We start from the raw sequence: 42,782 nt of genomic DNA, 5'->3' as shown, positions 1-42,782 counted from the left end.
TGCCTCAACTGGATCAAAAAATACCGCGAACCAGCCCCTGAAGGCGAAGCCGGTGCTGGATCAGCCCGCGGAGAACGCCGCCGTCGTCGCGGTTGAGTATATTCTGCATATTTTTATAAAAGGCGGCTTCGGCCGCCTTTTCCTGTTTTATTTCTTCGCTTTGTCGCAATAACTATACTGGCTGTTGCCCTTGCGATCCCAAAAGATTAAAACCATCTTCGTGTAAGCAACCAGTTTCTAACATCAGTTTTTGGGCCTCGATAAATTCCAGTCGGGTAAAGCGGAGACATCAAAGTGGTCGGCCTTTCAAGCTCTATTCAGGAATACCTCGATGCTATTCCTGAGAACCGCCACAGAACCTTGAAAAACTCAACTCCACGGCCTGGTGGGATAATCGAGCGTGGCAAAACCCGTCTGGTGAACTTTGCTTCCAACGATTACATGGGTTTGGCACTGGATCCACGATTAACAGAACGCGCGGCGTCTTATGCCCGTGACTTTGGTACAGGTAGCGGCGCCTCCCGGTTGGTTACCGGTAATCATCCCGCTTATGAACAAATCGAACAGAAGTTGGCTGATCTAAAGGGAACCGAGGCAGCACTGTTGCTCAATTCCGGTTTTCAGGCCAATTCGACGGTGCTGGCTTCTTTGTTAAACAAGAACTTGCACGGAGGGTTACGTCAAACAGATGTTCTCTTGTTTACCGATAAACTCAACCATGCCAGTTTGCATTTTGGAGCCCAGGCCGCCCAGGTTAAACAGATACGCTTCAGGCACAATGATCTGGTGCATCTGGAAGAACTTCTTGAAAAGTCAAAAAAACAACCCGGAAACAGGATCATTGTCACGGAAAGCGTTTTTTCTATGGATGGTGACATTCTGGATGTTGGCAGGATCAGACAACTGGCTCGTCAACATGACGCTTTCCTGTACATTGATGAAGCCCATGCAACCGGCGTTTTCGGTGAAAAAGGTATGGGGCTTTGTGCCGGGGGCATTTCAAAGGATGAACTGGTCCTCGGCACCTTTGGCAAGGGCCTTGGCTCATACGGGGCCTATATAGCCTGTTCTTGTATCGTGCGGGACTACCTGATCAACTCCTGTCCCGGCCTGATCTATGCCACTGCCTTGCCGCCACAGGTTCTTGGAGCTATAGATGCCGCACTGGATCTTGTGCCTGGCATGGAGGCGGAAAGACAGCATCTGCAAGACCTGGGCTCTTTCTTACGAGAAGGCCTGCAGGCAAGGGGGATTTCCACCGGCGGATCGACAAGCCAGATTATTCCAGTGATCATCGGTGACGATGCAACAGTGATCCAGGTTGCCAAAAAACTCGAAGATAGGGGATATCTGGTCGGGGCAATCAGACCACCAACAGTTCCGGAAGGATCCGGACGTCTGAGGATTACCCTGAGTGCCGCGCATAGTCATGATCAAGTATCAGGATTACTTGAATCTCTTGGCGATATCCTTGAGGAGGTACGCCGTTGATGCGGGTACTGCTGGTGCACGGTTGGGGATATGGTCCCGAAATATGGCAAAGAGTTATCGTCAGACTGGGGAAAGCACATGACATCATCTGTGCCGATCTCGGATTTCGTGGACACACTGATATTCCGACGGGGCATTTTGACGTTGCTGTCGGACACTCTCTCGGTGTCCCATGGCTGTTGTCTCAAGCGGAAATCTCCTGGGATGAACTCGTCTCTATCAATGGTTTCACCCGTTTTTGTGCAGGAGAAGGTTTTCCTGAAGGCGTCCCCCCCAGATTTGTCGATCGTATGATGAGGAAATTACCCAAAGCCTGTGACAGTGTCTTACAGGATTTTTACGCTCTTTGTGAAACCAGTTTTGAAACTGGTGGTGAATTTGGGGAAAAACAGGAAAGCAGATTTATGACGACAGCAGATGGTGCTCCTGATGTCGAACGGCTTATGTGGGGGCTGGAGTTTTTACGGGATCAGGACTTGCGTTCCAGGATCGATCCGGCCTCGACGACAGTTCTTGCCAGTAGATCTGATCTTGTTGTTTCAGAAGCCATGACACAGCACCTCTTCCCTGATCTGGAGATAAACTGGTGCGAAGAGGCAGGACATCTTCTTCCCTGGCAAAATCCCGATCTGTGTAGTCACCATATCCTGAAAGCTGGTATCAAAAGATGATCGAAAAACACTGGAAAGAAGGATTGGCTCGCCGTTTTGGCGTGGCAGCAGAACGGTACGAACAGAATTCAGAAGTACAGCAAAACTCTGCCAAGATACTGGCAGAACTCATCAAGAAACACCTTTCCAGCCACAGACCGTTACGGATACTTGAAATCGGTTGTGGAACCGGATACCTGACAAGGAGATTATTGCCATTTTTCTCTAAATCAGAATGGGTTGTAACTGATATATCAAGTGATATGATAAAGATATGTCAGCATAATATTTCTCTGGAAAACAATGTAAAAGCTACTGAAATCCATTTTAAAGTCATGGACGGAGAAACCCCTGATCTGTCTGGTTCCTTTGATCTGATTTGCTCCAATATGGCTTTCCAATGGTTTCATGATCTCAAGGGGTCAGTAGAAAAGCTAGTCACATTATTAGCACCGGAAGGCCTTCTGGCTTTTACCACCCTGGATACAGGAACTTTCGATTGCTGGAACCGATGCCAACAGGAAATGGCTATTCACCGGCGCGGACCGCATTTTGTGGATGTCACAACCTTATGGTCAAATACAGATCAGTACTCGGTTGATATCCACAGGCAAACATTTTTGCAACTCCATAACTCGGCACTCGATTTCCTCAGGTCCTTGAAAGAGATTGGGGCCCACTCAAGTGGTCTGGGACAGACCCCGATTGCTCCGGGACAATTGCGATCCCTGATGAAAAAATACGAAAGCTGCTTTACAGACGGGACAGTCGAAGCCAATTATGAGATCGCTTTTGTGCTATGCAGCAATAAACTGCCGCAGCAGGTTTAGGAACAGCCAGTACATAATCAATGGTCAGGGGTTTGCAGCAGTATGAGTAAACAGCTTGAGAAAGGTGTCTTTATTACGGGAACAGACACAGGTGTCGGCAAAACCTTTGCTGCAGCTGCTCTGGTCAAACGGTTAAAGGCACACTATTGGAAACCTGTACAGACAGGCCCTGAAGAAGAACATGACGCGCCGGAAATACAACGTCTGTCGTGCATTGAAACGGACCAGATACTCCCTTGTCTCTATTCTTTTCCCGACCCGCTGTCACCACACGAAGCCGCAAAACGTGTGAAGCAGAAAATAGAGTTTGGGCATTTCAAGCTCCCCGATATCAAAAGCAAAGAGTTTCTTGTTGTGGAAGGGGCAGGGGGCGTGATGGTCCCTCTGGATGACAGGCACATGATGCTTGATCTTATGGCACAACTGGAACTGCCTGCTTTAATCGTAGCCCGCTCCGGTCTCGGGACAATAAACCATACGCTGTTGACCATAACTGCCCTGCGCAATCGCGGCGTTAAACTGGCTGGCGTGATCCTGAACGGTCCTGAAAACAAGGCCAATCTTGAAGCGATCGAACAGTATGGCAAGACGGAAGTCCTGGCGGAACTTCCCTTCTGTACAGATGTCACCCCGGAAAGTCTTGGAAGCTTGATGCCCAGGCTCGATCGGGTTGCTCAATATTTTGGAAGAGAATAATTGATGACTGATAACTTTCTTGAACTGGATAAACGCCACGTCTGGCATCCTTTTACCCAGGCACAAACCGCCCCGGATCCTATCGTCATTGATTCTGCGCAGGGCGTATTCCTGCGCACCAAGGACGGACGGGAAATCGTCGATTACATCTCTTCCTGGTGGGTCAATCTTTTTGGTCATGCTCATCCGACAGTTGCCAACGCAATTGCCGAGCAGGCGGCACGTCTTGAGCAGGTGATCTTTGCCGGATTCACTCATGAACCTGCCGTCAAACTGGCCAGGACCCTGTCTGACCTTCTTCCCGGTCAATTGAACCGGGTATTCTTTTCAGACAATGGCTCTACCGCTGTCGAAGTGGCAATGAAAGTTGCCTATCAGCATTGGCGCAATATCGGGCAACCCAATCGCAAACGTTTTATGACCTTCGATGGCGCTTATCATGGGGATACTGTCGGTGCCATGTCTGCCGGTATAGCTTCGAAAATGTTTGATGCCTGGGAAGGGCTGCTGTTTTCAGTTGATATCATGCCCTATCCGGAAACCTGGGAAAACGATGCCGAGGTCGAGGCCAAAGAGACAGCAGCTTTGGTCGCCGTTGATCAACACCTTGCCGAACATGGATCAGAGATTTGCGCCATGATCCTGGAACCCTTGATCCAGGGGGCGGGAGGAATCAGGATGGTCCGCCCGGGATTTTTAAAGCAGCTGGTGAACAAGCTTCAGGCGCAGGGTATTCTGGTTATCTTTGATGAGGTTATGACCGGCTTTGGTCGTACAGGTGAGAATTTTGCCTGCGAAAAGATTGGCGTTGTTCCTGATCTGATTTGCCTGTCAAAAGGACTTACAGCAGGTTTTCTGCCTCTTTCGGTCACTGTCGTCACCGACCGTCTGTACGAGACATTCCTTGGCGAGACCTTTGACAAAGCTTTCTGCCACGGGCATTCCTTCACAGCCAATCCTTTGGGCTGTGCTGCTGCGCTTGCATCCATGGAATTACTGCAGCACAAGGAAACTCGTGACAGTCTGAAACGTATTGAACAGGCCCATCACAAAGGACTGGACTATCTGAGAGATTTGCCTCAGACCCGACACCACCGTGTGACAGGCACTGTTGCAGCTTTTGATGCCGTTGTGAGTGATGGCGGGTACACCTCATCACTCGGGGGCGAGCTGAAAAAATGGTTCTGGGATCGGAATATGTTGATTCGTCCGCTGGGCAACGTCCTCTATCTTCTGCCGCCCTATTGCATCACAGACGATCAGATTGATGCAGGATGGAAAGCAATGGCCGAAGCAATGGTCGCATTGAACCCGAAATAGCGGCGACCAAGGTATTGTAATAGAAAGAAATATTTCTACATAAAGGGCTTGTCATCAGACCTGAAGTATTTTTGCAAAACACTTGAGCAGAAATCAAAGGTTCTTCGGGCTGTTTTATGCGATAAAAGAATGAGAACAAAACTGCTTGTTGCTTGCCGTTACTGGTCGGGAACGTTAAAACAGCACAGCAAACAAACATGGGAGTAAAGGCCGCCATGGAAAATGAATCCCGAATTACAGATACCCGTCTTACTGATGTACCTGTGGCCACACAGGCTATAACGGATACTGTTGCGGCTGAGAATACAGAGACATCTGCCTCGGGCGACTTGCGGACCAACTGGACCCGCGAAGAAATCGAAGCCCTTTATGACCTGCCTTTGATGGACCTGCTGTTTCAGGCCCAAACCATGCACCGCAAGTACTTTGATCCCAACAAGGTTCAGCTTTCAACGCTGCTGAACATCAAACAGGGTGGCTGTGCCGAAGATTGTAAGTACTGCTCACAGTCTTCGCGTTATCAGACTGACGTTGGGGCCAGCAAACTGATGGACAAGGAGAGCGTTGTTGAATATGCAAAAAAAGCCAAAGCCAATGGTTCTGGTCGTTTTTGCATGGGGGCAGCCTGGCGCAATGTCAAAGACCGCGATATCGACAAGATTGCTGAAATTGTAACCGCGGTGAAAGACCTGGGCATGGAAACCTGCATGACCCTGGGTATGTTGAACCGCGATCAGGCCGACAGCCTGAAAGAGGCCGGTCTTGATTATTACAATCACAATATTGATACCTCCCCGGAATATTATCCGGAAGTGATCACGACCCGTTCCTTTGAAGACCGGATCGAAACCCTTTCTCATGTGCGTGAAGCGGGCCTAAATGTCTGTTCTGGCGGCATTATCGGCATGGGTGAAGAGCGCAAGGATCGTGTCGGACTGCTGATGGCGCTTGCCAATCTTCCAAAGCATCCGGGCTCTGTGCCGATCAACATGCTGGTACCCGTCAAGGGAACGCCTTTTGGCGACATGCAGCGTATCGATAGTTTTGAGATGGTGCGCACCGTAGCTGTTGCCCGCCTGATGATGCCAAAGTCCTATGTACGTCTTTCCGCCGGGCGGCGATCACTTGGCGACGAAGGTCAGGCGCTTTGTTTCATGGCGGGTGCAAATTCCATTTTCTATGGTGACAAGCTCCTGACCACTGCCAACCCAGAAGAGAATGAAGACATGGCGCTGTTTGCCCGTCTTGGCCTGGCAACAGAACAGAAGGGGGCCGTTGTCGAACATCACGACGCAGCACCCCGTGGCTGTGGTTCACCCGACTGCGGTTGTGTGTGAACTAGCAACAGAGATAAAAAAACGCCGTGAGTTATTTACTCACGGCGTAAGAGAGGCAGGTCGCTTTACTGGTCCGAGTAAAGCTTGACAAAAGAAAGTGAAAACTTGTCTCTTGCCATCAAAGGCCAAAAGCCTCTGATCTCTGAAAATTTTTAAGAATCATAAATCTCTCGGGATTGTCTCTTTCCATTCCTTACTGAAAATCTTCTCATCAGCTTCATAGGCATCCAGCGTGGCAATGAGATAATAATTTTGTTTGTCGGCATTCATCGTTGTCTTGCCAACAGTACGCGTTTGCCATTCATTCCTTCCGACAGCCATGACCCAATGTGCCTCTGCAAAGGCAGACAACGGATCATCAGGGGATATAGTGAAGCGCTCCTCAACCCGACTACTCACTTCCAATCCTGTTGCAGGAAATATCTTCTGACCAAAATCTTCAATCGTTGTGACTGTGACTGTTCCGTTATTACAGTCCTGCTCGGTTTTCCGTGAAGAAGCAGGTTCTCGGTGAATAACCACATCGTCTTCACCTCGCGGGATTGCGGGCTGCATTTTTATGAGCTCAGGATGGTCAATCTTGTATTCGGGTAAAAGCAGGGAGCTTATTCCGGTTGTAATCGTGGCTGTTGTCTCTTCAGGTGAAGGCCAGGAAATCGGCCAGTAAGCTGTCGAAATAGCAAGGCGCAGCTTGTGTCCTTTCGGTAGTCGATAGCCGATATCATTCAATTTTACCTGAACGCTGTAACATTTGTTTGGTTCGAGAGGTTCAGGAAATTCATGACTGTCGCGATGGCACAGGTTTAATAATCCATAGGTTATTCTTGTCGAAGCCCCATCCGGATGTATATCGCACAGGCGTACGGCAATCATCCCCTGAGGTCTGTCAAGTGCGACCGTCAGTGACACGACAGGAGCTCCCAAAATCAGCATCTCTTTTTCGAGTAAATCACTGTCAAAACATAAACTATAGGCATCATCGCCGCGTTGATCCTGAGGGTTCTCCATATCCAGGCGCATTCCGGCACACCATCTTCCAGCAGAAAGTCCGGTATGTTGGGGAGAGCAAAGTTCAAGTTGCTGATGTTCTTCAGGACAGTCTTCGCAAAGCCCTCCCGAAACTAAATAGAGCAGCTTATCTGTCACCGAGGAAATTGGATAATTAACCTCTTCAATCCAAAAGCCGGGACGGTGGTTGTAATCAACAGCAGGTTTGACTGAATCCATGATATAGGCGCGGAGTTTTGGCTGTTGATCAACACCATTATCAATATCCTTGAGCCAGTAGTCCCACCAACGACGCATCTCAGGTAGAAAGTCAAAATCAGGCCCGGGCCTGGCAATGTGAGGATATTTATGTTCCCAAGGTCCGATCAACCCGCAAACAGGGGCCTGCAAACCTTCAACAAGGCGCGGGATGGCATTGCTGTACCCATCGGCCCACCCCCCAACGGCATAGACGGCAGCTGTGATATCAGCGTAATTTTCACATACGGATCCATGTTTCCAAAATTCATCCCGACGCTGATGACGTAACCAGTTTGCAGCCAGTAAGGGCATATTCTCCAGTCGCTCAAGCCACATTTCTCGCCACCTTTCTCCAACCAAGGCAGGATCTGGCGGGCGTGATGAGTAGGCAAGCATCTGGGATGACCAGCTCATGTTGTCGTTGAGCAAACAGCCGCCCATGTAATGAATATCATCCGCATAACGGTCATCGGTAGAGCAAATGGTTATAATCGCCTTGAGCGCTTCAGGCTGCATGGCTGCAATCTGCAGGCCATTAAATCCTCCCCAGGAAATTCCAACTATTCCGACCTTGCCCGTACACCACGGCTGTGTAGCCAACCAGTTGATAATCTCGATGCCATCGTCGAGTTCCTGAGGGCTGTATTCATCTTCCATTAAACCATCAGAGTCTCCATTGCCTCTGATATCCACACGAATACAGGCATAGCCATGGCTTGCCATATAAGAATACATGCCTTCGTCCCGCAGGCGAGAGCCGTCACGTTTACGATAAGGAATGTATTCGAGGATTGCAGGAACAGGGGTGGTAAGATAATCAGCCGGATACCACATACGTGCAGCAAGTCGACAGCCGTCGGAAAGAATAATCCAGAGGTTTTCTTCTGTCTCGACCTGACGCAACCTCATAAAACTGTTCCCCATAACTGCACCTATTTTCTTGTAACAAACCATTAAAAACCAGAGCCCGAGGTCGTGTCAGATATGACTGGTTTTCACTCTCGGTCAGGAAACAGACTATCGAGCTTATGGCTTAAAACCAATTTCGCTACTTAATAATATTTTATGCTATATAGTCTAAATATAGCTTCAGTATGCTTAAGGAAATTAAGATGGATGATTTTTCTTTAAACTTGAGACTGGCCTGTAGCCAGCACCCGTCTATTTCTCATATCTGCCGTAGAATTGGCATCAATCGGCAACAATTTAACAAATACCTCAGTGGTTCGGTTCAGCCATCCAGACACAACATGGCTAGAATTTCGGAATATCTCGGGCTTAATCCAAGTGATCTCCTGATCGAACACAGCAAGTTTTCGGTTCTACTGCATGAACGCAACCAGCGTTCGATGGGAGATTCCCGGTTAAAACTGCGGCTGGGATATCTGGATGAGGTATACCAGAACTCCACCAGGCGCTTGCAAAAGTACCTGGGGTATTATCACACCTATTTTTATTCTCTCGCAGCCCCTGGCATGATCACCAAATCCCTGATCAACCTGTTTGAAGATGATGGGAGAATTTACAGTAAAGGTATTGAGGTTATTAGAGAATCAGGTGAAAGATTATCCAATGCCTTCCTGTTTAAATATCTTGGATCTGTTGCCTATCTGGAAGAAACAATCTACATCCGGGAGCATGAAACACTGGTCAAGGGAACGATTTCCCAGACGACGCTGATGCCATCCCACCATAGCAGAGTAGGACTGTTATCCGGACTTACTCTAGGTGTTCCCAGCACCCGGGGAAGAGTACCGGCCGCTGCCCGCATTATTTTCCAAAAACTCGACCCACAATATAACCTGAAGGTAGCTTTAGGTGAATGTGGTCGTTTTAATGCACACAGTGACGCTGTTCCTGATAAAGTTGAAGCCATGATCAGAAATCAGATCAATAACCAAGAACAGGTTCTTTATGCCAGTAATCATTCCTAGTTAACCTGGCCAAAACAAACTGACGCACTCTGAAGCTGATATCACTCAAAAAGCGTCAGTTATTTTTATTCAGCGAAATTGTTTTGATCCAAAAAATGTTCCCTAATCAGTCAGATAATAACAAGAGGCAGGTCGAATAAGACAGGCCAAATCCATGAACTGGGAGCAAGATAATTGGGAGAAACTCTATGAAGACCAGTATACTGAACACATCAGCAGCCTCAAACAGCAGTATTACCCGAAGAGGTTTCATTGCAGGTGCCACAGGCGCAGGCATCCTCACTGCATCGGGCTGGTCTCCGACAGCCCTTGCTACGGAAACACCAAAATCCGGTGGCCATATGATACTGGCAATGGGGCATGGAGCCGCTACAGATAGTTACAACCCTGCCAGATCAGAAAATAACTTTCAGGGCGTGGTCATATTGGCCATGACAGACACCTTGACTGAAATTGCCCCATCCGGAGATCTGATTCCCTCAATTGCATCCAGCTGGGATGGAGGCACGGATGCAAGAATATGGACCTTCCAGATCCGGAAAAATATTACGTTCCATAATGGTAAAAACCTGAAGGCAAATGATGTTGTTGCTTCCATAAATCACCACCGCGGAGAAAATTCTGAATCAGCAGTCAGACCAATTGCCCAGTCAATTGTGCAGATTGAAGCGCCTGATGACCAAACGGTCACTATTGAACTGGCTGAAGGTAATGCTGATTTTCCCTACAATTTGGCTCTCCCGCAGTTCGCTGTTTTTCAAGCCAAAGAGGATGGATCTCTTGATTGGCAATCAGGGATTGGCGTTGGCGGTTATCAGCTCAAAGAGTTTGAACCTGGTGTGAAAGCCTCATTTGTCAAAAATACCAACTACTGGAAACCTGGGCGTGCCCATGCCGACAGTGTCGATATTCTGGTTATTCACGATATATCCGCCCGGACAAATGCCTTGCTCACCGGAGCCGTACAGGCGATAGACAAGGTTGATCCCAAGACGGCACGCCTACTTTCCCGTAAACCGGGGATGAAGGTCGAGGAAACAGCAGGACCACTCCATTATACCTTTCCCATGCGTACTGATATGGGGTTGTTTAAGGACAATAATGTCCGTCTCGCCCTGAAATATGCCATCGATAGACAGGAAATCCTCGACAAGGTTTTACGCGGTCACGGCACTATTGGTAATGACAATCCGATTGGGCCTTCCTATCGTAATTTTGCTTCTGAAATTAGTCCGAGAAGTTATGATCCTGAAAAGGCCAAATACCATCTTAAACAAGCCGGTGCTGAAGGTTTAACAGTTGATCTCAGCGCTGCTGATGCCGCCTTTGCCGGAGCCGTCGATGCCGCGGTGCTTTACAAAGGACAAGCCGCGCGTGCTGGAATCAATATCAATGTTGTACGTGAGCCAAACGACGGATATTGGTCAAACGTCTGGATGAAAAAACCGTTTTGCGCTTGTTATTGGGGCGGCTATTCAACCGAAGACACAATGTTCTCTACTGGTTATGCGCAAACGGCAAGCTGGAATGATACCTTTTGGCAACACGAACGTTTCAACAGGCTTTTAAAAGAAGCCCGCCCCTTGCTTGACAAAAGCAAACGCCGGGAAATTTATACAGAAATGCAGTTGATTATTCGCGATGAAGGCGGCGTTATTGTTCCTTTCTTTGCCAATGCAATTATGGCCAGCAGTGAAAAAATCGCTCATGGAACTTTGGGGTCTGATCGTGACTTTGACGGTGCCAGAATTGTTGAACGCTGGTGGCTCTCTTAATAATAACAAAGAAGGCACTGAAACCTTTCAGTGCCTTCTTTCTCAAGAGAAAACAACCAATTCCGCCTATGGAATTATCACCTCTGTTTGGTTTCCCACTCCGGATGTATCCAGGTCTCGGCATTGGAAGGGGCCAGAGGATCTTTCCCCAAAATAAGATCAGCAGCCTTTTCGCCAACCATGATTGTTGGGGCATTCAGGTTGCCATTCGGGATGGTCGGAAAGATCGAACTGTCAACCACACGTAAATTCTCAATACCTCTGACCCGGCACTCGTTATCGAGTACGGCCATAGGATCATCATCTGATCCGATTTTGCAGGTACAGGACGGATGATAGGCACTTTCCGCATTTTCCCTGATCCAGGCATCCAGATCCTCATCCGAAGTCAAGGCTGCGCCAGGCTGAATTTCATCGGCACAATAGGGGGCCATCGCAGACTGTTCCATGATTTCCCGGCTGAGACGGATACAGGCGCGGAAAGCTTCCCGATCATCTTCATGTTCGTTGTAATTGAAAAGGATCTCGGGTTTGTCCTTCACGTCGCCACTGGTGATGTGAATGTGACCCCGGCTTTTCGGCTTGTTCGGTCCGACATGAACCTGAATACCATGACCATCAAAGGCAGCCTGTCCATCATAACGCATTGCAGCGGGCAGGAAATGATACTGGATATCCGGCCACTTCAACCCGGCTTTTGAGCGAATGAATGCGCAGGATTCAAAGTGATTGGTTGCCCCCAGACCACTCTTGAACAACATCCAGCGCGCACCGATCAGGAACTTGCGCCACAGGCTCAACTCACCGTTCAGTGTAATGGGTTCTTTACAGCGGAACTGGAAGTAGACTTCGAGATGATCTTGCAGGTTGCTGCCAACGCCAGGCAGATCATGGACGACAGAAACACCCGCTTTTTTGAGAACCTCTGCCGGACCAATCCCGGAGACCTGCAACAGGTGAGGGGAGCCAACTGACCCGGACGACAGAATGACTTCCCGGTTTGCCAGTGCGGTTTTGCTAACGCCACCAATCTGATACTCAATGCCAGAGGCTTTTTTACCCGTCATGACAATACGTTTGGTCAAAGCCCCTGAAACAACCTTGAGATTGGGCCGATCAAGAACCGGTTTCAGATAGGCATTGGCCGTAGACCAGCGCACTCCGTCCTTGACCGTCATGTGCATGGGGCCGAAGCCTTCCTGACGGTAACCGTTATAGTCCTCAGTCGCGCCATAACCTGCCTCTACACCCGCCTGGATAAAAGCCTTGTACAACGGGTTCTGCATTTCATTGCCGTTACAGGTTGCCAATGGGCCACGATCGCCTCGATAAGCGTCTGCTTTGCCTTTCCATGTTTCTGCCCGTTTGAAATAGGGCAGGCAGTGGCGATAGCCCCATCCTTCTGCGCCCTTTTCCTCCCATTCATCGAAATCACAGGCATGGCCACGTACATAAACCATCCCGTTGATCGAGGAAGATCCCCCAAGAACCTTGCCGCGAGGACAGTGCATCCGACGATTATTCATGTGGGGTTCGGGAACGGATTCAAATTCCCAGTTATAACGGGACATATTCATCGGGATGGAAAGTGCAGTCGGCATCTGGATAAAGATGCTGCTGTCACTGCCACCTGCTTCCAGCAGGAGAACCGAATTCTTGGGGTCTTCACTCAGGCGATTTGCCAGGACACAGCCCGCCGAACCGGCCCCGACAATAATAAAATCAAAAGTTTGGTTCGACATCTGCTTTCTCCTGCTGCGCCGTGGCCTGTGGCCAATCAATAGGGAATAATAATTATCTGGTTTGGCACGCTGCCGGCTTACCGATCAAAAGGGCAAAATAGTCCAGAACAAGCTCCTGGGCTTTTTGCCTTTCCATTGGCTTTTCCTGAAGCGAGGTTCTGACCCACAAACCGTCAATCAGTGAAACCAGACCACAAGCTGCCCTGTCTGCTTGCTCAAAAGGCAGAATTTGTTTCAGGGCATGCCTGAAGGTGCTCATCTGCCGTTGCTCGTAAATCTTCTGCAATCGCCTGAGTTTGTCAGAATGGGGGATATGCGCCCAGAATGCGAGCCAGGCAGACACTGTTTCCGGCTCGAAAAGGTGGTCATCCAGATAAGTGTAAATCAAGGAGACAACCCGCTCTTCCGGCGTTTTGGCCAAAGCAAGCTGTGACAGAACCCTCAATCTCAGGTCCTGTAACAATTTGCGCATGGTTGACTGGAGAAGATCATCCTTGTCCCGGAAGTAGTGATGAACAATACCCGGAGAAACTCCGGCAGCCTGACTGATCTGGCGAATGCTGGTTTCGGAAAACCCGCGCGCATGGATTGAAGCGATCGTGGCATCAATCAATTGCTGCTTTCTGATGGGCTCCATTCCCACTTTCGGCATTCTCAGTCCCTGCAAAGCCATTTATCCTGATGAGATAAGCTGTAAGCAATTTTTATTGGACGATCAACCAAAATAAATTTTACTCTTTCGTGCACCGGATACCATGGGTTAATACGGCATTAACCAGAATTGAGCACAATGTCAGTGCAGTGTATCCTTATGGTATGCGTAAAACGTAAAACACGAACAGAGATCAGGTATGGATGCGCTACTGATAACAAAGCTGGTACTGATACTTTTTATTGTTGTTACGATGTTGTACGATCTGATCCAGATGCGCATTCCCAACGTCGTCTGCCTGGCTTTGGCCCTGCTTTTTGCCATGACCTTTGTCTTTAACAAATTCCCGATCGACATTCTTGATCATCTTATGGCAATGGGAATTGTTTTCGTCGCCGGGATTGTGCTTTTTTCCTTTCGTATTCTCGGGGGGGGTGACGTCAAGTTGCTGACTGTACTCGCCCTCTGGACCGGATTGAAACTCTTGCCTGTTTTTATAACCATTGTCTCACTTGTTGGCGGAGGGCAGGTTTTGATTATCCTGATACTGCGTCGTTATACCCACGCTTTTGAATATCTTCTGGCAAAGTACAATGTAACAGCGGCAATGCCGAACTGGTTGCGCAGAGGCGGGGAAATCCCTTATGGCGTAGCGATCGGCATCGCCTTGTTTATTGTAATGGATCAACTTCCTTTGTTTTTATCCTGAACCAGTGTTTTCTTTTTATATCTCCTCACCCTCTATCTGTGTTTTAACATACCGCAGATTTTCTAGTGGCCCGGGCATGGTCGGATGCACAGCAAGAGCTTTTTCCAGAGCCTGCCTGGCCAAACGCCATTTTTTCTGGGCGATATAAATCAACCCCTGTCCCGCAAGAGCTCCAAAATGTCGGGGCTCGAGTAACAGCGTTCTGTTGATGTCGGTCAGTGATTTTGTCAGGTTTCCCATAAGATAATGGGTCAATGCCCGTTTGTTCCAGGCTTCGGCATAGTTCGGGTTTCGTTTGATAATCGACGTATAGCCAAGAAGAGCTTCTTCATAGTCACCTTTGCCAGTTGCTCTTCCTGCTCCATCCATCTGCTCCGCAATAATTCCGTCTTCTGTTTCCAACCAGATTGACCAGATCTTTCCTTCAATAAGAAAACTCTCCACTCCGGGCGAAGCCAGTTGAAGTTTTTCAAAAAGAGAAGGTAACCGACTGTCTTTCTGATCAGCCCGGACCTTAAACGGACTGATGACAAGACAAAGGGAAAGCAGTACGAGATAAAACAGTTTATTCTTCATGGACTGAATCCTGCACCGTCTCTGCCAAAATAGAAAATCATCTGTACGTGATTGGAATTGTTGATTGGTCTTCCTGTTCAGTTGGTGCAAGCCCGCACAAGACATATTGTCTCGATACAAAAGCATTCCTTAAATATTTTCGATAACACAGAAACAATTTACCAATTAATTGTGGTAGACAAAATGCATGCTTATTGGAATCGCAGGTCCCATGAATGTATAGACAAGTATTTTATTTCTCTTTTCAGGGCTGAGTATTTACTTTCCGTACCTGTAGATTGAAAAGAAGTGGGTGAGAAAGTCACTCCTCGTCGCATTCGGAACAGCATGTCAACAGGTGAGTGGCATAGTCGTTCACCACACAGAGATAACATATAATAAGAAATCCGGTTCTACTGGAGGAGAAAAGCGTGAGCGATCTTGGACAAAAAAAAATCAAACGTCTGCTCGTTGCCAACCGCAGCGAAATTGCAATCCGTATCTTTCGAGCAGCAACAGAACTGGGCATAGAAACAATTGCGATCTATTCGAATGAAGACCGTTTTGCCCTTCACCGCTTCAAAGCTGATGAAAGTTATCTTGTTGGCGAAGGGAAGGGGCCAATCCAGGCCTATCTTGATATTCAGGATATTCTGCGCATTGCAAAAGAAGCCAATATAGACGCTATTCATCCAGGATATGGCTTTCTCTCGGAAAATCCGGATTTTGCCGATGCCTGCAAAGCTGCAGGGATTATCTTTGTTGGCCCTTCCGGCGACATCATGCGCGGACTGGGCAACAAGGTTTCAGCCAGAGCTCTGGCCATTCAGGCCGGGGCTCCGGTGATGCCGGCAACAGAAGCATTACCTTATGATGACGCTGAGATCACACATCTGGCGGCAAAGGTCGGATATCCTGTAATCACCAAAGCCAGCTGGGGTGGTGGTGGCCGCGGTATGCGGGTTATTGAAAACGAAGAAGAGCTGCTTGAACAGGTAGATGCAGCCCGTCGTGAGTCCATGGCCGCTTTTGGCAATGACGAGATCTATCTGGAAAAACTGGTCCGTCGGGCCCGCCATGTCGAGGTTCAGATTATTGGCGACAGTCATGGCAATGTTGTCCATCTGTTCGAACGTGATTGCTCTGTACAGCGCCGCAACCAGAAGGTCGTCGAGCGCGCACCAGCACCCTATCTTACTGAAACACAGCGGAATGCTTTTTGTCAGGCCGCTCTGGCGATCGCCCGAACCGCCAATTATGTGAATGCAGGAACCGTCGAGTTTCTGATGGATATGGATGATGACAGGTTCTATTTTATCGAGGTTAATCCTCGGGTACAGGTCGAACATACCGTCACAGAAACAGTAACAGGCATTGATATCGTCCAGGCCCAGATCAAAATCGCAGCCGGGGGCACCATCGGCAAACCGACAAGCGGTGTCCCTGCACAGAAAGATATACAGCTGCACGGCAATGCCATTCAGTGCCGAGTGACGACCGAGGACCCGGAAAACAAATTCATTCCGGACTATGGCAAGATCCTGGCCTATCGGGGGGCAACAGGTTTTGGTATTCGTCTGGACGGCGGCACGGCTTTTTCCGGGGCTGTGGTTACCCGCCATTATGACTCGCTCCTCGAAAAGGTCACGGCCTGGGGTGGCACACCTGATGAAGCCATTGCCCGTATGGACAGAGCGTTACGGGAATTTCGTATCCGGGGTGTTTCAACCAACCTGACATTTTTGGAAAACGTGCTGTCTCATCCAAAGTTCAGGGGCGGCGACTATACCACCAAATTTATCGACGATACACCGGAACTCTTTCATATGCCCCGTCGCCGGGACCGGGCCTCCCGGTTGTTACGGTTTGTTGGCGATATCATGGTCAATGGCAACGACGAGGTCTCGGGCCGCCTTCATCCTGTCCATCCCCATGTCGCCCGTGTTCCCAAACCCAAAAACCTTGCTGTTCCTGAGGGGACCAAGCAGCTTCTGGATCGGGAAGGGGCAACAGCGGTTGCCAACTGGATGAAAAACCAACAGCGTCTTCTGATCACCGACACCACATTCCGCGATGCACACCAGTCGCTATTGGCAACAAGAGTCCGCACGGATGATCTGGTAAGAATTGCCCCTTATTATTCAGAAAACCTCAGTAATCTTTTCTCGATGGAATGCTGGGGCGGAGCGACTTTTGACGTAGCCATGCGCTTTCTCAAAGAATGTCCCTGGGATCGTTTGTCGCAGCTGCGATCTGCCATGCCCAACCTTTTGACCCAGATGTTGCTTCGCGCCTCGAATGGAGTGGGCTACACCAACTATCCCGATAATGTGGTGCAGTATTTTGTCAAACAGTCGGCTGATGCCGGAATGGATCTTTTCCGGGTGTTCGACAGTCTGAACTGGGTCGAAAACATGCGTGTTGCCATGGATGCGGTGGGGGACAGCGGCAAGATCTGTGAAGCTGCAATCTGCTATACCGGTGATATTCTTGACCCCAAGCGTCCCAAATACGACCTCAAATATTATGTTGAGATGGCGAAGCAGCTGGAAAAGGCCGGTGCTCATATTCTGGGTATCAAGGATATGGCCGGATTGCTTAAACCTGCCGCAGCCAAGGTCTTGATCAAAGCCCTGAAAGAGGAAGTCGGCCTGCCGATCCACCTCCACACTCACGATACCAGCGGCATTTCTGCTGCCACCATTCTCGCAGCGTCTGAGGCCAGGGTTGATGCGGTTGATGCCTGTATTGATTCCATGAGCGGCCTGACATCCCAGCCAAATCTGGGATCTATTGCAGCAGCTGTGCGAAACACAGACCGGGATACCGGGCTTGATGACCAGGCTCTGCAGGATATCTCCGGTTATTGGGAACAGGTGAGAGCCAATTACATTGGCTTTGAAAGCGACATCAAAAGCGGAACTTCGGATGTCTACCATCACGAGATGCCCGGTGGTCAATATACCAATCTGCGTCAACAGGCCCGGTCTCTCGGTATCGAGGAGCGCTGGCCTGAAGTCTCCAGGGCCTATGCCGAAGTCAACGATATGTTCGGCGATGTGGTCAAGGTCACTCCTTCGTCAAAAGTCGTCGGCGATATGGCCCTGATGATGGTAACCAGTGACTTGACCCGGGCGGATATCGAAAACCCGGACCGGGAAATTGCCTTTCCTGAATCCGTTGTCTCTTTCTTCAAGGGAGATCTGGGGCAACCTTCCGGCGGGTTCCCTCCGGTTTTGCAGAAAAAAATTCTGAAAGATGTCACTCCCTTCACAGACCGCCCCGGCGCGTTGATGCCCGCTGCAGATCTTGCTGCAGAACGAGCCGCAGTGGAAAAGAAGGTTGAACGCAGTATCACTGACTTCGAGTTTGCCTCCTATCTTATGTATCCACAGGTGTTTATCGATTACGCCAGGCACCAGCGGGATTATGGAAATGTCTCGGTTCTGCCGACACACGTCTTTTTCTATGGCATGGAGGTCGGTGAAGAACTTTCCGTACATATTGATCAGGGGAAAACACTGATTATCCGTTTCCGGGCGATCAGCGACGCTGATGATGACGGCAGCTGCACCGTGTTCTTTGAACTCAATGGCCAGCCCCGGACCGTCAAGGTAACAGACCGTAGCCGGGCTCCGGCCAAAACAGCCCATCCAAAAGCAGATCCGGGAAACATCGAACATCTCGGTGCCCCGATGCCGGGTTTGATCGTCAGCGTTTCCGCAATCGAAGGTCAGGTGGTTGAGCGCGGAGATGTCCTGATGTCGATCGAAGCCATGAAGATGCAGACCTCGGTTCTGGCCGAACGGGACGGGACGGTAAAACAGATCCTTGTGACGCCGGGTTCAAAGGTCGAAACCAAGGATCTTCTCGCAATCATTACGGATTAACCAGATTACTTAATGAACCAGGCAACAGAGCTGCTTGACCGCAGATCTGTTGCCTTCACCGGGTCATTCCGCAGTTTCAGTCAAGGGTATCCTGCCAAGATAATCAATGCAGGCCCTGATTTTTTTAGGCATCTGACGCCCATAGGCGTGTTGAATCCTAATCGCTGATGTAATGGGAATGTCGTCAGGGAACAGCCGGACAAGTTGTCCTTCTGAAACATCCTGTTCCACCATATGCAAAGGCAGTCGGGCCAAACCAAGACCAGCCTTTGCCATATTTTGAACAGTCACAATATTATTTGCTTTTCTTGTCGCAATTGCTTGAAAAACTCTTCTGGTACCATCTGCACGTTCATACGACTGCAAAATTACTGTTCCCTCCCACTGATTGGCAATGTACTCGGGTGGATTATCTAAAACCGGGTTCTTTTCAAGATACTGGGGGCTCGCAAAAAGCGCTTCTGTCAATGTCCCCACCCGGAGGGACTTAAAAGAAGAATCTGGAAGCGTCCCGACAGTAATTGCCAAATCAATCTGCTCCTCAATCAGTTCTCGCCTGAGATCGTCGTTGATAACTGTTGGTTCGAGCAAAGGGTAACGTTCAAAAAATTCCATTAGCTTCACTCCAACTGAGTGACTTAACAGAGCATGTGGAATTGTTATCACGATCGGGCCATGAATTGTTGTCGAAAGGTTTTGCACCTCTTCAACCGCAACCCGAGCTATTTTTGAAACCTCTCTACATCTTAGATAAAAGTGCTCTCCTGCTTCTGTAAGAGACAGATTTCGCGTCGTGCGGTTAAGCAATTTTGTACCAAGCTCAGATTCAAGCTTGCTGATGTGGTGGCTGACTACGGACTTTGACAACCCGAGGTTCAGAGCAGCCTCGGTAAAAGAACCCGCTTCTACAACAGCGGCAAACACAAGCATACGATCAAGATTTTGTCTCATTGTTCGATTTTATCGAACACAATTTCAAAATCAATGCCATTTATTAAATTTATTGTCGCCAATATATTGGATGCAGCATTGAATGATGAAGGGAAAAACAATGAATAAAATTGATCATGTTGAAGTTCAATCTGCTGTCACGTTGGCCAGCGAGAAATGGAAAGCAGGCTTTAACAGTGCCAACCCCAATATTTGCGCAGCGGCTTATCATGAAGACGCCGTGATGGAAGTTGGGGGAATGGGATCATTCATCGGCAAAGCGGCCATCTTTAAATTCTGGCAGGATTTCATTCTCTCTGGGGCCAAAGACGTGGAATATTTTGACACAAAAATGGACGTTATTGACACAAACACTGTATTGCTTACATCAAATTGGAAAATGAATGTCGGACAGGGAAGGATTACCAAAGAAAAATGGTGTCGCCAGCACGACAATCAGTGGCTATTAACAGAAGATGCCTTTGAAATGACCGAAAAATTTATCTAAAAGGACGGTCCGGCCAGAAATCATCTGCCGACTTGCCTACCTTCACGTCAACCTTTTCCATCTCGCTCATGCGCGGCTTCGGGGCCGAGACAATCGTGGCATCGACAATCTGGCCTCCCATCGCCAGAAAACCCTGCTCCACGATTAGGGTGTCAAGCCGGGAGAAACAAATGGTCAATTGCCTTGTCCCGGCTCAGCAAGTCCCGGTACAGCCAGATCGTGCGCGCATCCGGCACCCGGTCGCCAAGCTCAAGATCGAGAAAGGACATGAAAGACAGCCGATGGTTGATCAGGAATTCCGTCCGTTCGTCGCTCAGGTCATTCAGCAACTGGATCACCAGTATCTTGAACATCATCACCGGATCATAAGGCGGGCGGCCGCCCCGATCCCGGTTGCTGCGTCTCAACGCAATGACCAGGCCGCTGCGGAAGGCCTCAAATCCACCACCGAGCCCAGAAGCTCCAACTGGTCACCCAGATCACTTAACCGACGGAGCTGGTCATCAATCCCGAATAATTTACGCTGCTTCATCATGCAAACCGAGCCTGTCTATCCCCGAACCAGTGAAGCAAAATCCGCCTGCTTTGCACAGAGGTTTCTAGAAGTGTCCAGCTTAAAAAGGCTAAATGATTTCTATTATTGATTTAACCTCTTTAAGTAAATTCATCACCTCGGCCTGAGTCGCACCCATACGTGGATGGTAATCAAAATCATCTAGTCCTTCAAAAGTTTCATTCAAAGCGTTGTTGATAATTATTAACTCTTCAAGAGAAACATTTATGATTATTCTTCCACTATCTACCTTATCTAATTTCACAGTAATACCCATTATTTAAGATCATCAAAATACCCTTTACCTCTGGTTGGTTTGAAAGCAGTTCCTTTATTAACTTGACTGGGGTCATGTCTTAGAGCCTGACTCGAAACTTTATGTTTCATAATAATACCTTGCCAGCCTTCGTGTCATCATTCTTATGGATGATACGAGTACCCATGTTTCAGCGGACGGGATGGATTTTTCCCAGTCCTTTGCCAATCGGCGGCAGCGATTGAGCCATGCAAATGTCCGTTCGACCACCCATCGGCAGGGCAGGACTTCAAATCCTTCCGCCTTGTCAGAACGCTTCACGATTTCAATTGTCCAGCCACCGATTTTAGCCAGGGCTTTGCGGAGTTTGGGCTCCGCATATCCGCCATCGGCAAAAAGATGTCGCAGCCACGGATGGCTTCGGCGAATGGAACTCAAAACATCTGGTGCCCCGTCCCGATCCTGGATATCAGCAGGGTGAACGACACTTCCGATCAGCAGTCCCAGGGTATCGGTGACAATATGACGTTTTCTGCCTTTGATTTTCTTTCCTGCATCATAGCCCCGAAGTCCGCCGCTTTCTGTGGTTTTGACGCTTTGGCTGTCAATGATCCCTGCTGTCGGGCTGACCTCGCTGCCCTCAAGATCGCGGCTCCACATGACCAGGTGATGGTTGATCGTTTTCAGGAGCTCACAATCCCGCCAGTGGTAGAAATAGCGTTGAACCGTCGAGCGCGGAGGGAAATCTTTCGGCAGCATCCGCCATTGGCAGCCCGTTGTTGCAATATAAAGAATGCCATTCATCACCTCACGTAAATCCGTTGTCCGGGGGCGACCCTGAAACAGCCGTAACGGCAAGGAGGCCACTCATAATCGCGCCGAGTGGTTGCAGTCCAAACCATTGTGATCTCCATTTGTTGGCGTAAACCAATAGAATCAAAAGTGACTGTAATCACTCAACTAATTTCTGGTCAGGCCCTAAGGGAAGTAGAGATTGTCGTCATAAATGACAATCTCTACTTCCCTGGACTGCTGGTACCTCAGATAACTATTTCCAGCCATTGCTGAAGGCGTTCTTCAGGATTTGGGTGATAGAGCACATCAGTGACAACGCAGAGACAATCGGCCCCGGCTTTATAAATGTCCGGGGCTCTTTCCACAGACAGACCACCAATGGCGACCAACGGGACCTTGCCAACCCGTGCTTTCCATCGGCGAACATTTTCAGCACCCTGTGGTGCCCAGGACATCTGCTTGAGGATGGTCGGATAGACAGGTCCCAGCGCAATATAATCTGGGGACAGGGCGAGAGCCCGGTCAAGTTCGGCCTCGTCATGAGTACTGATCCCCAGCTTGAGACCCGCCTGACGTATCTTGGGCAGATCGGCCTGATCCAGGTCTTCCTGGCCCAGATGGATAAAATCACACCCCAGCTCCAGAGCCAGTTGCCAGTAGTCATTCACAACCAGCTGGGTTTTGTACTCCCGACAAAGCTCTCGTGCCTGGCGTATCTGTGCCCGGACGTCATCCTGTTCCTTATCCTTAATTCGCAACTGTACCAGTTTCAGGCCAAGCGGGAGAAAACGGGGTAACCACTTCACATCATCAACGATCTGATAAAAAGGCTCAATCATGTTTCTGGTTCCAGAAGGGGAGTCCGATAACCGGTGTTGATGGCGCGGCCATGTCTCTCTGTTCCATGGGATCAGCTTCATAAGCCAGTCGCCCGCTTTCAATCGCCAGTCCAAAAGCCCGGGCCATTGCCACAGGATCTCCGGCTTTAGCCACGGCGGTGTTTAGCAAAACGGCATCATACCCCAGCTCCATGGCAGCGGCTGCATGAGAAGGCAATCCCAACCCGGCATCAACCACCAGCGGAATTGATGGAAAATGGGCGCGCAAGCTTCGTAAGCCATAAACATTATTCAGGCCACGACCGCTTCCTATCGGTGCCCCCCAGGGCATCAGGACCTCACAGCCTGCCGCGACCAGTTTCTCTGCTACGACCAGATCCTCTGTTGTGTAGGGGAAGACCTGGAAACCTTCGTTACAGAGAATTCGGGCGGCTTCAACCAGCCCGAAAACATCCGGCTGCAAGGTGTCATCTTCGCCGATGACTTCGAGCTTTACCCAAGCTGTGTCAAAGATCTCCCGTGCCATCTGGGCTGTGGTAACAGCTTCTTTAACGGTTTTACAGCCCGCTGTATTTGGCAGTATTCGCAAATCTGAGCTTCGGATCATGTCCCAAAACTTTTGCCCCGCAAGATCTTTCCCTGATTCCCGTCGCAACGACACCGTGACAATCTCAGAACCGGATGCCTGTATGGCATCAAGCATGATCGCCGGGGAGGGGTAAAGCGCTGTGCCAATCAGAAATCGTGATGTTATCTTCTGGCCGTAAAACTCTAATGTCATGATCTGTGTTACCCCCCTTGCATCGGGGCAACAATTTCAATGGCGTCACCCTGACTTATCAACATCTCTTTTCGACAGCTTGCTGGCGCCAACTCACCATTCAAGGCTGTGGCGACACGGGCAGAACCATATCCTTGCTCGTTCAAAAGATCAGCCAGGTTTTCTGCTGCCGTCTCCAATTCCTGTCCGTTCAAACTGATGCGCATCTTTGCGGTCCTCGCGAGTTATGGCCAATAGAAATTAAGGATTTCCTGTCTTCCCGGACGGAAGGATACCCCTGCATTATCAAATCTGCAGTCAGAGCAGCTACCGCCGGGGCTGCCAGATAGCCGTGACGATACATGCCATTTACGTAAATGGTGCTGCCAGCTTGAATAATTGCAGGAAGATTATCCGGAAAAGCAGGTCTGGCATCCACACCTATTTCCAGAATTTCAGCTTCACCAAATCCTGGATGCAAGGCATAGGCCGCGGACAAAAGTTCAAGTATGGATCGAACCGAAGCCCGCGACCGTTCTTCGTTTTCTATCATTGTTGCCCCGATCATAAAAACCCCGTTATCCCGGGGAACCACATAAAGCGGTATACGGGGATGGAGCAAACGTATTGGTCTGTTAAGCTGAATCTCATCACTTTGAATCAGCACCATTTCGCCCTTTACCCCCCTTAGGTCCGGCAATTCTTTTTGGGCAGCCAGTCCCCGGCAGTCAATTCTAAAATCAGCTTCTGTCGGGGTTTGAAGATCTGCGTCTTCAAGCGATCTGTTGTATTGGAAATGTACGGCTTTATTCCTGAGAAAGTCTTCAAGCGCTTGTAAGATCTTGCGTGGATCAAAGTGGGCTTCCGAAGGATAGAACAATCCACTTTGGAAGCGGCCAGCCAGGGCAGGCTCAAGTTCTGAAATCTCTTCTGCCGAGACCTTTTTCCAATTCTCGGTCCTTCTGCCAAAACGCTTCAGATCCGGCAAATCCCGGGCAGGGGCAACGACCAGAGTGCCCCGCTGGATATAGTGCCCAGAAGAAAAGCGGGACCAGAACTCCATGCTTTCCACTCCCAGCTCCCCAATCAACGGTTCGGCGCTTTCCATTTCACACCAGGGCGCCAGCATGCCTCCAGCCCACCAGGAACAACAGCTGTCATCCGGTCCCTTACTCTGTGAAATAATAGTTACGTCATGACCGAGTTCAGCAAAAACGGCTGCACAGGACAACCCAACAACGCCGGAGCCAATGATTTCAATCCGCATTGTCTGGGCTCCCGACCTGAAGTTCTGCTTTGTTTTTTTTCAGTGTATTCGAAGAAACATAAAGTTCATTGCCCAGTTCCTGAAACCTGTCGCTCATCTGGGCCATTCCCTGGGTTTTATCATTTAGCCTGCTTGCATAATCCCTGACCTCTTGCGAGATTTTCATTGAACAGAATTTGGGACCGCACATCGAACAGAAATGTGCAAGCTTATGGGCCTCCTTGGGAAGTGTTTCGTCATGGAAAGACCGGGCAGTTTCCGGATCCAGGGAAAGATTGAACTGGTCTTCCCAGCGAAAATCGAAACGGGCACGGGAAATAGCATCATCCTGGATCTGGGCTATGGGATGCCCCTTGGCCAGATCAGCAGCATGGGCAGCTATTTTGTAGGTAATAACCCCGGTCTTTACATCATCCCGGTTCGGCAACCCCAGATGCTCTTTAGGGGTGACATAACAAAGCATTGCGGTACCGTACCAGCCGATCATCGCCGCCCCAATGCCGGAAGTAATATGGTCATACCCGGGTGCGATATCGGTCGTTAACGGCCCAAGCGTATAGAAGGGGGCCTCACCACACTCCCTGAGCTGCTTGTCCATGTTCTCCTTGATCTTGTGCAGAGGAACATGCCCCGGACCTTCGTTGATTACCTGACACCCCTTGCTCCACGCAACTCTGGTTAACTCTCCGATCGTTTCCAGTTCGGAAAATTGAGCCTTGTCATTTGCATCTGCAATAGATCCCGGGCGCAGACCATCCCCCAACGAGAAGGAGACATCATAACGGCGCATAATATCGCAGATGTCACCGAAATGTTCGTAAAGAAAGCTTTCCTTGTGATGATGGAGACACCATTTGGCCATGATCGATCCCCCCCGCGACACGATTCCGGTCACTCGATCTGCGGTCAGATGAATATAGGCAAGGCGAACGCCAGCGTGGATCGTGAAATAATCTACGCCCTGTTCACATTGCTCGATCAGGGTATCTCTGAAAACTTCCCAATCCAGTTTTTCGGCAATACCATTAACCTTTTCCAGTGCCTGGTACATCGGCACTGTCCCAATCGGGACAGGGCTGTTGCGGATAATCCATTCTCTTGTGTGGTGAATATTCCGTCCGGTTGAAAGGTCCATAACGGTATCAGCCCCCCAGCGAATGGCCCAGACCATCTTGTCAATTTCCTCTTCAATTGAGGAGGTAACTGCAGAATTACCGATATTGGCGTTAATCTTGACCAGAAAATTTCGCCCGATAATCATGGGCTCCAGTTCAGGGTGATTGATATTTGCCGGAATAATTGCCCGGCCACGGGCAATCTCGCTGCGAACAAATTCCGGTGTGACAAAAGCTGGCAACGAGGCTCCAAAATTTTCTCCCCCCTCCAGAGATTGCTGAGCCTGTTCAAACTGCTGTTTACGGCCAAGATTTTCCCGCTCAGCTACATAGATCATTTCCTCGCTGATAATACCTGCACAGGCCATCTCATACTGGGTGAGGGGAGCTTTGCCCGTTCCGCGCAAGGGAGCAACAGTTCGAGCGAATGCCTGTGCCAACTGGGCAGGATTAACAGTACCGTTATCCTCGGGTTTTATCTGTCGTCCCTGATAGGCTTCAACAGCCCGTGCTGTGATCCAGTCCTTACGCAATCCAGGTAATCCCTGGTCTATATCTATATGCACCTCCGGATCTGTATAGGGGCCAGAGGTATCATAAATTCGGATTAGCTGGTTCTGTGGATCAGCTGTTCTTACCGCGCGAAAGGGAACCCGAAGATGGGGCGCATCATCCGGGGATGTATAGATTTTTTGAGATGCAGGAAGAGCCCCGGTCGTAACGCGGGATCTTGGTTTTATGTTTATATTGTTTGTTTCAGACACGATAAAAGATCTCCCATTTAATAGTCAGGAGATCCGGGGCGCTATGGGGAGGTGACCAGAAAGTAGTCGTACTTATTGTACTACTATCTGCTGCGGTTCCTATCCCTTCGCCGGCATGACCCGGATCAGGTTCAAAGAGTCCCGTGCAGTAACAGCACAATCTCAGCCCTCTTCTGAGGACACCCCTTGGATAGTCTGTTTATAGAACAGGCCCGGAATGGTTTCAAGCGCAGGGTTATCTGAAGCCGATTTAATTTCAGAGTTGATCCCAATCCAAAGATGATCGCAGGAAATTATCCAATGATGCCTAGGGAACATTGATTTATGTCAATGTGTTTTGCCCGGACTGCTTTATGATGGATACTTGTATAGAAGTATTTCTAAAGCATCACTCCAGGACTTGAGGGCAAATTTGTGCAAAATCTTGATGTGACTTCAACAGAACCAAGCAAAGGGCGGGAAGTCAGTCTTTTCCTGTTTCTCGCAGCAGTACTAATCCCTGTGCTGACGATTGCACTGGTCGGGGCCTATGGTTTCAGTATCTGGATGTACCAGATCTTTATTGCCGGTCCACCTACCAACTGATTTTCAACACTGTATCAAACAAAAAGGGAGGTCAAATCAATGACCTCCCTTTTTTATCGCCTTATCTGGATGTTAAGTCCTATTCCCAGCCTTCAACACCAGTCATGTCTGGCAGGTGATGCGCGATCCCCTTGTGACAATCAATACAGGTCTTCTCACCTGTAAAAAGGAATGTCTGGTGTGCCGTGGCGGCCCGAGGGCTCTGGACGGTAATATCCATGGATTCAACAGAGTGACAGTTGCGGCACTCCAGCGAGTTGTTGGCTTTGAGACGATCCCATTCATGCCCCGCCAAGCGGCGGCGCTCGGCCTGAAACTTCTCCCGAGTGTCGATGGTGCCAAAAAGCTTGCCCCAGACTTCTTTGGATGCCTGGGTTTTCCGGGCAATCTTGTCGGTCCAGTTATGCGGAACATGACAGTCAGGACAACTGGCCCGAACCCCTGAACGGTTGCTGTAATGGATCGTCGTTTTCAACTCTGCAAAAACGTTATCCCCCATTTCATGACAGCTGACACAAAACTCTTCAGTATTGGTCACTTCCAACGCGGTGTTGAAACCACCCCAGAACATCACCCCGGCGACAAATCCCCCAATCGTCAGAAACCCGATTGAAAGATGCTTCGCAGGACGATTGGCCCGAGACCAGAGCCCCGCGATCAGACAGAAGATTTTTTTGAAAGGCGCCATTATTGTTCACCCTTGATCAGGTCTTCCACGTCAATGAACTCATTTTCGACCAGTGGGCGTGCAGATACCTGGGTAACGTGACACTGGTTACAGAAATATCGACGTGGTGAAACCGTTGCCAACACCTGATTATCCCGGTCCATATAATGCGTTACACTCACCATTGGCGCCTGGGATTCCCCTGTACGGGTCCGGGCGTGACAGGAAAGACATTTGTTTGCGTTCAGCGTGATCTGGTAATCCCTGACTTGATGCGGGATAGTCGGCGGCTGTTCCGGATAGTTTCTTACCCGCTTCACATCTGTATTTTCCTCCTTTGTGATTGGAGGTGCTTCGGCTTCAGATGTAATAGGAGTTCCCTGACGCAAGGTTGCTGTGCCATCCGAAAGCGCACTTGTTGCATAGAACACAAGACCAAGTGCTGTTGTTATATTGATAAGAATGCGTTTCATTTTACGCTCTCCCCGTGGCGATCACTTTGACAGCACATTTCTTAAAGTCGGTTTGTTTGGAAATCGGATCAGTTGCATCCAGTGTAACCTTGTTGATCAACTGGCTGGCATCAAACCAGGGAACAAAAATAAGCCCCTTCGGAGGTTTGTTCCTGCCCCGCGTTTCGACACGGGTAACCATTTCACCCCGGCGGGAGATGACCTTGATTTCCTGTCCGCGACGCAGCCCACGAGCAGCAGCATCATCAGGATGCATAAAGGCAACAGAATCAGGGAAAGCTTTATAAAGTTCAGGAACACGCTGGGTCATGGAGCCAGAGTGCCAGTGCTCCAGCACGCGTCCGGTTGAAAGCCAGAGATCGAATTCCTCGTCAGGGCTCTCAGCTGGGGGTTCATAGGGAAGGGCAAAAATCACCGCCCGTCCGTCAGGTTTGCCATAGAAATCAAAATCGCTTCCCGGTTTTGCGTAAGGGTCTGATCCCTCTTTGAAACGCCAGCGGGTTTCCTGCCCGTTGACGACAGGCCATCTCAGACCACGTTCCTGGTGATAAACCTCGAATGGCGCCAGATCATGACCATGGCCTCGACCGAACTCGGCATATTCTTCAAACAGACCTTTCTGAACATAAAAGCCAAAATGTTTGGACTCTATATTTTCATAATCGGGATGGATCTCTGACAGTGGATATTTTTCCACATTGCCGTTGGCGTAAAGTACTTCGAATAGAGTTTTACCCTTGTATTCCGGGTTCTCAGACAACACCTCTGCCGGCCAGACATCATCCGTGGTGATGCGTTTGGAGAATTCCATCAACTGCCAGAGATCTGATTTTGCTTCGCCAGGAGCCGTAACCAGCTGGTGCCAGAACTGGGTGCGGCGCTCAGCGTTGCCATAGGCCCCTTCCTTTTCCACCCACATGGCTGTGGGAAGGATCAGATCAGCCGCTTCAGCGGTTACAGTCGGGTAAGGATCCGACACAACGATAAAGTTTTTCGGGTTGCGATAGCCTGGATAGCCTTCTTCATTGAGGTTAGGAGCAGCCTGCATGTTGTTGTTACACATCACCCAATAGGCATTGAGCTTTCCGTCTTTGAGCATGCGGTTTTGCAACACAGCGTGATAACCGGGTTTCTCTGGGATAATCCCGGCCGGAATTTTCCAGATCTTCTCGGCATAGGCCCGATGCTCTGGATTGGTAACAACCATATCCGCAGGCAGTCTGTGAGAGAAGGTGCCGACTTCACGGGCGGTACCACAGGCTGAAGGCTGGCCTGTCAAGGAGAAGGGAGAATTGCCCGGTGTTGATATCTTTCCAACCAGAAGGTGGATATTATAGATCAGGTTGTTACACCATACGCCACGTGTATGCTGATTAAAGCCCATGGTCCAGAAGGACACGACCTTGCGATCAGGATCGGCGTAGAGTTCAGCCAATTCAACCAGACGGTTTTCCGGTACGCCAGAGAGTTTTGAAACCTTCTCAAGGGTATAATCGGCAACAAACGCCTTGAATTCTTCAAAATTCATTTCACTGGAACCGCCAGCTTCACCGGCATTCTTGGCTTTTTTCTCCAGTTCATGTTCAGGTCTCAGACCGTACCCGATATCATCATTACCCCGGCGGAAGTTTACATGTTTAGAGACAAAGTCATGATTTACCTTGTCGTTCTGTATGATGTAGTTGGCAATGAAATTCAGGATCGCCAGATCAGTTTGTGGGGTGAAAACCATGGGAATGTCGGCAAGATCAAAACAGCGATGCTCAAATGTCGACAGAACTGCAACCTTTGTGTTGGGCGCGCTGAGGCGGCGATCCGTCACTCTGGTCCAGAGTATCGGGTGCATTTCCGCCATATTTGAGCCCCAGAGTACAAAAGCATCAGTGGCCTCAATATCATCATAACACCCCATCGGCTCATCAATGCCGAAAGTCCGCATAAAGCCGCCAACAGCAGAGGCCATACAGTGTCGGGCATTGGGATCAATGTTGTTAGAGCCAAAACCGGCTTTCAGCAATTTGGAAGCTGCGTAACCTTCCCAGACAGTCCACTGTCCGGATCCGAACATCCCGATAGATGTCGGGCCGTTTTCTTTCACCGCCGCTTTAAATTTTTCTGCCATAATATCCATGGCAACATCCCAGGACACAGGCGTGAATTCACCATCCTTGGCATACTTTCCATCTTTCATACGAAGAAGCGGCGTGGTCAGGCGATCCTTGCCGTACATGATCTTGGAAAGGAAATACCCTTTAACGCAGTTCAAGCCCCGGTTGACTTCAGCTTTGACATCGCCATGTGTCGCAACAACGCGACCTTCCTTGGTTCCAACCATGACGCTACAACCTGTTCCACAGAACCGACAGGGAGCTTTGGACCACTTGAGTTCTGTTTTGGAGCTATCCGTCACCAGATTGGTCGCAGATACCTTGCTTGTCATGCCAGCAACGCCTGCAGCAACGGCAATGGCATTGGCCTTGATATAATCACGTCTTGTTAACTTCATCACATGATGTCCTTGAGTTTTACCGGTTAAATCGAACCTGACGTTCCGGTTCATGCTTCTTCGTGCTGATAGACGGGTGAAAACGAATAAACCCCTTCTGTCGTCCTGATACTGTCAATCGTCGAGACGGCATCCCGACTTGTCGGAGCGTCAATCAGAATGACAACTTTGCCCTTGTCATCAACAAGGGGTACATCGGCGAAAGGGTGCTTTAGTATGTCCGCTAGCACCTTCTCGAAATTATCCGGTGATATCCGTGCGATGTGGCTGGAGATAAAAAGATCTGTCTCATCGTTCATTATCTAGGCATTCCCCTGCCGACTGATGCTCTTTCAACGTTATCCGTTGGAAAACAAATCCGGCTTTATGATTTCATCTCTCGTTTATTGTTGGTGGTTTTAATCCACCTTCATAGATGAACTATAACCTGACCCGGACCTTCGGCATTGATATGGATCAAGATACGAAGTTATTTCCCGGTTTTTTCCTAGGGATTCCCCGGTTGTTTCCAGACTGTTTCCGGCCGTAAAATCGGGAAAAAGCAAGAAACCCCGGCAAAAGAATGCCGGGGTTTCAGGACGCGGTATAAAAAGTAATTTAATCGTATGGAATCAGGCGGAAGCACTGTGCTTCTGGCTGATTTTTGATCTTTGCAAAGCCTGTCCTCCAGCATCAAAAACGTGAAGAGCCTCAAGCGGGGCGGTTGCCAATACCTGATCACCTGTTCGGGTGGCAGAATGCCCGTCTACCTTTACGCAAATGTGCGCGTGGTTTTTATTTTCCAGATAGAGATAACTGGCATCTCCAAGCCTCTCCACAGCCAAGACCCGACTGGAAATTGTAAAATCTCCGTTTTGGTTTTCTGACATATGTTCGGGACGGATACCCAGCGTAACAACGTCTCCGGCTTCCGTTTTTCCGGGCATGACAGGAACTTGTACCGTTGTTTTGTTTTGATCCAGTGTTATCTCGAGAGCTTTTTCCTGCTTTCCGACAACCGTACCGGAAACAAAGTTCATGGCAGGTGAACCGATAAATCCCGCAACAAACTTGTTGGCAGGATGGTGATATAATTCAAGCGGGGTACCATATTGGGCAACATGACCGTCGTTCAGCACGACGATCTTGTCCGCCAGGGTCATCGCCTCAACCTGATCGTGGGTTACATAGATAATGGTCGCCTGCAGATCCTGATGCAACTTGGCGATTTCCAGACGGGTATTTACCCGCAAGGCTGCATCAAGGTTACTCAGAGGTTCATCAAACAGGAAGACGTTGGGATCACGAACGATGGCACGCCCGATGGCAACCCGTTGACGCTGCCCGCCAGACAACTCTCTTGGGTATCTCTTGAGCAACTGCTCCAGCTTGAGGCTCACAGCAGCTTTCTGGACCTTCTCTTCGATGATCTTTTTATTTTCTCCCCCTCCCAGCAACCCGCCAAGAGGGCCTTTTTTACCAAGTGTCAGACCAAAAGCCATATTTTGGTAGACAGTCATATGGGGATAGAGTGCGTAGGACTGAAATACCATGGCGATTTTACGCTGGGATGGCGTCAGATCGTTTACGGTTTCTCCGGCAATTTGCAGTGATCCGCCCGAGATGTCTTCCAGCCCGGCAATCATCCTGAGAAGCGTGGACTTGCCACAACCGGACGGCCCGACAAACACAACAAACTCACCATCTTTTATGTCTATATTTATATCCCGCAGAACTTCATTTTTTCCATAAGCCTTACGGATATCTGTCAGCTTGATATCAGCCATGTCTTTTACCTCTTCCAATGCACAGCTGCGCAGGGCCGCCAGTTAGTAATAGTCTTGTCAGATCACAAGGGCATCCGATTGTTGTACAGATCATTTCACGGCTCCCGCTGTCAGACCACGGATCAGTTGCCGCGAGAAAATCAGATAAAGAACCAGGATCGGCACAATTGCCAGTGTCAGTGACGCCAGAACGGCATTCCAGTCCGTAACATACTGGCCGATAAACTGCTGTATGCCGAGGGTAACGGTTGCGGTGTCTTCTCCTGGTGCCAAGATCAACGGGAACCAGAGATCATTCCAGACCGGGATCATGGTGAAGACAGCAACGGTGGCAAGGGCAGGGCGGATCAGCGGCAGAATAATCGACCAGAAGATCCGATACTCGGAAACCCCGTCACAGCGTGCGGCCTCCTTCAGATCATTTGGAATTTGGGCGATAAATTCCCGCAAAATAAAGATCGCCAGGGGCAACCCCTGCGCCGTGTAGACCAGAACGAGAGCCGTCAGGGTATTGATCAAACCAAGAGAAACAATAATCTTGAGCAGGCTGACACTCCCCAGACGGATCGGAATCATGATCCCGATGGCAAGAAAAAGCGCGACAAAATCACTGCCGGGAAAGTCATACTCAGCCAAGGCCCAGGCAGCCATTGCTCCAAGAACCAGAACAAAAGCCAAACTCATAACAGTGACAGAGATTGAGTTGAGAAAGTAAACATCAAAAGAAGAACTGCCCAAAACCTTCTCAAAGCCAACCAGATCAAAAGTATTGGCATCAGGTAACGACAGCGGTGATTTGAAAATCGCCTTTCTGCTTTTGAAGGAATTAAAGATGATCAGCAAGATCGGGAAAAGTGCGATAATGGTGTAGCTGATCAGCAGTGCGTGCACGGCCAGGGGGCCGAACCGACGAGAGGTTCTCATGCTGGCCTCCTAAAGCTGATAACGGCGCAATCGCCGTTGAATGGCATAAAGATAGATCATCACTCCACAAAGGATGACCAGGAACATAAGGCTGGCAACTGTCGCCCCCATAGAAGGGTTTCCTGGCTGCAGCTGAAAACCAAAGAAGGTACGATAAAACAGGGTGCCCATGATATCACTGGAGAAATTTGGTCCGGCCAAAGCACCCTTCACAGCGTAAATCAGGTCAAACGCGTTAAAGTTTGCCACGAAGGTCAATACGGAAACCATTGCAACAGTTGGCAAAATCAAGGGAAGCTTGATCCGCCAGAAAGCTGTCCACTGATTCGCTCCATCAACAATCGCGGCATCGACCAGATCATCAGGTACATTCAGAAGCGCGGCGTAAATGAGCATCATGGGAATACCGACAAACTGCCAGACCGATATCAGTGACAAGGTCAACAACGTAGTTGATTCTTCTCCCAGTAAAGGTGGGAGACCATCACTGATACCAATAAAACCGACCAATGTATCCCCCACGCCCCAGATAGGACTGAGGATAAGCTGCCAGATAAAGCCGATAATGACGACCGATAGCATTGTCGGCATAAAGATCAGGGTTCTATAGGTGTTCTTGAGTTTCAAGCGCGGCAAGCTCAGCAGCGCAGCAAGGAAAATTCCAATCGGGTTTTGCACCAGCATATGGATTAGAAAGAACAGAAAGTTGTTTTTCAGTGCATTGACAAAGTCGGCAGACCAGCGCTCATCGGTAAAAATCGTCACATAGTTCGACCAACCGGTAAAACTGGCAGTACCATCTGTCTCGATTGAATAGAAACTGAGCCGCAGGGTATCGATCAAAGGCACAATCATAAATGCGCTGTAGATCAGAACTGCTGGCAGGAGAAACACAAATAGATGCGTTTTAAAGGGGCTACCCTTGTTACTTTGCGAGGCCATCAGGACGCATACTCCGGTAACACTTGCAGGTAATCGTTTTTCACACACGACACCTTACAGCAAATACAGACAAACGCCGATGCCCGGGGCATCGGCGTTTGTTCCAGGTATCTTTATTGTTGTGGCTTATACCAGCTCGACAAACCTGCCTGAGCTTTCTCTGCAGCTTCTGTTGCTGTCATCGTTCCGTTAATCACCCCGACAGACACATTCCAGAGATCATTCTCGAGACTTGGTGTGCCACGAGAAAGGATCTGATAGGAATTACGGATGGTTGATTCACAGGTATCTCTCCAGCCAACGAATTCCTTTGCAACCGGATCTGTAAGGTTGATCTTGTGATTAGATAGAGCAAAGAAGCCGGGAAGAGCATTCGACATCAGTTCACCCGCTTCTGCAGTTGTCATCCAGCTGACGAAAGTCTCCGCAGCCTTGACGTTTTTGGAAGCAGCATTGATACCAAGGCCGATATCTGTGTGATCAGAGATATAACAGGTCGACTGCCCTTCAGGAACAGGCGGCGGGAAAGCTCCAAATTCAAAGTCCGCCTGGGAGTTGAAGGTGGCAATATCCCAGGAGCCAGCAGGATAGATCGCTGCACGGCCGAGGCTGAAAAGATTCTGACTGTCTGGATAGGACTGCGCTTTATAGCCCTTACCAAGATACGGTCCCCATTCAGCAAGATGCTCGAACACCTTGATATACTGGGCGTCGGTCAGCTTTTCTTCTCCTGCAATCAGGGCTTTACGACCTTCTTCACCATTCCAGAAGTTTGGTCCAACATTCTGGAAGCCCATTGTTGCAGCTTCCCACTGATCCGCTGTTCCCATAGACATCGGAGCATAGGAGCCTTCGTCTTTGATCGCAGCCAGGACTTTCATAAACTCGGGAATGGTTTTGGGTATCTCTAGCCCCAGTTCCTTAAAGGCTTCTTTGTTGTACATAAAGCCGTGAATGACCGAGGCCATGGGGAGACAGAAGGTGGTTGATCCGTCATCCGTCTGCCAGGCACTTTTGGCCACGTCCGAGAAGTTCTCCATCCCTTCAATGGCGTCAATCTTGGTCAGATGCCCCTGATTGTATAGATCAAGCGATACATCAAAGGGGCGGCAAGTAATCAGATCTCCTGCAGTTCCCGCTGCAAGTTTAGCATTCAGGCTGGCATTGTAATCTGCAGGCGGGGTAGGGGCGAAACGCACCTGAACATCAGGATGAGACTTGTTGAAAGCAGGAATAATCTGTTTGTTCCAGATATCAATGTCATCATTACGCCAGCTTTCAATGACAAGCTCTTCTGCCTGGGCCGAAGCGACAGGAGAAAGCCCGGCAATTGCCAAGGCAACAGCGGCAGCACCGCTACACAAAATAAGTTTTCTATTGATCATGTTATCCTCCGAGTTAAGATAATAATTCCGGGTGTAGCCCGGTTATTTTTTTAGTGTTTCAAGTGTCTCTATGGCTTGACGCAGGATCCAGCCGTTTTGGCCAAGAACCTGTTCTGCCTTTTGCTTGCTGTGCCCTAACGCAATAAGGCATGCCAGCTTGATATTGTTTTCAGCCTCCGACAGTGCTTGTGTTGCCATGAAGGCCGTCACACCCGTGATTTCCTGAACCATAGACACAGCCCTTTTGATCAGCTTTTCATTGCTGATTGTCATGGAAACCATCAGCCCGTCGTGAACATGCCCCAGCTTTGTCATCACCAGCGTAGAAAGCATATTCAACGCAATTTTTTGTGCAGTCCCGGCAGCCATCCGTGTTGATCCGGCAACCACTTCTGCGCCGGTTCCCAGAAAGACCTTGTAGTTGGAGAATCTGAAAAGGGGCGCCTCAGGGTTGTTAGCAATGGAAACAACGAGTGCCCCAATGCTCTGTGCATATTCAACTGCAGCTAATGTGTAGGGTGTCGAGCCACTGGCGGCGACTGCGATCACAACATCTCCGGAACTGAGGTTTTTTTCCTTTAGCTCCTTGACCGGAAGTGACCTGTCATCCTCGACTCCCCCCATAGAATAGAGAAGCGCTTCAGCTCCGCCGGCAACCATAAGCACGGTTTTTTCTAACGGCCATCCATAGGTGGGATGTAATTCCAAACCGTCCTGTATCGCCAGATGCCCGGAAGCCCCTGCACCGATATAGAAGAGTCGCCCGCTTTGCTTCAGGCGCGCAACGATCTCGAGCGCAGCCTGCTCAAGGAAAGGTATAGCAGACTGAACCGAAGCCAGAGCTTTGGCCTGGGAAGCCCACAGACTCTCAAGCACTTCTGTGTCTGACCAGCTATCAAGCCCCCTGTAACGAGAACTCTTTTGCTCTGTGTGTTTTTCAGAATTGGACAAGGTATCGCTTTCCATATTTTCACTTCACAATACAACAATACCAAAAAGAAACCACTTTTAAATCTGTTTTTTATATCCGCTTCTTTATTTCAGGGAAAAATATCGCCCTGACAAACAAAATTTTCCGCATTTATCTAATAAATAACAGCGTCCTAACTACACAAAATAATATTTAAGAAATATTTCATGGCTTTCCAATTTACCTGATCTACAAAATACGCTAAATTGGTATTTGAATGGTTTTTAGTAGTGGTATTCTAGTGGTCTTGGAGATTCGCGTGAACGATGAAAAGCTCTTTGTCGGTGTCGATGGTGGGGGAACGCGATGTCGTGTTCGCATAGAAACCGCCGATGGGCAGATGATCGGAGAAGGCGAGGCTGGCCCTTCCAACTCACGGCTTGGCGCGGCGCGTGTTTATTATGAAATCGAAAAAGCCTGTGTCCTTGCCTTGCAACAGGCCGGGCGGGGACGTGAGGATTTTTCACGCCTGCACGTAGGTCTTGGCCTGGCCGGGCTAGGTCTTGAGCGCGAACTACACAACATGTTGTCTTTCAAACATTCTTTCGCTTCGGTCTGCGGAGCAACGGATGCCTACACTGCCTGTCTCGGAGCACATACGGGACGAGATGGCGGCATTCTTATTCTCGGTACAGGTTCATGCGCCTTGGGTATCGTCGAAGGAAAGACAATAAATGTTGGAGGATGGGGCTTTGAAATATCCGATCATGCAGGGGGAGCCCAGTTGGGGTTAAGCGCCGTTCGCAGCGCGCTTTTCGCCTATGAGGGTTGTCGGCCCGAAACAGATCTGACCCGGGCAATCATGAAACATTTCAACAATGATCCGGAAGAAATGGTGAAATGGGCGGAAAAAGCTGAGCCGCATCAATATGGTGCTTTTGCCCCTTTGATTTTTGATAGTGCAGATCAGGAAGACCCGCTGGCCAAGAGGCTTGTTGCAAAAGCCGTTTATGAAGCCAGCTCCATGATCCAGTCTCTGCTGGACCAGGGCGTCCAGAGAGTCAGTCTGATGGGCAGCGTTTCCAGACGTATAGGTCCGAGACTGCCAGATGATCTGAGGCAGGTTCTGACCGAGCCACAAGGTGATGCCATGGATGGCGGCATTCTCATGGTGAAGTCCAGAACCCCCAACACAGGAGTATCTGCGTGTGAAAGCTAGTACCTTCAGAGCATTGCAGGTCAAATCTCGTCTGGATACCTCAAACCCGACCCCGCTTTACAAACAGCTTCGCAGCCTTATTCGCCAGGCCATAGAAACAGGCGCTTTCAAAGTTGAAGACGCCTTGCCAAGTGAGAGGGATATTGCAGCAGAACTGGAAGTGTCCCGTGTTACAGTCCGAAAGGCCGTACAGGATCTGGTGAAAGATGGTCTGCTTGTACAGAAACACGGTGCGGGAACCTTTGTTGCCGCGCGCCTTGAACAGCCTCTCTCAAAACTGACCAGTTTTACCGAGGATATCTCGGCCCGGGGCATGCAGTCTTCGGTTATATGGATTGAACGAACCATTGGACTGGCCACGCCCGAAGAAGCCATGGCGCTGAACCTCTCTCCCGGCGCGGGAGTTTCAAGACTGCATCGTATTCGCTGTGCTGACAATAAAGCCCTCGCGATTGAGCAGGCATCAATTCCGCAAATTTTTCTCCCCGACCCGCTGGCCGTTGAAGACTCCCTCTACAGAATACTCGACAAGACGGGCCTGCGCCCCCAAAGAGCCTTGCAGCGCTTGCGGGCCGAGCTGATGCAACCCGAACATTCTGAACTTCTGGGTATGCCCCCCGGGGGGGCGGCACTTTATATCGAACGACGCTCCTTCCTGCCGGATATGCGTCCCATAGAATTCACCAGATCACACTATCGCGGCGACAGTTATGACTTTATCGCCGAACTGCATCTGGATAATCAGAAAAGAAACGATTGATGACAAGAAGCACGCAAACCCAAAGCCTGATGTCAAAGGAAACAGAAGAAACTGCCGCAGTGGTATCTCGCCAGCTCAAGGCCAACAGAAATATCATTGAAGAACTTTCCCTGGAGCTGCGCTCAAGAAACATCAGATTTATTGCAACCTGTGCCAGAGGCAGCTCAGACCATGCCTGCGCCTTTGCCAAGTACCTGCTGGGAATCAATCTGGGCTTGCCTGTTGTATCCTATGCTCCTTCAATTGCGACCCTCTATGGGCAATCTCTAAAAATGAAGGACTGCCTGTTTCTTGCCATTTCCCAGTCTGGGCGCAGTCCCGACCTTGTTCAGGCAACCCAGAATGCCAAGGACCAGGGTGCCTTTGTTGTTTGCATCTGCAATGATGCGGCGTCTCCGCTGGTGGCACTGTCTGATTATTATCTGCCACTCCATGCTGGTCCGGAAAAGTCCGTTGCCGCAACAAAAAGCTACATCGCCTCTTTAACCGCTCTGTTACAGCTGAGTGCTGTCTGGGGCTATGACAGCGGCCTGCTTCCGGCTCTGGATCGCCTGCCCGACCAACTCGACAGAGGACTTCGCAATGACTGGTCAGAACCTCAGGAGCTTTTTTCCTCTGCAGATAACCTCTTTACCGTCGGTCGTGGTCCGGGTTTTGGTATCGCTCTTGAGGCAGCCCTGAAATTCAAGGAAACAGCTTATATTCACGCGGAAGCCTTTAGTGCTGCCGAGGTCAAGCATGGACCGATGTCCCTCGTTGCTGACGGATACCCCGTCCTGATATTCCGCCAGCGGGACCAGTCCTGGGATTCTGTCGGACAGCTGTCCACAAACTTCAGGGAAATGGGCGGTGCTGTCTTTACCGTTCAAGAAGGTGAGGGTGGAAAAGGCATTTTACCGATCGAGACAAATATTCACCCCTTCTGCCAGCTGCCGGTCATGATCCAGAGTTTTTATATTATGGCCGAAAAAATTACAGCGTTACGCGGCCTTAACCCGGACAGCCCGCGCAACCTGAAAAAAGTTACGGAGACCGTGTAAATGAAAACAGCCCTGGTCAATGCCCGCGTATTTACCGGCGACAGGTGGCTGGACAAGGCAACCGTCACCATTAATAAAGGCATCATTGAAGCTGTTGGGGAAACAGATCTATCAGGATATAATCAGCGGGATCTTGCAGGAGACATGCTGGTTCCAGGTTTTATTGATATCCAGGTAAATGGGGGTGGAGGCGTACTGTTCAACGACCAGCCTGACATCGAGGGTATCCGGGCCATTGCCCAAGCCCACAGACGTTTCGGCACCACTGGCATGCTGCCCACACTGATCACCGATGAACGCTCGGTAATGGTCCGGGCGATCTCGGCCATGAGACAGGCTCTACTTGCCGGAGAACCGGGGGTGTTGGGGATACATCTGGAAGGCCCGTACCTCAACCCTTTAAGAAAAGGTGTCCATCAGGAAAACCAGATACGGCTCATGGAAGAAGATGCGCTCTCTGTCATCACAAGCCTTGAGTTGGGAAAGACCCTTGTCACCCTGGCGCCAGAAAAGGCGGCCTCCGGTGTGATACGGGAACTCGTCAGCAAAGGTGTTCTGGTCGCAGCAGGTCATACAGCAGGGGAATATGAAGATTTCCAGCGTGCTTTCAGTGAAGGGTTATCCTGCTTCACTCATCTGTTTAACGCCATGTCCCCTCTGGGCAGTCGGGAGCCTGGCGCTGTTGGTGCAGCACTGGATCACAAACAAAGCTGGTGTGGGCTGATTGTCGATGGTTATCATGTTCATCCAGCCAGCCTGAGAGCGGCCATCAGAGCCAAAACTCCCGGTAAAATGCTGCTGGTGACCGACGCCATGCCGACCGTCGGCAGCCGTGAAGATTTTTTTGAACTCTATGGCCAGAAGATATGGAGCAGGGAAGGGCGCTGCATTACGGATACAGGGGTTCTCGCCGGGGCTGATCTCGATATGGCATCAGCCGTGCGCAACAGCGTTTCCCTGCTTGATCTTACGCTGGATGAATCCTTGCGCATGGCATCGCTTTACCCGGCAGAGTTCCTCGGCCTGGGCAAACGTTATGGCCGCATCGAAAAAGGTTACGAAGCGTCACTGGTTCAACTGAACGAACGCATTGAAGTCCAGGAAAGCTGGATTAACGGCAGGGATATGGCAGCAGACGGAATAGTATAATGAGCGAGAAGCAGAAGGTACTGATCGTTGGTCTGGGCAATATGGGTATTTCCCACGCCCAAGCTTATCACGTCCTAAGTGGTTTTGAGATCGTCGGCCTGTGCAGCCGAAGTCTGGATCAACAGACTGTTCTTCCTGAAGCGCTTTCCATCTATCCCCGTTTCAATGACTATGACCTGGCATTACAGCAGCTAAAGCCTGATGTGGTTTCGATAAACACCTGGCCGGATACACATGAAACGTTTGCAATCAAAGCCCTGGAGGCTGATGCTCATGTTTTTATGGAAAAGCCGATTGCCGAAACAGTCGAGGGGGCTGAGCGGGTTATTGCAGCAGCAAAGAGAAAAAGTCGCAAGGTGGTGGTTGGGTATATTCTCAGGCATCACCCTTCGTGGCAGGAATTTGTCCGTCAGGCCAGAACCTTGGGAAAACCGCTGGTGATGCGGATGAACCTGAACCAGCAGAGCAGAGGCGATACCTGGCAAGTCCACAAACAGCTGATGAAGAGCATCTCGCCCCTGGTTGATTGCGGGGTGCACTATGTGGATATGATGTGCCTGATGACGGAATCCCGTCCGGTAAAGGTACATGCGATTGGCGCCCGTCTGAGCGATGAAATTGCACCTGATATGTACAACTACGGCCAGTTGCAGGTTGCTTACGAAGACGGATCAATCGGCTGGTATGAAGCGGGCTGGGGACCGATGATGAGCGAAACCGCCTATTTTGTGAAAGATGTCATTGGCCCCAAAGGTTCGGTTTCAATTGTCGCAGCGGAACAGAACCCGGATATGGAATCGGACAGCATCGACAGCCATACAAAAACCTCGGCAATTCTCTGTCATTCTGCCGATTTGGATAAAAAGTCGGGACTTTTTCACAAAGATCGCTTGATTCAGATGCAAGATGAACCTGATCATGACGCTCTTTGTTTGAGAGAACAGGATTTTCTGCTAAAGGCAATCACGGAAGATTTGAATTTGGATAATCACCTTCAGGATGCTGTCAACAGCATGAAGATTGTGCTGGCGGCGGATCGTTCGATCCGAAGCGGGCAGGTGGTCTATCTGTAACACGATCAATGCCTGTTCTGGGCACTGATGAAATACGACAAGAGGGAGGAACGGCGGTGTCCGAAAAACTTCGCCCCGGTGTGGTCACCGGTAAGGATTACGAGAAACTGGTTCAGGCTTGCAAAGCAGGAAATTACGCACTTCCCGCTGTCAACGTTACCAGCAGCAGCACCGTCAACGCCGTGCTTGAAGCCGCCGCGCGCAACAAGTCTGATGTCATTATCCAGGTCTCGAACGGCGGGGCCGCTTTCTTTGGAGGTCCTGCCTACCCTGATGGCATGAAAGGCAAGGTTCTGGGTGCTGTTTCCTTGGCCCGCCACGTGCACCTGATGGCTGAAGGATATGGGGTCTGCGTTGTTCTTCATACCGATCACGCCAACCGCGGCCTGCTGCCCTGGATTGACGGATTGCTTGAAGAAGGTGCCAAATTCCGCAAGGAAACCGGCAAGCCGCTATACACCTCCCACATGATCGATCTCTCGGAAGAACCGATCGAGGAAAACATCGAGACCTGTGCCATCTATATGGAAAAGATGGCCCCACTGGACATGAGCCTCGAAATCGAACTGGGCGTTACCGGTGGCGAGGAAGACGGTGTCGGCACTGAACATACCGGTGCAGACAATCCCAAACTCTACACCCAGCCAGAAGACGTTGCTTTGGCCTACAAACGCCTGAGTCCTCTGGGACATTTCTCCATCGCCGCTTCTTTCGGTAATGTTCACGGCGTGTACAAGCCCGGTAATGTCAAATTGCGTCCTGTAATC

General features: G+C 49.8%; 41 protein-coding genes, 1 pseudogene and 1 riboswitch (1 of these 43 cut by a window edge). Of the genes and pseudogenes, 18 read left to right on the top strand and 24 right to left on the bottom strand.

The window, feature by feature from the left end; translation table 11 throughout:
• The first annotated feature begins 294 nt into the window (after positions 1–294).
• The 6 genes from O4H49_RS15230 to bioB all read left to right on the top strand — a co-directional run bounded on the left by O4H49_RS15230 (position 295) and on the right by bioB (position 6,324).
• The gene (locus O4H49_RS15230) at positions 295–1,491 is read left to right on the top strand and encodes an aminotransferase class I/II-fold pyridoxal phosphate-dependent enzyme (protein WP_269424290.1); all 1,197 of its coding nucleotides are present in this window, start codon (positions 295–297) and stop codon (positions 1,489–1,491) included.
• Positions 1,491–2,162, top strand: a complete 672-nt coding sequence (locus tag O4H49_RS15225) for an alpha/beta fold hydrolase (RefSeq protein ID WP_269424289.1) — start codon at positions 1,491–1,493, stop codon at positions 2,160–2,162. Before O4H49_RS15230 ends, O4H49_RS15225 begins: the two co-directional genes overlap by 1 nt.
• A complete protein-coding gene (locus O4H49_RS15220) occupies positions 2,159–2,971 on the top strand; it encodes a methyltransferase (protein WP_269424288.1) in 813 nt (270 codons plus the stop codon). The genes O4H49_RS15225 and O4H49_RS15220 overlap by 4 nt, the downstream gene beginning before the upstream one ends.
• Before the next feature lie 42 nt (positions 2,972–3,013).
• Positions 3,014–3,667: a dethiobiotin synthase gene (bioD, locus tag O4H49_RS15215; RefSeq protein ID WP_269424287.1), complete on the top strand. Its 654-nt coding sequence runs from the start codon at positions 3,014–3,016 to the stop codon at positions 3,665–3,667.
• A gap of 3 nt (positions 3,668–3,670) precedes the next feature.
• Entirely contained in the window at positions 3,671–4,987 is a 1,317-nt protein-coding gene (gene bioA, locus O4H49_RS15210) for an adenosylmethionine--8-amino-7-oxononanoate transaminase (RefSeq protein ID WP_269424286.1), read from the top strand.
• A 197-nt stretch (positions 4,988–5,184) separates the two neighbouring features.
• Positions 5,185–6,324: a biotin synthase BioB gene (gene bioB / locus O4H49_RS15205; protein ID WP_269424285.1), complete on the top strand. Its 1,140-nt coding sequence runs from the start codon at positions 5,185–5,187 to the stop codon at positions 6,322–6,324.
• Positions 6,325–6,483: 159 nt separating this feature from the next.
• On the opposite strand, the gene O4H49_RS15200 is transcribed toward bioB, so the two are convergent.
• Entirely contained in the window at positions 6,484–8,481 is a 1,998-nt protein-coding gene (locus tag O4H49_RS15200; RefSeq protein WP_269424284.1) for a CocE/NonD family hydrolase, read from the bottom strand.
• 185 nt (positions 8,482–8,666) lie between these two features.
• On the opposite strand from O4H49_RS15200, the gene O4H49_RS15195 reads away from it, so the two are divergent.
• Together O4H49_RS15195 and O4H49_RS15190 are read left to right on the top strand one after the other, a co-directional pair.
• Positions 8,667–9,506 carry a helix-turn-helix transcriptional regulator gene (locus O4H49_RS15195; protein ID WP_331283766.1) on the top strand — a complete coding sequence of 280 codons (840 nt, stop codon included), beginning with the start codon at positions 8,667–8,669 and terminating at the stop codon, positions 9,504–9,506.
• Between the two features lie 188 nt (positions 9,507–9,694).
• Positions 9,695–11,281: an ABC transporter substrate-binding protein gene (locus O4H49_RS15190; protein WP_269424282.1), complete on the top strand. Its 1,587-nt coding sequence runs from the start codon at positions 9,695–9,697 to the stop codon at positions 11,279–11,281.
• A gap of 77 nt (positions 11,282–11,358) precedes the next feature.
• Here O4H49_RS15190 and betA read toward each other — a convergent pair whose 3' ends face one another.
• Positions 11,359–13,023 carry a choline dehydrogenase gene (gene betA, locus O4H49_RS15185; protein ID WP_269424281.1) on the bottom strand — a complete coding sequence of 555 codons (1,665 nt, stop codon included), beginning with the start codon at positions 13,021–13,023 and terminating at the stop codon, positions 11,359–11,361.
• 52 nt (positions 13,024–13,075) lie between these two features.
• Positions 13,076–13,675, bottom strand: a complete 600-nt coding sequence (betI, locus tag O4H49_RS15180; RefSeq protein ID WP_269424280.1) for a choline-responsive transcriptional repressor BetI — start codon at positions 13,673–13,675, stop codon at positions 13,076–13,078.
• A 199-nt stretch (positions 13,676–13,874) separates the two neighbouring features.
• Between betI and O4H49_RS15175 the strand changes: the two genes are divergently transcribed.
• On the top strand, positions 13,875–14,384 hold the full coding sequence (locus O4H49_RS15175; RefSeq protein ID WP_269424279.1) for an A24 family peptidase: 510 nt from the start codon (positions 13,875–13,877) through the stop codon (positions 14,382–14,384).
• A 15-nt stretch (positions 14,385–14,399) separates the two neighbouring features.
• Here the strand turns inward: O4H49_RS15175 and O4H49_RS15170 are convergent, their stop codons facing one another.
• On the bottom strand, positions 14,400–14,960 hold the full coding sequence (locus O4H49_RS15170; protein ID WP_269424278.1) for a tetratricopeptide repeat protein: 561 nt from the start codon (positions 14,958–14,960) through the stop codon (positions 14,400–14,402).
• A gap of 410 nt (positions 14,961–15,370) precedes the next feature.
• On the opposite strand from O4H49_RS15170, the gene pyc reads away from it, so the two are divergent.
• A complete protein-coding gene (gene pyc / locus O4H49_RS15165) occupies positions 15,371–18,829 on the top strand; it encodes a pyruvate carboxylase (protein WP_269424277.1) in 3,459 nt (1,152 codons plus the stop codon).
• Positions 18,830–18,892: 63 nt separating this feature from the next.
• On the opposite strand, the gene O4H49_RS15160 is transcribed toward pyc, so the two are convergent.
• Positions 18,893–19,780, bottom strand: coding sequence for a LysR family transcriptional regulator (locus O4H49_RS15160; RefSeq protein WP_269424276.1), 888 nt, complete (start codon positions 19,778–19,780; stop codon positions 18,893–18,895).
• Positions 19,781–19,880: 100 nt separating this feature from the next.
• Between O4H49_RS15160 and O4H49_RS15155 the strand changes: the two genes are divergently transcribed.
• The gene (locus O4H49_RS15155) at positions 19,881–20,267 is read left to right on the top strand and encodes a nuclear transport factor 2 family protein (RefSeq protein ID WP_269424275.1); all 387 of its coding nucleotides are present in this window, start codon (positions 19,881–19,883) and stop codon (positions 20,265–20,267) included.
• Here the strand turns inward: O4H49_RS15155 and O4H49_RS15150 are convergent.
• From O4H49_RS15150 to thiC, 10 genes and pseudogenes are all read right to left on the bottom strand, one after another.
• Positions 20,260–20,388 carry a hypothetical protein gene (locus O4H49_RS15150; protein WP_269424274.1) on the bottom strand — a complete coding sequence of 43 codons (129 nt, stop codon included), beginning with the start codon at positions 20,386–20,388 and terminating at the stop codon, positions 20,260–20,262. The genes O4H49_RS15155 and O4H49_RS15150 overlap by 8 nt on opposite strands.
• Positions 20,389–20,419: 31 nt before the next feature.
• A complete protein-coding gene (locus O4H49_RS15145) occupies positions 20,420–20,674 on the bottom strand; it encodes a transposase (protein WP_269424273.1) in 255 nt (84 codons plus the stop codon).
• A complete protein-coding gene (locus O4H49_RS15140) occupies positions 20,671–20,802 on the bottom strand; it encodes a hypothetical protein (RefSeq protein WP_269424272.1) in 132 nt (43 codons plus the stop codon). Before O4H49_RS15140 ends, O4H49_RS15145 begins: the two co-directional genes overlap by 4 nt.
• 88 nt (positions 20,803–20,890) lie before the next feature.
• Entirely contained in the window at positions 20,891–21,097 is a 207-nt protein-coding gene (locus O4H49_RS15135) for a hypothetical protein (protein ID WP_269424271.1), read from the bottom strand.
• A 99-nt stretch (positions 21,098–21,196) separates the two neighbouring features.
• A pseudogene (locus O4H49_RS15130) lies at positions 21,197–21,990 on the bottom strand (IS5 family transposase).
• A gap of 126 nt (positions 21,991–22,116) precedes the next feature.
• Positions 22,117–22,710: a thiamine phosphate synthase gene (locus O4H49_RS15125; protein ID WP_269424270.1), complete on the bottom strand. Its 594-nt coding sequence runs from the start codon at positions 22,708–22,710 to the stop codon at positions 22,117–22,119.
• Complete coding sequence (locus tag O4H49_RS15120) at positions 22,703–23,491, bottom strand: thiazole synthase (RefSeq protein WP_269424269.1); 789 nt, start codon at positions 23,489–23,491, stop codon at positions 22,703–22,705. The genes O4H49_RS15125 and O4H49_RS15120 overlap by 8 nt, the downstream gene beginning before the upstream one ends.
• An 8-nt stretch (positions 23,492–23,499) precedes the next feature.
• A complete protein-coding gene (thiS, locus tag O4H49_RS15115; protein ID WP_269424268.1) occupies positions 23,500–23,697 on the bottom strand; it encodes a sulfur carrier protein ThiS in 198 nt (65 codons plus the stop codon).
• Positions 23,682–24,737 (bottom strand): FAD-dependent oxidoreductase, encoded by a 1,056-nt coding sequence (locus O4H49_RS15110; protein ID WP_269424267.1) that lies wholly within the window; start codon positions 24,735–24,737, stop codon positions 23,682–23,684. Before O4H49_RS15110 ends, thiS begins: the two co-directional genes overlap by 16 nt.
• The gene (thiC, locus tag O4H49_RS15105) at positions 24,727–26,616 is read right to left on the bottom strand and encodes a phosphomethylpyrimidine synthase ThiC (protein WP_269424266.1); all 1,890 of its coding nucleotides are present in this window, start codon (positions 26,614–26,616) and stop codon (positions 24,727–24,729) included. The genes O4H49_RS15110 and thiC overlap by 11 nt, the downstream gene beginning before the upstream one ends.
• Positions 26,617–26,700: 84 nt before the next feature.
• Positions 26,701–26,813, bottom strand: a riboswitch (TPP riboswitch).
• Between the two features lie 217 nt (positions 26,814–27,030).
• On the opposite strand from thiC, the gene O4H49_RS15100 reads away from it, so the two are divergent.
• On the top strand, positions 27,031–27,201 hold the full coding sequence (locus tag O4H49_RS15100; protein WP_269424265.1) for a periplasmic nitrate reductase, NapE protein: 171 nt from the start codon (positions 27,031–27,033) through the stop codon (positions 27,199–27,201).
• A 79-nt stretch (positions 27,202–27,280) separates the two neighbouring features.
• Here the strand turns inward: O4H49_RS15100 and O4H49_RS15095 are convergent, their stop codons facing one another.
• From O4H49_RS15095 to O4H49_RS15055, 9 genes are all read right to left on the bottom strand, one after another.
• Complete coding sequence (locus tag O4H49_RS15095; RefSeq protein ID WP_269424264.1) at positions 27,281–27,889, bottom strand: NapC/NirT family cytochrome c; 609 nt, start codon at positions 27,887–27,889, stop codon at positions 27,281–27,283.
• Positions 27,889–28,341, bottom strand: a complete 453-nt coding sequence (locus O4H49_RS15090; protein ID WP_269424263.1) for a nitrate reductase cytochrome c-type subunit — start codon at positions 28,339–28,341, stop codon at positions 27,889–27,891. The genes O4H49_RS15095 and O4H49_RS15090 overlap by 1 nt, the downstream gene beginning before the upstream one ends.
• 1 nt (position 28,342) lies before the next feature.
• The gene (gene napA / locus O4H49_RS15085; protein WP_269424262.1) at positions 28,343–30,847 is read right to left on the bottom strand and encodes a nitrate reductase catalytic subunit NapA; all 2,505 of its coding nucleotides are present in this window, start codon (positions 30,845–30,847) and stop codon (positions 28,343–28,345) included.
• 50 nt (positions 30,848–30,897) lie between these two features.
• Positions 30,898–31,146, bottom strand: coding sequence for a chaperone NapD (locus O4H49_RS15080; RefSeq protein ID WP_269424261.1), 249 nt, complete (start codon positions 31,144–31,146; stop codon positions 30,898–30,900).
• Between the two features lie 312 nt (positions 31,147–31,458).
• Complete coding sequence (locus O4H49_RS15075; protein WP_269424260.1) at positions 31,459–32,613, bottom strand: ABC transporter ATP-binding protein; 1,155 nt, start codon at positions 32,611–32,613, stop codon at positions 31,459–31,461.
• Positions 32,614–32,703: 90 nt separating this feature from the next.
• Complete coding sequence (locus O4H49_RS15070) at positions 32,704–33,537, bottom strand: carbohydrate ABC transporter permease (RefSeq protein WP_269424259.1); 834 nt, start codon at positions 33,535–33,537, stop codon at positions 32,704–32,706.
• Positions 33,538–33,546: 9 nt separating this feature from the next.
• Positions 33,547–34,479, bottom strand: coding sequence for a carbohydrate ABC transporter permease (locus tag O4H49_RS15065; protein ID WP_269424258.1), 933 nt, complete (start codon positions 34,477–34,479; stop codon positions 33,547–33,549).
• A gap of 113 nt (positions 34,480–34,592) precedes the next feature.
• Positions 34,593–35,864 (bottom strand): ABC transporter substrate-binding protein, encoded by a 1,272-nt coding sequence (locus O4H49_RS15060; RefSeq protein WP_269424257.1) that lies wholly within the window; start codon positions 35,862–35,864, stop codon positions 34,593–34,595.
• A 42-nt stretch (positions 35,865–35,906) separates the two neighbouring features.
• Positions 35,907–36,830: an N-acetylmuramic acid 6-phosphate etherase gene (locus tag O4H49_RS15055; RefSeq protein ID WP_269424256.1), complete on the bottom strand. Its 924-nt coding sequence runs from the start codon at positions 36,828–36,830 to the stop codon at positions 35,907–35,909.
• A gap of 263 nt (positions 36,831–37,093) precedes the next feature.
• Between O4H49_RS15055 and O4H49_RS15050 the strand changes: the two genes are divergently transcribed.
• The 6 genes in view from O4H49_RS15050 to fbaA are tightly spaced (at most 56 nt apart) and all read left to right on the top strand, a layout consistent with a single transcriptional unit that may run on beyond the window.
• Positions 37,094–37,993: a BadF/BadG/BcrA/BcrD ATPase family protein gene (locus tag O4H49_RS15050; RefSeq protein ID WP_269424255.1), complete on the top strand. Its 900-nt coding sequence runs from the start codon at positions 37,094–37,096 to the stop codon at positions 37,991–37,993.
• Positions 37,983–38,753 carry a GntR family transcriptional regulator gene (locus O4H49_RS15045; protein WP_269424254.1) on the top strand — a complete coding sequence of 257 codons (771 nt, stop codon included), beginning with the start codon at positions 37,983–37,985 and terminating at the stop codon, positions 38,751–38,753. The genes O4H49_RS15050 and O4H49_RS15045 overlap by 11 nt, the downstream gene beginning before the upstream one ends.
• Positions 38,753–39,793 carry an SIS domain-containing protein gene (locus O4H49_RS15040; protein ID WP_269424253.1) on the top strand — a complete coding sequence of 347 codons (1,041 nt, stop codon included), beginning with the start codon at positions 38,753–38,755 and terminating at the stop codon, positions 39,791–39,793. Before O4H49_RS15045 ends, O4H49_RS15040 begins: the two co-directional genes overlap by 1 nt.
• A complete protein-coding gene (gene nagA / locus O4H49_RS15035) occupies positions 39,794–40,942 on the top strand; it encodes an N-acetylglucosamine-6-phosphate deacetylase (RefSeq protein ID WP_269424251.1) in 1,149 nt (382 codons plus the stop codon).
• Positions 40,942–42,015: a Gfo/Idh/MocA family protein gene (locus O4H49_RS15030; protein WP_269424250.1), complete on the top strand. Its 1,074-nt coding sequence runs from the start codon at positions 40,942–40,944 to the stop codon at positions 42,013–42,015. The genes nagA and O4H49_RS15030 overlap by 1 nt, the downstream gene beginning before the upstream one ends.
• Before the next feature lie 56 nt (positions 42,016–42,071).
• Positions 42,072–42,782, top strand: partial view of a class II fructose-bisphosphate aldolase gene (gene fbaA, locus O4H49_RS15025; RefSeq protein ID WP_419715231.1) — the 5' portion only. The gene runs 360 nt beyond the window's last position; the window shows 711 of its 1,071 coding nt (coding positions 1–711); its start codon is at positions 42,072–42,074; its stop codon lies off the right edge, out of view.

The organism is Kiloniella laminariae, from assembly GCF_027214005.1.
In the GTDB taxonomy this organism is placed as follows: domain Bacteria; phylum Pseudomonadota; class Alphaproteobacteria; order Kiloniellales; family Kiloniellaceae; genus Kiloniella; species Kiloniella laminariae_A.
The sequence above is the reverse complement of the archived record's forward strand: the minus strand, read 5'-3'. Positions and strand labels throughout refer to the sequence as shown.

What these genes read in the sequence shown, in the direction of transcription:
- bioB (WP_269424285.1), top strand. Translation starts at nt 5,185, where the DNA reads ATGGGAGTAAAGGCCGCCATGGAAAATGAATCCCGAATTACAGATACC.
- O4H49_RS15060 (WP_269424257.1), bottom strand. Translation starts at nt 35,864, where the DNA reads ATGATCAATAGAAAACTTATTTTGTGTAGCGGTGCTGCCGCTGTTGCC.
- O4H49_RS15120 (WP_269424269.1), bottom strand. Translation starts at nt 23,491, where the DNA reads ATGACATTAGAGTTTTACGGCCAGAAGATAACATCACGATTTCTGATT.
- O4H49_RS15080 (WP_269424261.1), bottom strand. Translation starts at nt 31,146, where the DNA reads ATGAACGATGAGACAGATCTTTTTATCTCCAGCCACATCGCACGGATA.
- napA (WP_269424262.1), bottom strand. Translation starts at nt 30,847, where the DNA reads ATGAAGTTAACAAGACGTGATTATATCAAGGCCAATGCCATTGCCGTT.
- O4H49_RS15070 (WP_269424259.1), bottom strand. Translation starts at nt 33,537, where the DNA reads ATGAGAACCTCTCGTCGGTTCGGCCCCCTGGCCGTGCACGCACTGCTG.
- O4H49_RS15195 (WP_331283766.1), top strand. Translation starts at nt 8,667, where the DNA reads ATGCTTAAGGAAATTAAGATGGATGATTTTTCTTTAAACTTGAGACTG.
- O4H49_RS15175 (WP_269424279.1), top strand. Translation starts at nt 13,875, where the DNA reads ATGGATGCGCTACTGATAACAAAGCTGGTACTGATACTTTTTATTGTT.
- thiS (WP_269424268.1), bottom strand. Translation starts at nt 23,697, where the DNA reads ATGCGCATCAGTTTGAACGGACAGGAATTGGAGACGGCAGCAGAAAAC.
- O4H49_RS15140 (WP_269424272.1), bottom strand. Translation starts at nt 20,802, where the DNA reads ATGATGAAGCAGCGTAAATTATTCGGGATTGATGACCAGCTCCGTCGG.
- O4H49_RS15190 (WP_269424282.1), top strand. Translation starts at nt 9,695, where the DNA reads ATGAAGACCAGTATACTGAACACATCAGCAGCCTCAAACAGCAGTATT.
- O4H49_RS15075 (WP_269424260.1), bottom strand. Translation starts at nt 32,613, where the DNA reads ATGGCTGATATCAAGCTGACAGATATCCGTAAGGCTTATGGAAAAAAT.
- betI (WP_269424280.1), bottom strand. Translation starts at nt 13,675, where the DNA reads ATGCCGAAAGTGGGAATGGAGCCCATCAGAAAGCAGCAATTGATTGAT.
- O4H49_RS15030 (WP_269424250.1), top strand. Translation starts at nt 40,942, where the DNA reads ATGAGCGAGAAGCAGAAGGTACTGATCGTTGGTCTGGGCAATATGGGT.
- O4H49_RS15135 (WP_269424271.1), bottom strand. Translation starts at nt 21,097, where the DNA reads ATGGGTATTACTGTGAAATTAGATAAGGTAGATAGTGGAAGAATAATC.
- O4H49_RS15220 (WP_269424288.1), top strand. Translation starts at nt 2,159, where the DNA reads ATGATCGAAAAACACTGGAAAGAAGGATTGGCTCGCCGTTTTGGCGTG.
- O4H49_RS15040 (WP_269424253.1), top strand. Translation starts at nt 38,753, where the DNA reads ATGACAAGAAGCACGCAAACCCAAAGCCTGATGTCAAAGGAAACAGAA.
- nagA (WP_269424251.1), top strand. Translation starts at nt 39,794, where the DNA reads ATGAAAACAGCCCTGGTCAATGCCCGCGTATTTACCGGCGACAGGTGG.
- bioD (WP_269424287.1), top strand. Translation starts at nt 3,014, where the DNA reads ATGAGTAAACAGCTTGAGAAAGGTGTCTTTATTACGGGAACAGACACA.
- bioA (WP_269424286.1), top strand. Translation starts at nt 3,671, where the DNA reads ATGACTGATAACTTTCTTGAACTGGATAAACGCCACGTCTGGCATCCT.
- O4H49_RS15125 (WP_269424270.1), bottom strand. Translation starts at nt 22,710, where the DNA reads ATGATTGAGCCTTTTTATCAGATCGTTGATGATGTGAAGTGGTTACCC.
- O4H49_RS15150 (WP_269424274.1), bottom strand. Translation starts at nt 20,388, where the DNA reads ATGGGAGGCCAGATTGTCGATGCCACGATTGTCTCGGCCCCGAAGCCG.
- O4H49_RS15170 (WP_269424278.1), bottom strand. Translation starts at nt 14,960, where the DNA reads ATGAAGAATAAACTGTTTTATCTCGTACTGCTTTCCCTTTGTCTTGTC.
- O4H49_RS15160 (WP_269424276.1), bottom strand. Translation starts at nt 19,780, where the DNA reads ATGAGACAAAATCTTGATCGTATGCTTGTGTTTGCCGCTGTTGTAGAA.
- O4H49_RS15200 (WP_269424284.1), bottom strand. Translation starts at nt 8,481, where the DNA reads ATGAGGTTGCGTCAGGTCGAGACAGAAGAAAACCTCTGGATTATTCTT.
- O4H49_RS15090 (WP_269424263.1), bottom strand. Translation starts at nt 28,341, where the DNA reads ATGAAACGCATTCTTATCAATATAACAACAGCACTTGGTCTTGTGTTC.
- betA (WP_269424281.1), bottom strand. Translation starts at nt 13,023, where the DNA reads ATGTCGAACCAAACTTTTGATTTTATTATTGTCGGGGCCGGTTCGGCG.
- O4H49_RS15225 (WP_269424289.1), top strand. Translation starts at nt 1,491, where the DNA reads ATGCGGGTACTGCTGGTGCACGGTTGGGGATATGGTCCCGAAATATGG.
- O4H49_RS15155 (WP_269424275.1), top strand. Translation starts at nt 19,881, where the DNA reads ATGAATAAAATTGATCATGTTGAAGTTCAATCTGCTGTCACGTTGGCC.
- O4H49_RS15095 (WP_269424264.1), bottom strand. Translation starts at nt 27,889, where the DNA reads ATGGCGCCTTTCAAAAAAATCTTCTGTCTGATCGCGGGGCTCTGGTCT.
- O4H49_RS15055 (WP_269424256.1), bottom strand. Translation starts at nt 36,830, where the DNA reads ATGGAAAGCGATACCTTGTCCAATTCTGAAAAACACACAGAGCAAAAG.
- O4H49_RS15110 (WP_269424267.1), bottom strand. Translation starts at nt 24,737, where the DNA reads ATGCGGATTGAAATCATTGGCTCCGGCGTTGTTGGGTTGTCCTGTGCA.
- O4H49_RS15065 (WP_269424258.1), bottom strand. Translation starts at nt 34,479, where the DNA reads ATGGCCTCGCAAAGTAACAAGGGTAGCCCCTTTAAAACGCATCTATTT.